Raw genomic sequence first — 56,054 nt, forward strand, 5'->3', positions numbered from 1 at the left:
TGGCTCCGGCGGTAGGGATCGAACCTACGACCAATTGATTAACAGTCAACTGCTCTACCGCTGAGCTACGCCGGAACTGAGGCGCGTATAGCAACCCCGATTCCAGACGTCCAGTGGTTAAGTAAGAGAACGATCAAAAATTTTTGCTGTTTTAGAGAAACCGTCGAAAAACAGATGCAACCGACAGTGGGCCAATGGGCGCCACTTTGGTTTTCCCAGTCAGATCAACGAGATGAGCGAAAACATTTCGCTCGGCCGCTGGCCACAATGCCGCTGGCGTATCCGTATAGATGCGCTCAGCCAGATGCCGAGCTGTCCCGTCTGCATCTTCCAACGCGCTAAGGATCTGGGCCTCGCGGGTCTGGCGATGCGCAATCAGCCAGTCCAAACGTTCGGCAGGGCTGGTGATCGGTGCACCATGGCCCGCGTGGAAAACCGACCAGTCGCGCGCGCGCAGCCGATGGCAGGCAGCCATGAAGTCGGTCAGATCACCATCCGGAGGGGACACCAACGAGCTGGCCCAACCCATGACATGATCCGCTGTGAAACAGATGTTCTGCCAGGCCAAGGCAATGTGATTGCCCAGATGGCCCGGAGTGTGAATGACTTCGAGCTGCCATCCGTCACCATTGATGAACTCACCGTCCGCCACTTCGACATCCGGGCGAAACGTGCTGTCGATGCCTTCGCCGCCGCCAGTCAGCCCCTGCGCGGCAAGATCGGTCATGACGGCGCTGCGTCCTGCCTCGGGCCCACCATAGGAATAAATCTCTGCCCCCGTGCGCGCCGCCAGCGGAGCCGCCAGAGGTGAATGGTCCACATGCGTATGTGTGACAATGATATGGCTGATCCTTTGACCCGGCGCCAAGGAATCCAGAATCGCGCCCAGATGTGCTTCGCTTGCTGGGCCTGGATCGATGACCGCGATGTCGCGATCACCCAGCAGGTATGTGTTGGTGCCACGATAAGTCATCGGAGAGGGATTCGGGGCCAGAATACGCCGCAAACCCGGGTGCAGTTCCTCGGGTTTTCCAACGGGTGGATTGAAATCATCTGGTGATGGCATTCTGTGCTCTTCCTCTTGTCCGGGCAGCCCGCTAGGTTTAGCGCATGTCTTCGCACTGGCTCAAACCTTATATGCCTCGCAGTCTTTACGCCCGGGCGGCGCTGATCCTGGTTTTGCCTGTGATCGTGCTGTTGCTGGTCGTGGGTATCGCTTTCCTTCAAAAGCATCTTGAGGATGTCACCGGCCAGATGACGCGCGCGGCATCCCGTGAGGTGACGTTGATCACGACAATGATCGAGGGCGCGGAAACACAACAACAGGCGCTGGCGTCGATTCGTCCCGATTTGCAGGCCCTTGAGATGAAGGCCAGATTTCTTGGCGTTAACGAAGAGCCTGCGATCGGCGCGCGGCGATGGTATGACTTCATCGCACCACAGGTCGAATCTGAACTACATCTCTGGCTGCCCGATCTCGTCGCCGTCGCTTTGCCCAGCAGCAAGGAGGCTCGGGTTTACCTGGATACGCATCTGGGCCTGCTGCAATTGACATTTGATCGGCGCAGATTGTCGCCTGCGGCTCCGCATCAATTGATTGTCACCATGGTGTTCTTTGCGGTCATCATGACGACGATCTCGTTTCTTTACATGCGAAACCAATTGCGTCCCATTACGCGCCTCGCCGATGCGGCGCAGGCATTCGGGCGGGGGCGAATCGTTCCGTATTCACCCGGCGGAGCAATCGAGGTACGCGCGGCGGGTAACGCGTTTCTGGATATGCGATCCCGGATCGAACGCCAGATGGAGCAGCGGACGTTGATGCTGTCTGGTGTCAGTCACGATCTGCGTACTCCGTTGACTCGTCTGAAGCTTGGACTGTCGATGTTGCCCGAAGATGAGGCCGCACCATTGCAAAAGGATGTGACTGAAATGCAGTCCTTGCTGGATGCGTTTCTGGAATTTTCGCGTGGGGCCGCCGAAGGATCGACGGAAGAGGTCCGACCGGATGAATTTCTCCGCCAGATCGTGGGTGACGCGAAACGGACTGGTCATCAGGCAGACCTGATTGCGGTCGAAGGGCAGGGTACAGTCATGCTGCGCCCCATGGCTGTGCGCCGGGCGGTCGAAAACCTGATAGGAAACGCCGTTCGCTATGGCAGCCGGGCCGAGGTCAGCCTGTTTCTGAACGCGAAATCGATGCGAATCCGCGTTGAGGATGACGGCCCCGGTATACCGGCGGACCAGCGTACTGAAGCGGTCAAGCCATTCACGCGTCTCGACCCGGCACGCAATCAGAATCAGGGCAGTGGCGTTGGCCTGGGTCTTGCGATTGTGGCCGATGTCGCACGCGCGCACGGCGGTACTTTGCGTCTGGGCAAAAGCGAACGTCTGGGCGGGCTGTGCGCGGATGTAATCATAGGCCGATAAATCCCATTATGTCTGTGTATTGAATTCAATTTTGCTAATTTGTCTGTCCATGGCATCCTGTTCCCATATTTTTTTCATTTTTGGGGGACGCATGAGATGGTTATCGCAGGATTCGTAAAACTGGCCGAAAAGGGGTTCGTTGGTTGCGCAACAATTGCGGCCTTGCTGCCACTTTGGCAGTGGTATGAAGAAACCGATGAAAGACGGGTCGAACGTCTGATCGGCTTTATCGGTTCAGGCGATACCTGTCTGAAATGGTTGCGGTCCGACCTTGTTGAGTCGCTGGCGTCCGAGTTGTGGTACGCGTCGCAGCAGGAAGTAGTTGATGGCGACGAGGATCTTGCGCCGCTGCCGGTTCAGGTGCGTGCCAATATGGCGATTTTTTGTGCTGAAATGCTGGACTATTTGCAGAATGATTTTGGCAAGTTCGATGAACCTGTTGCCTTCGACTATTACATGATGATCATGGATGCTTCGTTCTGGGTCGATCCTGCGGATTTTGAAACGTATTTGGCTGCGGTGCATCAAGATCCGGACCTGTCCGGCAGTCACGAGAATTACAGCTTTGGTGGGCGCGACGGCAATTCCTTTGAGTGGCAAGTGACACAAGAAAAGTTCGACGCGTATTTCGGAATCGAAGAGTCGAGTGAATGAGGCAACGCATTCGCGTGCAGGCGATAAAAGCTGATCCCGATGTTTCGGCGAAATGGTAGGCCCGGAGGGACTCGAACCCCCAACCAAAGCGTTATGAGCGCTCTGCTCTAACCAATTGAGCTACAGGCCCGCCTAGGCGCCTTGGGTATCACGGTGAACAGCCGCGTCAAGCCTGACCGTTGCAACAAACGCCACAATCGAATAACCCGCCCGCAAAGCTTTCTTGAGGGACCGAACATGACAGCGGGTAAAAACGGAATCACCTATGCCGATGCAGGTGTGGATATCGACGCGGGGAATGCCCTGGTCGATCGGATCAAGCCCGCCGCCAAGCGGACCAAACGACCCGGTGTGATGAGCGGCCTGGGCGGATTTGGCGCACTGTTCGATCTGAGGGCTGCCGGATACCAAGACCCTATCCTGGTAGGTGCGACGGATGGTGTGGGCACCAAGTTGCGGATCGCGATCGATACTGGTGTCGTGGACGGAGTCGGGGTCGATCTGGTGGCCATGTGCGTCAATGACCTGATCTGCCAGGGGGCCGAGCCGCTGTTCTTCCTCGACTATTTCGCAACCGGTAAGCTGGATACCGATACGGCGGCACGGATCATCGAAGGGATTGCCGACGGATGCGCGCAGTCCGGCTGTGCCTTGATCGGTGGTGAAACCGCGGAGATGCCGGGCATGTATCCAGATGGAGATTTTGATCTGGCCGGTTTTGCGGTTGGTGCGATGGAACGCGGCGCAGATCTGCCTGCGGGCGTTCAATCCGGGGACGTGTTGTTGGGTCTGGCCTCGAACGGGGTGCATTCCAACGGCTATTCGCTTGTGCGTAAGCTGGTCGAGCTGTCCGGTCTGGGCTGGGATTCGCCGTCGCCCTTTGGTGAGGGGATCCTGGGTGAGGCACTTCTGACGCCCACACGCCTTTACGTAAAACCGGCTTTGGCTGCGGTTCGTGCGGGTGATGTACACGCGCTGGCGCATATCACCGGCGGTGGATTGACCGAAAATCTTCCGCGTGTGCTGCCCGAAGGGTTAGGGGCCGAGATCGATCTGGACAGCTGGCGGTTGCCGCCCGTCTTTAACTGGATGGCAGAGACCGGTGGCATCGTAGAGGCGGAAATGCTCAAGACCTTCAATTGCGGCATCGGCCTGATTGTCGTGTGCGCTGCGGACAAGGCTGATGACCTGTCGTCCCTGTTGACGGAAGCTGGTGAAACCGTCGCTCGGATCGGTACCGTCACCGAAGCGCCCGGTGTTGCCTATTCAGGCAAACTGCTGTGAGTCACAAGCGCGTCGCGATCCTGATTTCCGGGGGCGGGTCGAACATGTTGTCGCTGGTCGACAGCATGACCGGAGATCATCCGGCGCGGCCTTGTTTGGTGCTCTCCAACGATGCGCAGGCTGGCGGGCTGAAAAAAGCTGCGGACCGTGGCATTCCGACCGCAGTGGTTGATCATTGCCCGTTCAGGGGGGATCGCACCGCGTTTGAATCCGAGCTTCTGAAGCCCCTGCAAGAGGCGCAGCCTGACATTGTCTGTCTGGCTGGCTTCATGCGGGTTTTGACAGCAGATTTCGTGTCCCGATTTCAAGGCCGGATGCTGAATATTCACCCTTCATTATTGCCCAAATACAAAGGGTTACACACTCATGCGCGCGCGATTGAGGCCGGGGATTCAGAGCACGGCTGCTCGGTGCATGAGGTGACGGCGGCGCTGGATGACGGTCCGATTCTGGGCCAGGCGCGGGTTCCAATTGAAACGAAAGATACACCAGAGTCGCTGGCTGCGCGGGTGTTGGTGTGGGAGCATAAACTGTACCCCGAAGTGTTGCGGCGCTTTGCAGAAGGCAACAGGTCGCCAGTCCTGTTGCCCTGAACACGTTCTGGGTGATTTACACCCGTATAAAAATCGGCCTATGGTCGTCGACAACGCTCGGGACGACGACAATAACGGGCAGTCACAAAAACAAGAGCGATACTAGTACGGCGCATGAAAACCCTGACGACGACGCAAGAGCTGGCCGATTTCTGCAAGGCCGCTGCAGACAATCCCTATATCACAGTTGATACCGAATTCCTGCGCGAGCGGACCTATTACTCCAAATTGTGCCTGGTGCAATTGGCGGTCCCGTCCGAGGATGAAGACAGCGCGGTTCTGGTTGATCCGCTTGCCGATGGCCTGTCGCTTGAACCGCTTTATGACCTGTTCCGGAACGAAGACGTGGTTAAGGTGTTCCATGCTGCCCGTCAGGATCTTGAGATATTCTGGGTCGAAGCCGGCGTCTTTCCCAAGCCGCTGTTTGACACACAGGTCGCAGCGATGGTGTGTGGCTTTGGCGAACAGGTTGGCTATGAAACTCTGGTCCGGAAAATCTGCAAGCAGGGCGTTGATAAGACTTCTCGGTTCACCGACTGGTCCCGTCGTCCTCTGACTGATGCTCAAAAAAACTATGCTCTGGCAGACGTGACGCATTTGCGCGGGATCTATGAATACCTGGCCGCAGAACTTGAAAAGACAGAGCGCAGCCATTGGGTTGCCGAAGAACTGCGGACGCTGACACAGCCCGCCACATATGACATCCGTCCCGAAGAGGCCTGGAAACGGGTAAAGACGCGTACGAACTCGGCCAAGTTTCTGGCTATCGTGCGCGAACTGGCGCAGTTTCGCGAAGCCTACGCACAGGAAAACAACGTGCCCCGGAACCGTGTGTTCAAGGACGATGCGTTGGTTGAGTTGGCTTCGACCAAACCCAAAACGCATTCGGATTTGGGCGGATCCCGCCTTTTGCTGCGCGAAGCCCGCAAAGGAGCGATTGCCGAAGGTATTCTGGCCGCAGTCCAGCGTGGTGTGAATTGCCCGGCCGACAAATTACCGAAGGTCGACAATTCGCGCGACAAGCTCAAGGTCAACCCGGCACTGTCAGACCTGTTGCGGGTTCTTCTTAAATCCAAAACCGAAAGCTCTGGTGTGGCGGCGAAATTGATCGCCACAAGCTCGGAACTGGATCAGATCGCGGCCGGTGAGCGCGATCTTCCGGCGATGTCCGGTTGGCGGTTCGAGGTCTTCGGCGAGGACGCGCTCAAGCTGTGTGAAGGAAAAATTGCCTTGGCGGCCAAAGGGCAGTCGGTCAAGGTGGTTACGCTTTAACGGCGCTTACCGGCGCCGTGATTCGAGGGCGTTCTGTTGCCCGACCACACGGACCAGACGAATACCTTCCAGTTCCTGTTTCGAGACATTGATGGCGTCTGATACCATCCGTGTACGCTCTGACCCTTGCGGTGTCTCATAGCTGGGGTAGGTCACGCGGAATACGAACTCCAGTGTTCCTTTTTTCTGGTTTTCGTCCGATTCAACAGGAACCAGACGCGCATCGTACGCCCCCTGTCGGACAGCCGTGCCGGACGCATATATGATCGCGCCGGTGGGTGTTGGGTCGATGCGCAACTCGTCAATCTGACCAATTGGAATGCTGGTGTCTTCGGCATCGGGGCGTGAAAACAGACCGGTACCTTCGCTTTGCTGAGGAACGAGTGCGTCGGCGGCATTCGGATCGCGTGGGGTATCGGCATCGACAGATCTGCTGGATCCAAACCAGTTCGACGGGTTTACCCGAGAATCACGCCAGCTGCTGCAGGCAGTCAGGGTCAGCGTGGCGATGATGAGAACGGACAGAGATTTTTGCATGGACCCACAGACTTTCACACGAGTTCAGGCAATGGGTTAGCGCAATTTCTTCGCGTTGAAAAGCCACCGCGGGGGCTGGACAGTAGCTGGTCGTCGGCTTACGTCACAATTATGAATGTAACCGAAGGACCACCGCATCATGGCCACGCCCGCCTTTGAAGAGATTGTCGAGGATTTCGAATTTCTCGAGGATTGGGAAGACCGGTATCGCCATGTCATCGAGCAGGGCAAGGCGATGGAGCCTCTGGACGACGCGTTCAAGGTTCCGGCGACAAAGGTGCATGGATGTGCCAGTCAGGTCTGGCTGCATCCGATGATTGAGTCCGGTGTCTTCAAGTTTGATGGCGACAGCGATGCACTGATCGTGCGCGGGCTGATCGCTGTTCTTCGGTCTTTGTACAACGGGTTGCCGGTAGCCGAAGTTCCCAAAGTCGATGCAGGGGCTGAACTGGCACGCCTTGGGCTGAACGACCACCTGTCCGCTCAGCGCTCAAACGGTCTGCGGTCGATGATCGAACGCATCCGACAGGTCGCACAGGAAAATGCCTGATTCATCTTGGGCGGTTTGCCCAGTCTGATAACGTGTTTTCCAGATCGCCGTAACCGGTGAACCGGCGTTCGAACTCCAGTCCCATTCGGTCTGCACATTCGCGGGCGCGTTGCGTCAGGTCCGGGCTGTCGATCTGGGCCTGATAGATCAGTTTGGTGTAATTCCCGAAATACATGTCACGCAGTTCCGGGTGGCGATCCAATCCAAGGGGCTTCCAGACAAAAGCGTCGAATTGCCGGGCCAGAAAATCTGTAAGATAGAAGGCCGTTGTTTCGTCTTCTCCACGGTCCTGAAAGGCCTGATTCCCTTCGAAGAAGGAATAGCAATGCGGTCCCTTCACCATTTCGACCCCCAGTTTCTCGCAGGCCGTTTGCAACAGACCTCCGGTCCCGCAATCGGCGTACACGACGTAGATTTTGTCAAAATTGCCCTGATGCTTGGCCACTGCGTCTTCCACGGCCTGCGTGATCCGTTCCGGGTGAACGTGCAGGATCGCCGGCAGGCAGGTCAGAGCCATGTGATCCCAGCCATTTCGCGTTTTGATGTCCAGTATTTCCCGCGCAAGAGCGCCGCAAGCGATCAATAGGATGCTGCCCTTGCCCACATCGTCATAGCCCTTTGTGGTCAGGCTTGCATCATCTGGCAGAGATTCGTTTGACATCAGTTGGCATCCTTCGGGGCTGTTTCCATAGGAGGATGATTGCGGCCATTGGGCAAGCCCCGATCCGACATCTCATGTCAGGCCGCCGACGCATGCGCCTCGAACGCCGCCAACAGGGGCCGGGCCAGCGGTCCGTACGCAGCAATGCCATTCAGCGACAGGTCCGGAAACAGCGACTGGATTTCTTGCCGTGCGGCAATGTCGAGACTGTTCCAGATTTGCGCGCCGGGGTGAAAGCTCTCGCTCAGGCACCCTTGTGCCCAGAGTAGCTCATGCTGGTCGAACAGCAAATGGATGTAAGTCACCATCCTTCCGGGTCGCAGAACGATGTCAGACCCATTCACGAGATGTTTGGCAGGTGCCAGTGCTTCGCAATGACCGGTATGTAGCTCAAGACGCCAATCCCTGATCAGCATGCGGTGCTGCTGCGACACCAGAAGATCGCGCGTGTTTCCAAAAGCACCAGCTTTGAAAAGAACAGGCGCATGCGGACCCGTTGCCTTGACGGATCGCCGTCCCATCCAGCGCAGGGTTTGCAGCCCATGATCATGGGTTTCGATCCTGTTGCCAAGGGACAGGGTTTCAATCGGCCGCTCGCCCAGATCAGTGCGGATCAGCGTACCGGGTGTAAAGCAGGGAACCAGGTCCCAATCCTCGCGACGGGCTGTCAGGCCTGAATACCGGTTTCCGGCAAGACTGTTGAATGTGATCGAGCGGACAGGGCCAGCCTCCAAAGCTGATTGGTCTAAATTGTCCGAGAATTCCGGCATCAGATAGGTGTTGCCATCCACATCCTGCGCCACGACTGCGGTAATCTTGGTTGTTGATCCATCAAAATAGGTGATCGTGGCGTTGTAAATCGAAGTGCCATCGAATGGCTGCGGCGGCCCGCCATCGATCGAAAACCGATCATTGGCTGACATGTTGTTCATGTTGTAGATCGAACCCGGATTGCCGACCGCGCTCCAGGTGGCGCTGTCGTGAGCCAGCGGTTCGTCCGATCCGCCAAAGGTTCGCCCCACGAGCGCCGAGGCGTTCTCGGCTATGGTGTTGCCTTCGGAACTGTCGGTATCGGCAAGATTGCCGAGCGAAATGACTGTGAACGTAGTTGGCACGAGACCCCCTTGGATTAGGATGCCTCGTTTTTTTGGACCCGATTTCGTTTAAAATCGGATTATCCTCATCGTCTGATGAAGAAACGCCCCTGAATCGAAAAGGCCGCCCTGGATCGGGCGGCCTTTCAATCAGGATCTTACGGGTCTTACCCAGCCAGTTGATTGTGCTTGCGGCCAACAAATTCCTTGGCGGTTTCCACTGCAACAGCAGCGTCGCGGCAATAGGCGTCTGCGCCGATGGCCTTGCCGAACTCTTCATTCAGCGGTGCGCCGCCGACCAAAACGATATAGTCGTCGCGAACGCCTTGCTCGACCAACGTGTCGATGACCACTTTCATGTAGGGCATGGTGGTGGTCAGCAGGGCGGACATACCCAGGATATCGGGTTGTTCATTTTCCAGCGCTTCCAGATAGTTTTCGACCGGGTTGTTGATTCCCAGATCGACAACTTCGAAGCCTGCGCCTTCCATCATCATCGACACAAGGTTTTTGCCGATGTCGTGGATGTCGCCCTTTACGGTGCCGATGACCATCTTGCCGACGCGCGGTGCGCCGGTTTCTGCCAACAACGGCTTGAGGATGAACATGCCGCCTTTCATGGCGTTCGCAGCCAGCAGAACCTCGGGCACGAACAGGATGCCGTCGCGGAAGTCATGGCCCACGATGGTCATGCCACCGACCAGAGCCTTGGTCAGAATGTCATAAGGCGTCCATCCCCGTTCCAGCAGGATATTGGTGGCTTCTTCGATCTCTTCCTTCAGGCCGTCATAGAGATCGTCGAACATCTGCTCGACCAGTTCGTCGTCATTCAGTTCGGACAGGACGATGTCTTCTTCGTCGGACATGGGGTATTCCCTGTGCTGGGCGGGCTATCGGCCCGTGGTGGCATTTTTTCCGTTTTGGCCAAAACGTCGCATCCTGACTGTGACGATTGCGACGTCGGTCGTTTCGGGACCGACCTATAAGACAAAAAATGGGGTGGCTCGATAGAAAAGTCTGCAAGATTATCCTGTATTCCCTTCATCTCGTTCTCTTTGGCTGGAGATTTGGGATTGCTTGCGCAAACCCTTTAGTGTGCCTATGTTCGAGATGAGAACAAATAGCGAACAAGTGAATGTTATGAGTGCAACGCAACCAATCAAGGCAAGAGGCGCAGCGTCGAACGAATCTGGTCGGTTCGAACGCTTCGCCACCGAGGCAATTGATGACGGATGGGATAACGCCGAGGCACTGCCATTTCTTCGAACCGAGACGCGTGAAGAGTTTGCTTGCAGCGCTATTACCTACAACAAATCCCCCGATTTGCCCTTCGATCGTTCGATCAACCCGTATCGAGGGTGTGAACATGGCTGCGTTTACTGCTTTGCGCGGCCAAGCCACGCCTATCTGGGCCTGTCTGCCGGTTTGGATTTTGAAACTCGTCTGATCGCGCGGCCCAACATGAGCAGTGTTCTGCGCAAGGAATTGTCCGCCAAGTCTTACAAAGTGGCACCGCTTGCAATTGGTACAAATACAGACCCGTATCAGCCGATTGAGAAAAAGCATATGATTACAAAAGCATGTCTTGAGGTGCTGCGTGAATTTAACCATCCGGTTGCAATCGTCACCAAGGGAGCTCTGATTGAGCGCGATCTTGAGTTGCTTGCCGACATGGCCGGTCGGGGGCTGGTGCGCGTTGGTATTTCACTGACCACTCTGGACGCTGACCTTTCCCGCCGCATGGAGCCTCGGGCGCCGTCACCGCCTCGTCGTTTGCGTGTGATCAGGGCACTGACCGAAGCCGGTGTTCCGGTGCGTGTGATGACATCACCCATTGTGCCTGGACTGACGGATCATGAACTGGAAAACCTGTTGGAAGCCGGAAAAGAAGCCGGTGCAGATGCCGCCAGCTGGATCATGTTGCGCTTGCCGCGTGAGGTTTCGCAGCTTTGGCAGGACTGGCTTGCCGGCCATGAGCCCTCAAGAGCGGAAAAGATCATGTCCAAACTGCGGGAAATGCATGGTGGGCGGGATTACGATCCGCGTTGGGGTCACAGAATGCGGGGCGAGGGTGAGTACGCGGGAATCATCGCTCAAAGGTTTTCGAAGTCCTGCAAGCGTCTGGGGTTGTCCGTAAAGTCGGCCCCGTTGCGCTGCGACCTGTTTGCGGTGCCACCGCAGCCCGGAGATCAGATGAGCCTGTTCTGAGGTCATGCGCCCCAATTTATTGTGCTGCCTTACGATTGAATACCGTTTTTCGAACTTCCATTGCTCTAACCCAAAAAAAAGGCCCCGGTTGTACCGGGGCCTTTGGAATAGATTGCTTACATGCGCCAATCAGCGATTTTCGATATCGACGTAATCGCGCAGTGTTTCGCCTAGATACAGTTGGCGCGGACGCCCGATCTTGTTCTGAGGATCTGCGATCATCTCTTTCCACTGGCTGACCCACCCAACGGTGCGCGACAGGGCAAAGATCGGCGTGAACATCGAAGTCGGGAAACCCATCGCTTCGAGGATGATGCCCGAGTAGAAATCGACATTCGGGAACAGCTTTTTCTCGGCGAAATACGGATCTTCCAGTGCTTCCTTCTCCAGCTCCTTGGCGACCTGAAGTTTCGGGTTGTTCTCAATGCCGAGAAGATCCAGAACCTCGTCTGCCGACTGCTTCATGACCTTGGCGCGTGGATCGAAGTTCTTGTAGACACGGTGGCCAAAGCCCATCAGGCGGAACGGATCATCTTTGTCCTTGGCCCGTGCGATATATTCGGGAATGCGATCAACAGTGCCGATCTCTTCCAGCATTTCCAGGCACGCTTGGTTGGCGCCACCGTGGGCAGGACCCCAAAGGCAGGCAACACCAGCGGCGATACAGGCAAACGGGTTCGCGCCCGACGACGAGGCCAGACGTACTGTAGATGTCGAAGCATTCTGCTCATGATCCGCGTGCAGGGTCAAAATCCGGTCCATGGCGCGGCTGAGGATCGGGTTGACCTCATATTCCTCGGCAGGGACGCTGAAGCACATGCGCAGAAAGTTAGACGCATAGTCCAGATCATTGCGCGGATATACGAAGGGCTGACCTGTATGGTACTTATATGCCCACGCAGCAATTGTCGGCATCTTGGCGATCAGACGATGCGATGCAATTTCACGCTGCCGCGGGTCGGCGACATCAGTTGAATCATGATAAAAGGCCGACATCGCGCCGACTACACCAACCATGATGGCCATCGGATGTGCGTCACGACGGAAACCACGATAGAAATACTGCATCTGTTCGTGCAGCATGGTGTGTCGGGTGATCGTGGTTTCGAACTTCTCCAGATCCCTCGCCGCCGGCAGCTCTCCGTACAACAGAAGATAGCAGACCTCGAGGAAGTGCGATTTCTCGGCCAGTTGGTCGATCGGATAACCGCGGTGCAGCAGCTCGCCTTTTTCGCCGTCGATATAGGTGATGGTGCTGTCGCAGCTTGCGGTCGAAGTGAAGCCGGGGTCGTAGGTAAAAACGCCAGCCTGGCTATATAGTTTTCGAATATCAATGACATCCGGACCAGCGGTCGGAGAATGAATAGGCAACTCATACTCTTTGCCGTGAACGGTCAGAGTGGCTGTTTTGTTGCTTTCAGTCATGGTTGTCCCTTCTTCATTCATGCGTACGCCAGAGAAACCTCCGGTGATACGGGCAACGACTGCGCGTGGACGCGCAGTCCGGGTGTTAGCGGAGCAGCGTTACCCGTTTATAAAACTTGGGTTATTTCGCTGCTTCAGAAAGCCGCGCCAGGGTTTCTTCCCGTCCCAGCACAAGCATCATGTCAAAAACCGAAGGCGTAACGGCACGACCCGCCAGAGCGGCCCTCAGCGGACCGGCCAGCTTGCCGAACTTGAGCTCCTTTGACTCGGCAAAGGAATTCAGGGCCTCCTCCAGTTCGTTCCGCGACCAGCTAGCATTTTGCAGCTGCGGCGTCAATTCCGTCAGTATACCATCGGATACAGATGCCAGTGCCTTTGCTGCCTTTTCATCCGGAACGATTGGTCGACTTGTCAATACAAAATGAGCCTTTTCAATCAGTTCTGGGAAGGTTTTGGCCCGATCCTTGAGGCAATACATCGCACGTTCCAGATCACTGGATTGTGTTTCCGTAAGGGGCTTCAGATCTGCTGCGGTCAGATAAGCTTCGATCTCCTGCCGCAGCGCAGCATCATCCGAGATTGCGATGTGCTGTCCACACAGGTTTTCAAGCTTTTTCAGATCGAACCGCGCGGGGCTCTTGCCGATCCCATCCAGATCGAACCATTCCTTTGCCTGTTCATCTGTGAAAAACTCGTCGTCACCATGGCTCCAGCCCAGCCGGGCCAGATAATTTCGCATTCCGGCGGCGGGATAACCCATGGCCTGATATTCCTGCGCCCCAAGTGCACCGTGGCGTTTGGACAGTTTCTTGCCATCAGGCCCGTGAATCAGCGGGATATGTGCCCAGACCGGAACGTCCCAGCCCATTGCTTCGTATATCATCATCTGCCGCGCGGCATTGTTGAGGTGATCGTCACCGCGGATCACGTGGGTAACACCCATATCGTGATCGTCCACAACCACTGCCAGCATGTAGACGGGTGTTCCGTCCGACCGCAGAAGGATCATGTCATCCAACTGATCATTGTGGATGCTCACGTCGCCCTGAACCTGGTCGCGGATCACGGTCGACCCGTCCTGAGGCGCCTTGATGCGAATAGCAAAAGGCGCGTCCGGATGTGTCGAAGGATCGGCGTCTCGCCACGGGCTGCGGAACAGGGTTGATTTCCCTTCAGCCCGTGCTTGTTCACGGAATGCAGCGATTTCATCCTGTGTCGAGAAACATTTGTATGCTTTGCCCTCGGCCAGCAACTGATGCGCGATTTCGGCGTGACGGGCAGCCCCTTCGAATTGGCTGATGACATCGCCATCGTGGTCCAGTCCAAGCCATTCCATGCCCTGAAGGATCGCGGCGGTCGCTTCAGGCGTTGAGCGTTCGCGGTCCGTGTCCTCGATCCGAAGCAGGAACTTGCCGCCACGCCCGCGCGCATAAAGCCAATTGAACAACGCGGTCCGCGCGCCGCCGATATGCAGGAAACCGGTGGGCGAGGGGGCAAAACGAGTGACGACCTGGTCGGACATGGTGGGGATTAACCTTTTGGTAACCGTATCTGGCATAGTTTGACGCCTGTCTAACGAGCCCGAAGGACGGGGGCAACCATGCGTGTTCTTGCACGGGTCGAGGCCGCGCTGCTGCACCAGACAGGGTACCTGTTCCCCTGGACGCCGGTTTTGCTGGCAACGGGGATTGGTCTGTATTTCGGCGTCCGCGTCGAGCCGGATTGGTCAGTTTATTCTGGCCTTGCCTGTCTTGGAATCGCTCTTGTCGCCTTGTGCCGCCGGCTGCCACCGGGGGTGGGAACGTTGGCAATCGGGGGGGCGCTGATCACTGCAGGTTTCATTCTTGCAGGCGTTCGCGCCCATATGGTGGCAGAGCCGGTTCTGTCGTGGCGATATTATGGCCCTTTCGAGGGGAGGGTCGTCGCCATGGATCGGTCTGCCTCGGATGCGTTGCGGTTGACGCTTGAACAGGTACGTATAGGGGATGTACCTCAGGAGCGCAGGCCGCAGCGCATCCGTCTTTCCGTTCATGGTCCGGCGGGCACTATCGCTCCGGGGCAGCGTATTATGACCACGGGTCATCTTTCGCCACCGCAAGGCCCGGTAGAGCCCGGAGGGTTCGACTTTCGCCGCCATGCCTGGTTTCAACGATTGGGCGCGGTCGGCTATACCCGCGTCCCGGTCATGACCATCGCACCAGCGACAGAGGGGATCGACGGCATTCGGGTCACTGCGATCCGCATGGCCATTTCGCAGCGGGTAAGGCAGATCCTGCCCAGAGAAATCGGTGGATTTGCCGCGGCCGTCACAACCGGAGATCGCAGTGGGATGGGGCAGGAGACGTTATCATCCTTGCGGGCTTCAAATCTGGCGCATCTGCTGGCCATTTCCGGGCTTCATATGGGGCTTTTGACCGGTTTCGTGTTCGTGGCTTGCCGATTGGGTCTGTCGCTGTGTCCTCCTGTGGCGTTGAGACTTCCAGTTCGGAAAGTGGCCGCTGTGCTCGCGCTTTGTGCCGCAACCCTTTATCTGTTGTTGTCCGGGGGCAACGTTGCGACCGAACGCGCCTTTGTCATGGTCAGTGTGATGCTGGGTGCCGTGTTGATCGACAGACGTGCGATTTCGCTGCGTGCGGTTGCTGTTGCCGCAGTAATCGTGCTGGTTCTTCGACCCGAGTCGCTGCTGAGCCCCGGATTTCAAATGTCGTTCGCCGCAACCACAGCGTTGGTTGCAGTCTTCGGAGCGTTGCGAGAGGCAGGCCCGTTGCCCGGCCCAAACTGGTTGAAACCAGTCGTTGGCGTGGTGATGTCATCTGCAATTGCTGGTCTTGCGACAGCCCCCATTGGTGCGGCGCATTTCAATACGATGTCCCATTACGGTCTGCTGGCAAACCTGCTTTCCGTACCTGTCATGGGCCTTTTTGTCGTGCCCTCTGCCGTCATTGCCGCGCTTCTGGCCCCGTTTGGACTGGAGGCAATTGCCCTGACTGTCATGGGGTGGGCGTTGCATTGGATCATTACGGTTTCCGGCTGGGTGTCGCACCTGGAGGGCGCGCAGAGTTTTGTTGTCAGCCCGCCTTGGTACATCCTGCCCCTGGTCGCATTTGGCGCCTTATGGATGGCCTTATGGCAGGGAAAAGCGCGATGGGCCGGAGCAATGCCCGTTGTCTTGGCATTTCTGCTTTGGAACTCGGGGCACAGACCGGATGTCCTGATTGCGGAACACGGCGGATTGGTGGGCGTGATGACCGAAAAGGGCAGGGCTCTCAGCAAAAGCAAAGGAAGCGGGTTTGTCGCCGGTGTCTGGCTTGAAAATGACGGAGACGGCGTTGATCAGATCGAGGCGGCGCTCAGATGGCCGGACAGCAGCATCGTTCAACGATACCCGCTGAAGGACTATGAGATCATCCATATCACCGGAAAAAGGGCGGCGCAGGCGTTTGATGAATGTCGGGATAACCAGATCATCATCTCGGCTGTTGCGCTTAACCTGCAAGGTTCGTGCGGGGTATTTGATCCGGAACGGTTGTACAAAACCGGCAGCCTGTCGGTTTCGAACGGAAAGCTGACCTCAAGCGCAGACATGACCGGCCATCGGCTTTGGTCCCCGAAACCTGCCGGGGACCGTCATTCCAAGCAGGCTCAATAGGTGCGGATCAGTCCGACCAACCGGCCTTGAACCTTGACCTTCTCGTCGGGCAGGACGCGCGTTTCATAGGCCGGGTTTGCAGCCTCCAGCGCGATTGCATTGCCGCGGCGGAAGTACCGCTTGAGGGTCGCTTCCTGATCTTCGACCAAGGCAACGACGATGTCACCGTTATCCGCGGTCGAGGTTTCCCGAATAACGACCACATCACCGTCATTGATGCCAGCGTCGATCATCGAGTCGCCGCGAACTTCCAATGCATAGTGCTGACCCTGTCCCGAAACCATGGGGCCAGGGACGGCCACGTGATGCGAAACATGGCTGATCGCTTCGATGGGAACACCGGCTGCGATCCGGCCCATGACTGGCAACTCCAGCGCGTCCACCGATACAGGTTCTACATTCGCAGGGCGAGGGCCCTTGGGCCTGTCGCCTTCGATAACGCGGGGCGTGAAGCCGGCCGTCGGCTCGCCGCCAAGGCTTTCGGGCAATTTCACAATCTCAATAGCGCGAGCGCGATGGGCAAGGCGGCGGATAAACCCGCGTTCCTCCAATGCAGTAATCAACCTGTGAATGCCGGATTTCGACCGCAGGTCGAGAGCAGCCTTCATTTCATCAAAACTGGGCGGAACACCGTCCGCCTGCACGCGTTTGTGGATGAATTCCAGCAAATCCAATTGCTTCTTGGTCAGCATCGCTCACACCTCGTCGTTCATGCGTTTTCTTTTGTTCTACGCATGTTCACGTTTTGTGTCAACAAATTTGAGAACATCCTAGATCGGCAGGTATTCAACCATTTCCCCGATGTCGCGCGCCGGATCGTGTGGGGCACGGACCAACAGCGCGTTGGACTGGGCCAGTACACTGAGAAGGGAACTGTCCTGATCTGCGCAAGCTTCGATTCCGGCATCAGTGACCACGGCGCGCATATAGTGTTCGCGCGGCCCGTTCTCCGGCAGCGGACCACTCAGCCGTGCTGTGCGGAAGGGGGGCAGCACCTGTTCAAGTCCCAGCATCCGGCGCACCATCGGAGCCAGAAACAGATAGCCGCAGACCATGGCGCTGACCGGATTACCCGGTAATCCGACCATGGCCGCTTCGCCGATACGACCGGCCATCAGGGGTTTTCCGGGGCGCATTCGGATCTTGTAGAAAGATTGCTCCATCCCCAACCCCTGCGCGACGTCCGACACGAGGTCATAATCGCCAACCGACGCCCCGCCGATCGTCACGACAAGGTCTGCACCCAGCGCAAGTTCGAAGGCGGTTTCAAGCGATGATACTGTGTCGCGTGCAATTGGAAGCACGCGAACCAGAGCGCCCAATCCTTCGAGCAATGCCTGCAGGCCGAATGTGTTCGAGGCAATGATCTGATCCGGGCCGGGTTCTTCCCCGGGCATGACCAACTCGTCACCGGTCGAGATGAGGGCGATCACGGGCCTGCGTGAGACCGGGGCTCGATGGATATTCATCGCGGCTATCAAGGCAACATCTTCAGCGCGGATCAAACGCGGTGCGGATATGGATGTGCCAGCCTTGAAATCCACGCCAGCGGGTCGGATGTTCGTTTTGGTGCCGGGTTTTTTCGTGATTGTCAGAAGATCACCGCGGCGGTCTGTATCCTCTTGAATCACAACGAAATCCGCGCCATCGGGCACGGGGGCACCAGTATAGATGCGAACTGCCTGTCCGGGGCCTACAGTGCCCTCAAAACGACGTCCGGCTGCTGACTCGCCCACAACTTTGAACATGGCGTGCGGTTCGACCTCGTCAGATTTGACTGCATAGCCATCCATCGAAGACGCGGCAAAAGGCGGTTGGTCCCGCGTGGCCGTGACGTCCCGCGACAAAACACGCCCTGCGGACTGGGCCAGTGGAACCTCTTCTGCCGGCAATGGTCCCACAAGATCGAACAGCAGGGCGCGCGCCTCTTCGACAGTAATCATTTTGCCTCGTAACGCCCTGACTTACCGCCATCTTTAAGCAGAACGCGAATGCCGCCTATTTCCATCGTCTTATCGACGGCCTTGGTCATGTCGTATACCGTCAAGGCGGCTGTCGATACGGCGGTCAGCGCTTCCATCTCAACCCCGGTCTGGCCCGAGGTCTTGACGGTGGCCTCGATCTGAACACCCGGCAGATCCGGGTCAAGTGTCAGCTCGACCGCCACTTTGGTCACCGGCAGAGGGTGACACAACGGAATAAGGTCCGGCGTTTTCTTGGCGCCCATAATGCCGGCCAAACGGGCAATGCCCAGAACATCGCCTTTCTTGGCGCGGCCTTCCGAAATGAGTTCAAAGGTTTCTGACGCCATCTTGATGTGACCTGCGGCGACGGCGACACGATCTGTCACGTCCTTGTCCGAGACATCGACCATATGCGCCTGACCTTGGGCATCGAAATGGGTCAGCGGCATCACATTACTCCGGGGATCAGCGGTTTAGACAGGATGTGACGCGTTGCCGCTTCGACATCGTCCTGGCGCATCAGACTTTCACCGATCAAAAAGCAGCGGGCCCCATACCGCGCTATGTCCCTCAGATCGTCTGGCGTGCTCAGTCCGCTTTCGCAAACGATGGTGCGATCGGCGGGCACCAGCTTGGACAGGCGACGCGTCGTGTCTAGCGTTGTCTCGAATGTCTTCAGATTGCGGTTGTTGATACCGATCAGAGGGCTTTTCAGTTGTGCCGCGCGTTCAAGCTCTGCTTCGTCGTGGACTTCGATCAGAACGTCCATCTCCCAATCGAATGCAGTGTTTTCCAGTTCAGCCGCCTGATCATCACTGACCGAGGCCATGATGATCAGAATACAGTCCGCACCCAGGGCGCGTGCTTCGACCACCTGATACGGGTCGTACATGAAATCCTTACGCAAAGCGGGCAGAGATGTCGCCTCGCGTGCTTGCGTCAGGTACTCTTTCCTGCCCTGAAAACTGGGGGTGTCAGTCAGGACGGACAAACACGCCGCGCCACCATCTTCATAAGCCTTTGCAAGAGCGGGTGGATCAAAGTCAGGTCTGATCAGACCCTTGGACGGGCTGGCTTTCTTGATCTCTGCGATCAGGCCATAGCCTTGGCGAGATGCGGATTGCAGAGCCTTCGCAAATCCACGTGTTTCCGAGGCGGCCCGTGCCTCATCTTCCAGTGTTTCCAAAGATTTCTGGGCTTTGTCCGCCCCGACTTCTTCCAGTTTGTAGGTTTTGATTCTGTCCAGAACGGTTTCGGTCATGCGGCTTCCTGTGTCTTGGCGGCCAAGGCCGTGATTTTGTTTTTGGCATTGCCACTGTCGATACTGTCAGCAGCCATGGCCACGCCTTCGCGCAGATCGTTTGCGGCCTCTGCGACGACCAGAGCAGCGGCCGAATTCAGCAGCACGGCGTCACGATACGCTGACGGGGCACCGTCCAGCAAAGCCCGGAACGCAACGGCGTTTTCCTCGGGTGTGCCACCGATGATTTCTTCGAAAGGATGCACGGGAAGACCTGCGTCTTCTGGGTGCAGTTCGACCTCTTTCACGATCCCGTCTTCCAGGGCGGCGACCCAGCTGATGCCGGTGATCGTAAGCTCGTCCGTCCCGTCCGAGCCATGCACCAGCCAGGCCCGGTCCGACCCCAGCAGGCCAAGCGTTTCGGCCATCGGGCGGATCAGATCGCGGCTGAAGGCGCCGGTCAATTGTCGTTTGACGCCAGCAGGGTTGGTCAGGGGGCCAAGAATATTGAAAATCGTGCGCGTTCCCAGTTCCTGCCGGGTCGGCATTACGTGGGCGATGGCAGGGTGGTGCATTGGCGCCATCATGAAGCCAATTCCGACGTCTTTCAGCGCGTTCTCAACGACTTGTGGGCCAACCATGACATTGATGCCCATCTGGCCTAATGCGTCCGCCGCGCCGGATTTAGAACTCAGGTTGCGATTGCCGTGTTTCGCGACCGTTACTCCAGCACCGGCCACGACAAAGGCTGTCGCGGTCGAGATATTCAGGGTGCCTTTGCCATCGCCACCGGTGCCTACGATATCCATCGCTCCCTCAGGTGCGTTCACGGCATTGCATTTCGCGCGCATCACGGCCGCGGCCGCAGCATATTCATCGACCGTCTCACCGCGCGTCCGCATGGCCATGAGCAAACCGCCGATCTGGCTGGGCGTGGCTTCGCCATCGAACAATATGGCAAAGGCCTTTTCGGCCTCATCACGAGTCAAAGGGCGATCGGCAGCGGCTCCGATCAGCGGTTTAAGCGCGTCGCTCATGCCGGGACTTTCAGTTCTTGCAGGAAGTTCTTGAGAAGGGCGTGGCCGTGCTCGGATGCGATGGATTCCGGATGGAACTGCACACCGTGGATCGGCAATTCCTTGTGTTGCAGTCCCATGATGGTGCCGTCTTCCAGCTCGGCCGTAATCTCCAGGCAATCGGGCAGGGTCTCGCGCTCGACCACCAGCGAATGATACCGGGTTGCTTCAAAGGGTGAGGGCAGTCCGGCAAACAGGCCTTTGCCGGTGTGCTTCACCGTGCCCATCTTGCCATGAACGATCTCGTGACATCGAACCACCTTGCCGCCAAACACCTGACCTATGGTCTGATGGCCCAGGCAAACCCCCAATAGCGGTGTTTTGGTTTCGGCAGCAGCTTGTGTCAGTGCAAGACAAATCCCCGCCTGATCCGGGTCGCAGGGACCGGGGCTCAGCAGGATGCCGGCAGGGTTCATGGCCATCGCTTCCTGCACATCCAGCGCATCATTGCGACGAATGACCATTTCGGCACCGAGTTCGCCTAAATAATGTACCAAATTGTAGGTAAACGAGTCGTAGTTGTCGATCAGCAGCAGCATATGGGCACTTATCTTCGCTTGGGCATTTCGGGCTGGCGATCCAGCCCCGGGCCACGGTATAATGTCCGCACATACATGCTCAGGCTTGAGCGGCAGCGTCAAGAGGACATACCGTTTCTGACGCGTTCAATTGGCCGAGCGCCACACAAGATGGCGCAGAGCTGGACGAGGCAGATGAAAGAGGCGAAAGGCAGGAAAATGGGCGGATTTTTCGGAGGAATGGTCGCTGGGGCGGTCGTTGTTTTGATCTTGGGTGCGGTCGTGTCTCTCAAGACGCCGATGGTGAATACCCCGGTTGTCGCAACCAAAGCACCGGCGCCGACGATTTCTGAAACACCCGAGGCTCCGGCTGAAGTGGCTGAGGCTGGTTCCGATGCTGACCTCGTGGAACTGGCTCCGCGTGCGCCAGAAGCCGCCGATGACGCCGGCGAGGATCTGGCCGATCTGTCGGGTCTGGAAACATCAGTCGATTCTCAGCCAGTTGTTGGCGCGGCAACGGACGCGCTGAACCAACCGGAAGCAGCAGGTGCAAATGAAGTGTCTTTTGTGACCGAAGCACCTGCCGCCCTGCCAGAGCCAAGTCAGGTTCCGGCGATTCAGCCAGACGATGCGCTGCCTGCCGTAAGTGATGAAACACCGGCCCCGCCAGCAGAGCCCGAGAACACCGAGGTGGCCGTTCTTGCGCCCGAACCAGACCCTCTGCCACAGGCCGTGCCAGAACCGGAGCCAGAGACGACAGAGGCCGAAGAACAGAACCCCTTTGAAAACAGCCCGATTGCTGTGGAAGGGGATGAAGACACCCTGCCACGCGAACTGCCGCGTATTGCTGCGCTGCCCCAGATCGGGGGTGAGCAGGAAGCAAGTGCCAGTTCATTTATCGGAAAACGTGTCGCACCGTTGACGGAACGCGATGATGAGCCCGTCGTGGAACAGGCCTCGGTTGAACAGCCGAAATTGGCCAAACCGATCGAGCGTTTTGCGGCAAAGTTCGAAAACCCCGAAGCCAAGCCGTTGATGTCGATCATTCTGATTGATGACGAGGGCGCTTTCGGGTCCGAGGCGTTGCAGGACTTTCCGTATCCGATCAGCTTCGCCGTGAATCCATCGGATCCTGACGCGGCAGAAAAGATGGCACGTCACCGCGAGGCCGGGTTCGAGGTGCTGGCCCTGGCGGATCTGCCCGAGGCGGCAAGCGCACAGGATGCCGAAGTGTCGCTGTCGGTGTGGCTGGATACCCTGCCGGAAACAGTAGGTATTCTGGAAGGCGTGAACAGCGGGATTCAGGGCAATCGCAAACTGGCTGATCAGGTCGCTGCGATTGCTGCGGGAACCGGCCGGGGGCTGATTACGCAGGACAATGGGCTCAACACTGTGCAGAAGCTGGCAGCCCGAAACGGAATTCCGTCCAGTGTCGTTTTCCGTGATATAGACGGCGCACGGCAGGACCCCAAAATCATGCGCAGGTTCCTGGATCAGGCCGCTTTCCGTGCCGGTCAGGAAGGGACAGTGGTCATGCTGGGGCGCGTGCGTCCCGAGACGATTTCAGCCCTGTTGCTGTGGGGGCTGGAAGATCGGGGCAACCGTGTGGCAATGGCTCCGATCTCGGCTGTCATGATGAAACAGGTGCAGTGAACCGCGCAGAAAGCAACGATAAGGGGCGGTGATCATCTGATCGGCCGCCCTTGTTTTTTTAGCCGTTTCCGTTCCCGGTGAACCGGGCGGCATCTGCCGCGGCGCGCCGTATGGCGTTGGATTTATGAACGGTTTCCATGAACTCGGCTTCGGGATCGCTGTCATAAACGACGCCACCGCCGGCTTGGATATAGAGTTTCTGGTCTTTCACGATGGCCGTGCGCAGGGCGATACACATGTCCATGTCGCCGCCCGCGCTGAAATAGCCGACGCCGCCGCCATAGACGCCGCGCTTTTCAGGCTCCAGCTCGTCGATGATCTCCATCGCGCGAACTTTGGGCGCGCCCGAGACCGTGCCTGCCGGCATCCCGGCAAAGAAAGCGTCCAGCGCGTCTTTGTCTTCGGCCAGTTCGCCCTCCACGTTCGACACAATGTGCATCACGTGGCTGTAGCGTTCGATAATGAACTCTTCGGTCGGACGCACGGTTCCGATCTTTGAAACGCGACCGGTATCGTTACGACCCAGATCCAGCAGCATCAGATGCTCGGCCAGTTCTTTCTTGTCGGCCAGCAGATCAAGCTCGTTCGCCTTGTCTTCTTCTGGCGTCGCGCCACGGGGGCGGGTGCCAGCGATGGGGCGAATGGTCACTTCATTGCCAAACACACGTACCAGAATCTCGGGGCTTGCGCCCACGACCTGAAAACCGCCGAAGTTGAAATAGAACATGAATGGCGACGGATTCGTGCGCCGCAAGGAACGGTAGAGTGCGAAGGGCGGCAGCGGAAAATCCTGCGTCCAACGTTGAGCCGGAACAACCTGGAAAATGTCACCCGCGCGGATGTATTCCTTGGCCTTTTCAACCGCCTCCATATAGCCGGACTTGGTAAAGTTCGACACCGGTGCGGCGACTTCGCGCGCGTCACCCAGATCGCGGGTTTCTGCGGGCATCGCGCGTTCCAGATCCCGGACCGCATCCATTACACGCTCAGCCGCCTGCGCATACGCAGCTTTGGCGGATTGACCGTCACTGGCCCAGGCGGGTGAAACCACTGTTACCTCACCCTTGACCCCATCCAGCACCGCGATGACAGACGGGCGCAGCATGATCGCATCGGGCAGACCCAGGGGATCGGGGTTCACATCCGGAAGGTATTCCACCAGCCGAACCATGTCATATCCCAGATACCCGAACAGCCCGGCAGCGGCCTGGGGTAAGTCATCGGGCAATTCCATTCGGCTTTCGGCCAGAAGCGCCCGCAGGTTGTCCATCGGGTTGCCATCTTGAGGCGAGAACGCGTCGGAATCGAAACGGGCCGAACGGTTCAGCTCAGATGTTTCGCCGCGACAGCGCCAGACCAGATCAGGTTTCATACCAATGATCGAATAGCGGCCACGCACCTCACCGCCCGTCACCGATTCCAGCATGAACGCGTCTTTCTGCGCGCCCGTCAGCTTGAGCATCAGTGACACAGGTGTGTCCAGATCGGCGGCCAGACGTGTGTAAACCACCTGGTTTTCGCCCGCTTCATGGGCGCGCGCGAAGGTGTCGAATTCGGGTGTCAGGGCCATATCGGTCTCGTTTAAAAGCTCGCCTGCACGGCGTTCAGAGCCTGCTGATCCACGACGGGGCGCGCCCGGGTCTGGGCATCACGCACGTAGGCGTTGAAAATATTCTGTGCCAGAGCCTGGTCCATCTGTGTACTCAAGGCATCACGCAACTGGCGCAGTTCATCCGTATCTTCCGGAGGCAGGATTTCATCCAGACGTACAATCCAGGCCGCTCCGTTGCCGCCAATAACGCGCAACTCGCCCGGTTCCATGGCGAATACTTCGTTCATGAAATCGGCAGGAACGTCATCCAGAAACGCGGTACGGGTCAGGGCGTTTTCGACGCGGAAGGGCAGACCGGTCGTGGCAAAATCACCGTCAGTGGCCAGTTGGTTCAGAATGGCATCCGCCTTTTCCCGCAGGGCTTTGTTGGCCTCGGTCTGTTGCCAGGCCGCAGTGACACGGTCGCGTGCGCTCTCCAGTGGTTCTGGGCGGCGCGGCAGAACCTCCTCCAGGCGCAGGGCAAAAACTGACCCGTCTTCGAGGAATGCGATTTCTGGGAAATCCCCTTCCTGCACAGCTTCCGCGGCCGCTCGGAACCCGTCATATGCCGCAACGCCTTCAGCGCTGTCGCGGGTCCAGTCGATCTGACCCAGTTCCATTTCGGTTTCTTCAGCCAGTTCTTCCAGAGTGGCACCGCCGGCCAGCATGTCGTTGATATCTTCGGATTGCGCCTCGATCAGACGGCGGGCGCGTTCCGTCGCCAACTCTTCCCGAAGTGCCGGCTCGGCCTCTTCAAATGGAACATTGTTCGCGGCCAGTGATCCGTTAACACGGAACAGGGCCGGACCAAACACCGAAGGCAACGGGCCTACGACTGTGTCAAGCTCGGCCGCAAATACGGCGTCCGCAGCATCGCCCAGATCCTCACGTGTCACGTCGCCCAGATCGATGTCGTTGAGTTCAAGATCGCGATCCCGGACCAACTGTTCAAAGGTCGTGCCACCAACTTCAAGCTGCGCCAAAGCGTCATTGGCGGCCTGTTCGTTCGAGAAGTTCAGGCGTTCAACCAGGCGGCGTTCGGGCTGGTTGTATTCGTCGGACCGTTCTTCATAAAGCTTCCGCAGCGCGTCTTCGTCGATTTCCACCGTGTCAACCAACATTGCAGGCGACAGAATCGTATATGTCAGTTTCTTGGTGCGGGGCAGGGTAAACTGGTCACCGTTGTCATCATAGAATGTCTGGATCTGCGCATCCGTTGGGTCGGTCACGGGTGTATCCAGCGCTTCGGTTCCAACGGTTGCGACCGTAAAGCTGCGCCGCGCACCGATGTAGTCGACCATCGTGTCCGTCAGCGTTGCCGGCATTTTCACGCCGCCCATGATTGCGCCCTGTACGATCGTTCGGGCGGATTCCTTGCGCAGATCGGATTCGAATTCGGAATCGGTCATGCCGACCTGCTCCAGCTGAAAGCGATAGGACTCACGGTCAAAAGTTCCGTTGACACCCTGAAACGCCGGAATCGAGATGATCTCTTGCTGAAGGTTCTCATCGCCGATGGAAATCCCAAGCTGACCGACCTCGTTATCCAGCGCTGCCAAAGCGGTCAGGCGGGCAAGGGCGTTTCGGTCCAGACCCAGCTCGCGCGCTTGCGACATCTGCAAAGGTTGCCCGGATTGTGCTTCGACCGCTCGGATCTCGCGCTGCAATTCGCGCACATAATCTTCTACCGAGATGCTTTCGTCGCCGACTTGCGCAACTGTGCGGATCGTCCCGCTGAGGTTGACTGCGCCGAATCCCGCAAGGCCCAGCATCAGCAGGCCCATCAGAATCCAGACAAAGGTTTTCGAAAGACTTTTAGCGCCTGCGGCCATGATGCCCTCTTGTTTTTTCGGCAGAGTTCTGCCCTGTCGGTTGCGGCCCTGAATACGACGCACACCGCCGAGGGGCAAGCTTAGAAGGACAGGTCCTGCAACCGGTCGAACAATTGACCCAGCCCGGCCCGATCCAGATTGGCAAAAGCAATGCGAACCTGTCGTTTTCCGGCCGGGTCATGATCCGGCATGAACATGGTGCCGGGTAACAGCAGCACACCTGCTTCGCTGACCAGACGACGGGCAAACTCATCCGACGGCATGTCAAACGGATGTTCGAGATAGGCGAAATAGGCTCCAAGTCCCAAAAGTCGCCACCCCCGGACTTCAAGCGCCGGAATCCCTTCTGCAATGGCTGCGCGGCGGTCCAGAATTTCATCGCGCTCGCCGGCCAGCCATTGCGACAGGTTTTGCATCCCCCATAACGCTGCGAACTGGCCGATCTGGCCCGGGCAAATGGCGACCGTGTCCAGAAATTTTTCCACCTCGGCCAACAGCGCCGGGCTTGTCGCGATGGCGCCAACCCTGTGGCCCGTCAGACGATAAGCCTTGGAAAAAGAGTATAGGTGGACAAGGGTTTCGTCCCAGTCTGGTTGCTGAAACAGATCATGAGGGGGGCCACTGCGACTGTCAAAATCGCGATAGGTTTCATCGACGATCAGGCGAATCCCGGTTTCACGGGCCAGGTTATAGAAGGCCCTGACAAGTTCGGCAGGGTATTCGACACCGCCCGGATTGTTGGGCGTGACCAGTGCAATGGCGCGGGTCTTGTCCGTAATCAAACCGCGCGCACGCTCTGGATCGGGTAGAAGGTCATCGCCGGTCGGCAGGTCCACGGCCTGTACGCCGGCCATGTCCAACCACATTTTATGGTTGAAATACCATGGGGTTGGCAGAATGACCTCATCCGCTTCGCCGGTGATCGCCGATATCACGGCCGAAAACGCCTGATTGCAGCCTGAAGTGATGGCGATCCGAGGTGCATCTACCTGTGCTGCATAGTGAGAACTGATCTGCGCCGCCAGTTCAGCGCGCAGATCGTCATTGCCCAAAACCGGGCCATAAAGATGTGCGCTGTCTTCGCGAACGGCAAACTCGGCCATGGCCTGCCGCAAGGCCAGCGGCGGCGGATCGACCGGGGCCGCCTGGCTTACGTTGATCAACGGGCGGTCGGATGAGAACGCAACTCCCTCGACCCATCGGCGTGCCTCCATCACCGGAGGTGCGAATGTTGCGGCGGTACGGCTGAGCGTCATGTGCGGTCTACTGTTCTGGAATCAATCGGTGCCGCGATACGGCTCGACATATTGAAGGGCCATATCCCATGGGAAAAAGATCCATGTGTCCTGGCTGACCTCGGTGATGAAGGTATCCACCATCGGGCGGCCCTTGGGTTTGGCGTAAACCGTTGCGAAATGTGCCTTCGGATACATATCCCGCACCAGTTCCAGCGTCTTTCCACTGTCTACAAGGTCGTCGATGATCAGAATACCGGTCCCGTCGCGCATCAGATCGACGTCCGGAGCTTTCAACACCTCTGCCTCACCCTGTTCCTGATGGTGGTATGAACGTACGCTGATCGTATCGACTGTGCGGATGTCCAGTTCGCGGCTGACGATCATTGCAGGCGCCATGCCCCCGCGCGTGATCGCGACAACACCCCGCCAGTTGCCATCATCGGGCCCTTGCCCGTCAAGACGCCAAGCCAGTGCTCGCGAATCGCGATGAATTTGGTCCCAGCTGATGTGAAAGCCTTTTTCGTGGGGCAGGCGGTCTTTGGCGCTCATGTTCTTAACCTTTTTCAACGTCCGGTGCGTCAACGGCCTTCATGCCGACAATATGATACCCGGAATCCACGTGCAGGTTTTCACCGGTTACGCCGCTGGACAGATCCGACAACAGATACAGGGCCGAGTTTCCGACATCGTCAATGGTCACGTTCCGACGTAGGGGAGAGTTATATTCATTCCACTTCATGATATAGCGGAAGTCACCGATACCACTGGCGGCCAGGGTTTTGATCGGGCCGGCTGAAATAGAGTTCACCCGGATGCCATCCTTGCCCAGATCTTCAGCCAGGTATTTGACCGACGCCTCAAGCGCGGCCTTGGCAACCCCCATCACATTGTAATGCGGCATGACCTGTTCGGCCCCGTAGTACGTAAGCGTCAAGGCACTACCGCCTTCGGACATCATCTTTTCTGCGCGCTGCATCACTGCTGTGAAAGAATAGACCGACACATCCATCGTCAGTTTGAAATTGGCGCGGCTGGTGTCGACATACCGGCCGCGCAGTTCGTTCTTGTCAGAAAAGCCGATGGCGTGAACGACGAAGTCCAGTTTTCCCCATTTCTCTTCCAGTGCCGTAAAAAGCGCATCGATAGATGCCTCGTCACTGACGTCGCAGGGCAGAACGATTTCGCTCGCCAATTGCGCCGCCAGTGGGTCGACGCGTTTTTTCAAAGCGTCGCCTTGATAGGAAAAGGCCAGCTCGGCCCCGGCATTCGACAAGGCGCGGGCGATTCCCCATGCTATTGATTTGTCATTGGCCAGTCCCATGATGAGGCCGCGCTTGCCGGCCATCAACTGATTTGACATGTTCGGTTCTCCGCCTGTCTTCGCGTTATGTTGAGTTGGTTTATGCCATTGGTTGCGTTGCATCAAGGCCGTGCGCTCTTGCCCGCAGCGGGTTCTCGCCTTAGGTTCGTCGTTAATACTTTCCAGGGGATGGAAATGACCGAGCGTGATGGCATCTTTGCTGGCTCCGATCCGTTTGAAATAGCGGCCCGGTGGTTGGCTGAGGCTGAAGAAACCGAACTGAACGATCCGAATGCGATTGCGCTTGCAACCGTTGACCCGGATGGCTTGCCCAATGCACGCATGGTGTTGTTGAAGGAAATCGAAGCGGATTCGTTTGTTTTCTTTACCAACTACGAAAGTGCCAAAGCCAGAGAACTGGACACCGCCGGAAAAGCTGCGTTTGTGATGCATTGGAAATCTTTGCGGCGTCAACTTCGTGTTCGTGGTACAATAAGTCGTGAAAACGGGCCCCAGGCAGATGAGTATTATGCATCAAGGTCATTGAAAAGCCGGCTGGGCGCGTGGGCTTCAAAGCAGTCGCAACCGCTTTCGAGCCGGACAGCTTTGATGGCAGAGGTCGCAAAAGTGACCGCGAAACTTGGGCCGAATCCACCGCGTCCGCCATTTTGGGGCGGGTACAGATTGACGCCTACAGAGATTGAGTTCTGGGCCGATGGAGCATTCCGCTTGCATGATCGGTTCAGATGGCAACGAATTGAGCCGGGATCGGCGTGGCATGTTGAAAGGTTGAATCCATGACGTTCACGTGTCGTGAAATGCAACAAGCAGAAAATAAAGGATTTTTTCAGCTTGAATTTGCCTGCCATTCCCATAAACAACAAACCCTTAACGAACTGTTGATATTCGCGATGGGAAAACCGTGCCAGAAGACCTGAACAACATGTACCGCGTCCGTGGACACGTAAAATGGTTCGACCCTGCCAAGGGGTATGGCTTTGTTGTGTCCGAAGAGGGCGGCCCTGATATCCTGTTGCACGTGAATGTTCTGCGCAATTTCGGCCAGAGCTCGGTTGCGGACGGTGCCAGCATTGAAATCATGACTCACCGCACGGACCGGGGGGTTCAGGCGGTAGAGGTTGTCGCCATTGATCCGCCGGCGCGGACCGACTCGATGATGCTTGCCGACTTCGCCGAGCTGGATCCGGAGGTTATTGCAGAAGCGCCCCTGGAAGCCGCGCGGGTAAAGTGGTTCGACAAAGGCAAAGGTTTCGGATTTGCGAATGTCTTTGGGCGTAACGAAGACGTATTCCTTCACATTGAGGTGTTGCGCCGCTCGGGGCTCGCTGATCTTCAGCCCGGCGAAGCGCTGGCCATGAGAGTGATCGACGGCAAGCGTGGCCGGATGGCCGCGCAGGTTCTGGCCTGGGAAGCAGCATTGGATAGCTGAACCGCATGAAACGGATTCTGGCAGTCTTGACCATATTCTTAACGTTGTGGGCAGGAAGTGCTGTTGCTGCATGCAGGTCGGACCGGGTGACGCTCAGAAATGACAGTGCGACGGTGCAGTTTAACGTCGAAGTCGCTGTCACGCCGCAGGAGAGAGCCCGCGGATTGATGTTTCGCGAATCGTTGCCGACTCGATCCGGCATGTTGTTCGTGTTTGATCCGCCGCAGCCTGTTGCCTTCTGGATGAAGAACACCCTGATCCCGCTTGATATGATTTTTGTGGATCGCACCGGTTTGGTGACGCGTGTGCATGAAGGGGCGATTCCGGGTGATCTTACGCCGATTGAAGGGGGCGATTCCGTTTTTGCGGTGTTGGAAATTAATGGCGGATTGTCTGCGCGCTACTCCATCGCGCCCGGGACAGAGATGAAGCACGAAATTTTTTCGCAAGGACCCGCAATTTGGCCCTGTTAGGGCTTTTCAAATCAGATCGGCATCGTTAGGAAGGCGCACGGTCCGGGGCGTGGCGCAGTCTGGTAGCGCACCTGTTTTGGGTACAGGGGGTCGTAGGTTCGAATCCTGCCGCCCCGACCATTTCCATCAAGCTAATTCGGCGAGCCTCCCATTGACTGGTAGAGCTCGCTGATGGCCTGGTCCAAAACCTTGCTTTCAACTGGAACTTCAACTGCGGTGCCGGATTTTTGCGGCACGTGGAAGAAAACGCGTGCGTCTACGCGATATCCGGCGTTTGTTTTCGTTGATGTAAGGCGCATGACACTTTGAGGAAGATCCTGCGGATGGCCGTCATAGTTCAGAATCAGATAAGCCGTCGCCTTGGGAGGCAGGAATTCACTGCATTCAAAAACTTGATTCCTGATTTTCTTGAAAGACTCGCCGGGGCCCGAACAACTGGTTTCAAACGTGTCGAACAGGCGCTGAGGGAAGGTGTCAAACTGTGCGCTGCGTGACGCGATGGGCACATCTTGTGGTGCGCACGCCACGATGCAGGCTACCGCCGGGATAGACTGAAACAACTTCATTCGTTTGAGTCTCCTCCCTCTTGGGGGCACCGTTTTGTGCAGGGCGCGGGTCCGTCTGCCCGAACGGTGTTGATTCTCGTTCAGCGTAACCAGCATGCCATTAGTTGATCAAATGCTGATAACTATGCTGGTAAAAACGGGAATTCGTTGTGAGCCTTCCAGGCGTCGGCGGAAATTTGCCGTGGATGAAGCTGTGGAGGAATCGCCGCCCGCTCGCAGACGGGCTTACACAACGGTCAGGTCAATATAAAAGATTTCAAAAATGACCGAAAAAGGGCGTTGACCTACTATGGGAATATACGTCAAATTGTATGAGCCAACGAGAGTGCCACAATATCTGGTGTTTAAACCGGAAAAGGCAGCGGGCGAGGGTCGGATAAGCACAAGCGATTTACGTGCGGTCGCACTAGCGGCTTTACGCTGTCTCAGGCAGCGAACAGTACCTTTTTGCACGCTTCTCAGGGCGTTGTGGGCGACACCCTGCAACACAAGATTTGGTGTCGGGAATCGGAAATTGAGCTGTATTAACCAGGGCTGCGGACATGAAGATTGAAAGAAAATTCACCAAATCGGATCAGGACGCCTATGCGGAACTGAATTTTGTGTCCGCAACGTCTGAAATCCGAAATCCGGACGGTACAATTGTTTTTCGGCTGGATGACGTCGAAGTCCCTTCCAGCTGGTCGCAGGTCGCAAGCGATGTAATTGCGCAGAAATACTTCCGCAAGGCGGGGGTGCCCACCAAGCTCAAGAAAGTGAAAGAAAAAGATGTTCCCGAATTTCTGTGGCGCTCGGTTCCGGCTGAGGGCGCAGAGTTCGAAGGAGAAACATCGTCGAAGCAAGTGTTCGATCGTCTGGCCGGTGCCTGGGCCTATTGGGGCTGGAAGGGCGGCTATTTCTCGACCGAGGAAGACGCGCGTGCCTATTTTGACGAGATGCGCTATATGCTGGCGTCCCAGCGCGCGGCACCGAACTCTCCGCAATGGTTCAACACTGGCCTGCACTGGGCCTATGGCATCGACGGACCGGCGCAGGGGCACCACTATGTCGACTACAAGACCGGCAAGCTGACCAAGTCGAAATCGGCCTATGAACATCCGCAGCCGCATGCCTGCTTCATCCAGTCGGTTGATGACGACCTGGTGAACGAAGGCGGCATCATGGATCTGTGGGTGCGCGAGGCGCGCCTGTTCAAATACGGCTCGGGCACCGGGACCAACTTCAGCCATCTGCGTGCAGAAGGCGAGGCGCTGTCGGGTGGCGGTAAGTCTTCGGGGTTGATGGGCTTTCTCAAGATCGGCGACCGCGCCGCTGGCGCGATCAAATCAGGCGGGACAACCCGTCGGGCAGCAAAGATGGTGATCGTTGATGCAGATCACCCTGACATCGAGAAATTCATCGAATGGAAGGTGATTGAAGAGCAGAAGGTGGCCTCGATCGTTGCCGGATCGAAGATGCACGAGAAGATGCTGAACGGCCTTTTCGAGGCTATCCGCACGTGGGACGGCGCGCAGGAAGATGCCTACGATCCGAAAAAGAACGACGCGTTGAAAACGGCCGTTCGAGAGGCAAAAAAGGTCGCGATCCCGGAAACTTATATCAAACGCGTTCTGGATTACGCCAAGCAGGGCCACGACAGCATCGAGTTCCCGACTTATGATACAGACTGGGATTCGGACGCTTACAGCTCGGTCTCGGGCCAGAACTCGAACAACTCGATCCGCGTGACCAACGCGTTCCTGACTGCTGTCGAGAAAGACGCGGACTGGCAGCTGATCAACCGCACCGATGGCAAAGTCGCAAAGACCGTCAAGGCGCGCGATCTTTGGGAAAAGGTTGGTCACGCCGCATGGGCTTGTGCTGATCCGGGCATCCAGTTCCACGACACGGTCAACGAATGGCACACATGCCCCGAAGATGGTGAGATCCGCGGCTCGAACCCGTGCTCGGAATACATGTTCCTTGACGACACGGCCTGTAATCTGGCGTCGATGAACCTGCTGACCTTCCTCAAGGATGGAGAGTTCCAAGCAGCGGATTATATGCATGCCTCACGCCTGTGGACCCTGACGCTGGAAATCTCGGTGACGATGGCGCAGTTCCCGTCGAAAGAAATTGCGCAACTGTCCTATGACTTCCGCACCTTGGGTCTGGGCTATGCCAATATCGGCGGATTGCTGATGAACATGGGCTACAGCTACGACTCGGACGAGGGTCGGGCGATCTGTGGCGCGCTGACTGCGATCATGACCGGCGTGGCCTATGCGACCTCGGCCGAGATTGCCGGTGAGCTTGGCCCGTTCACAGGCTATGAGCGCAACGCGGACCACATGCTGCGCGTCATCCGCAACCATCGCCGTGCGGCGCAAGGCGTGACAGACGGATACGAGAAACTGGCGGTCAAGCCAGTGCCGCTGGATCATGGCAACTGCCCCGACAAACGTTTGGTCGATTTGGCCATGTCAGCCTGGGATGAGGCGCTGAGCCTTGGTGAGAAGAACGGCTATCGCAACGCGCAGGCCACCGTGATTGCTCCAACCGGCACCATTGGTCTGGTGATGGATTGCGACACCACCGGGATTGAGCCTGACTTTGCACTGGTGAAGTTCAAGAAGCTGGCCGGTGGCGGCTACTTCAAGATCATCAACCGCTCGGTGCCTTCGGCGCTGGAAAAGCTGGGCTATTCCTCGTCGCAGATCGAAGAGATCGTATCCTATGCCGTAGGTCACGGCACCATCGGCAACGCGCCGGGGATCAACCATACCTCGCTGACCGGTCACGGCTTTGGCCCGAATGAACTGGCAAAGGTGGACGCCGCGCTGGAAAGCGCCTTCGACATCCGTTTCGTCTTCAACCAATGGACACTGGGTGAAGATTTCTGCACGGGCGTTCTTGGCATCCCGGCGACTAAACTGAACGATCCGACCTTCGATCTGCTGCGGCATCTGGGCTTTACCCGTGCGGATATCGAGGCAGCCAATGACCACGTTTGCGGAACCATGACACTGGAAGGTGCGCCGCATCTGAAGGAAGATCACTACTCGATCTTCGATTGCGCCAATCCGTGTGGCAAGAAAGGCAAGCGTTTCCTTGGAGTTGACAGTCATATCACCATGATGGCGGCGGCACAGAGCTTCATCTCGGGTGCGATCTCGAAAACGATCAACATGCCGAATGACGCGACCATCGAAGACTGCCAGAAAGCCTATGAACTCAGCTGGTCGTTGGGTGTGAAGGCCAACGCGCTTTATCGTGACGGCTCGAAACTGTCGCAGCCACTGGCGGCTGCACTGGTCGAGGATGACGACGAGGCGGCAGAAGTGCTGGAAAGCGGTTCGATGCAGGAAAAGGCCGTCGTCCTGGCAGAAAAGGTGATCGAGAAGGTTGTGGTCAAAGAGATCATCCGCAGCCATCGCGAGAAACTGCCGCATCGCCGCAAGGGCTATACCCAGAAGGCAATCGTCGGTGGCCACAAGGTGTACCTGCGCACAGGTGAGTTCGAAGACGGTCAGTTGGGCGAGATTTTCATCGACATGCACAAGGAAGGCGCTGGCTTCCGGGCGATGATGAACAACTTCGCCATCGCCGTGTCGGTTGGCCTGCAATATGGCGTGCCGCTGGAAGAGTTCGTGGATGCGTTCACATTCACCAAGTTCGAACCGGCGGGGATGGTGCAGGGTAACGATTCGATCAAGAATGCGACGTCGATCCTGGATTACATCTTCCGCGAACTGGCCGTGTCCTACCTGGATCGCACCGATCTGGCCCATGTGAAACCCGAGGGCGCTACCTTTGACGATCTGGGTCGCGGTGAAGACGAGGGTGTCTCGAACGTCTCTGAAATCAGCGAAAGTGCCGCGTCCAAGTCTTTGGAAGTGTTGAAACAAATCAGCTCGACTGGGTATCTGCGTAAGCGCTTGCCACAGGATCTGGCTGTGTTCAATGCTGGCCAGGCTGAATTGAATGGCATGGCCGAACCCGCAGCTGCTTTCGAAGAACCGCCAGCCGAAACGGCGGTGGCCACCAGCATGGACGCCCGCACAAAGGCCAAGATGCAGGGTTATGAAGGTGACCCTTGTGGTGAATGCGGAAACTACACGCTGGTGCGCAACGGCACCTGCATGAAGTGCAACACCTGCGGCGCGACAAGCGGGTGTAGCTGAGAACAACGCCCCGGCACCCCGGGGCGTAGGGGTCGGACGCTGCCCTAGGTAACCGACCCCGACGAACACGGAGAAAGGACACAAAACTTACCAATTGACCTTTCTCCACTCGGCCGACATGCCCGTGTTGGCCGGGAACAGGGTGGGGCGGAATACTTGCTCCTTCCCACTCTTTCACGGAACGGGTGCGCTCGTTCCATGCGACGTCCAGGCCGCAGGCAAAAAAATACCGGGCGGTCAACGAAATGAGCCTGGATGGCGAAACTGACAGGGGGCTTCGGCCCCCTTTCTTTTTTGCGCCGAGCTGCTCGGATAAGCGCAGTCTTGCCGGATCAGGCAATGCCTTTCGGGCATGTCCCGCCGAAATGGGTCTGGCGGAGTTTTGCCCGGCGGCGCTTCGCGACTCCGACTCGGTCAAACACGCAAGGATTGGCGCGATTTCCTCCCGATCGCGCAAAACGGGTGACGCGCGTGGCTGTTGCGGTGTTTCTGGGGCCTGTCCGGACGAAGACATAATCAACCTATCCAGGAGGCACCAAAATGAAACCGCAGTATTTGATTGGGATTTCCATCGCTGCTCTGACCCTGCCGGGAGTGCTCTCGGCGCAGTCCTCAACCGATGCCAATGGCGATGGCGTTCTGACCATCGAGGAAATCCAGGCCGTGTTGCCCGACGTTGACGCCGACACGTTCTCGGCGATGGACGCAAACGGCGACGGGGCGCTGGACGCTGATGAGGTGGCCGTTGCACAAGAGGCAGGATTGCTTCCGCCCAGCAACGGGTAAACAAGAAAGGGCGGCCCGACACTCATCGGGCCGCTTTTTCAGATGCTATATCGGCAAGTGAATGTTGAACTTTTCCCGAAGCTCCGCGTCAAGCAGCGGGTCGAACCGGGCCGCTGACGGGGTGGACAGTATCTCTTCCTTGCGGGCAGTTGCCTTTTCAACCAGATCCGGCTTACCGAGCTCCACCCACTCCTTGGGGGAAGAGCGGTCGCCAAACGTCGGATAGACATAGTCAGCCTGCATCCGGCTGAGGGTTGCATCTGTTCCCAGATAATGACCAGGTCCCCCCATGCATACGGATGCGATCTGATCCAGTGCCAAGGTTTCATCCGTCACTTCGATCCCGCGCACACAGCGCTGTGCCTGACCGATCAGGTCGTCGCTGAGAATGAGGCTTTCAAAGCAGAAGCCCAGCAGAGAAGCGTGCATACCAGCGGCCTCATAAACCATGTTCAACCCGGACAACCCCGCCATCACGTTCGAGCACATCTGTTCCCATCCGGCTTGCATGTCAGGCAGCTTCGAATCTGATGCACCGGCTGCTGCGCCTCCCGGCAAATCGTAGAAACGGTGCATCTGGGCACAACCTGCCGTCAACAGGGCTTGTTCACCCGAACCGATGGACATTGCGCCAGTTCGCAGATCAAGGCCAAAGGGCCAAGTGCCAAAAATTGCCGGGGCACAGGGGCTTACGGCATTTACATAAACCAGACCAGCAAGGCATTCCGCTGTCGCCTGGGCGATTGCACCGGCGATTGTCGATGGCGCGGTGGCACCAGCCATCCCGGCTGACAGCAACAGCACCGGCATACCGGCCTTGATGCACTCCTCCATCACTTCACAGCTTTCTGTGGCGAATTTCATCGGCGGGACGACGAAGCAGTTCGAGTTCGAGACAAAAGGGCGCTCGCGATATTTGTCTTCGCCGCCCGCGATCATGTAGATCATCTCCATCGCGGGGGCGACGTGGCTTGGTTCTGTGAAGGACGTGCCGATATGTTTGAACGTTCCCGAACAACTTGCGTAGATCGTGTTCAGGTCCATTTCAAGGTTGTCGGCGATATCGCGACAGACCATGGGGCGTTGAACAAAGTGAATATTGTCAAGCTGCTGGCAGATGCGTGCGGCATCATGCAGGTCCTGCACGGTTGAATCGCGATATTCACGACCATGAACGTCGACCATGGAAACGGCGGCGCCAGCCGTGCCGTAATGTACTTTGGTACCTGCCAGTTCCAGATCGGTCTTTCCATCGCGGCTGTACAACGTAACCTTGCGGTTCGCTTTTGCGATCGTGTCTTCGACAAGGGCACGGGGAAAGCGGATGCGGCCATCATCACCCAAAATACAGCCTGCACCGACCAAATAGTCGATTCCGCTTTGCGGAGCGTCGGCAAGACCAATAGTCTCAAGTGCTGTCAGGGCGGCCTCGTGGATACGTTCTATCTGTGCCTGTGTCAGGACATTCAGAACGCCGCCTTCCATACCGGGGCGCACGGGGCGCAGATGATCAGGCAATGCAGTGGCACGGGCCGCGCGACGCGCTGCGCGTCCGCCGCTGCGCGAGGTGTTGCGGGATTGGTCGTTCATTTCTTTTTCCGATCGTTGAGAGATGTTTGGGGACTGGCTAATGGCCGCTTACGGCCGCCCTCTCGCTGCACGCCCCCTGTCCGCACCAATGGTGCGGCTGATCAGGCTGATTTTCCAGTCGTGGTCCGTCATTCCGCCTCTCAACGTTTGGCGCAAGAATTCCAAAACACGGCGACGCATTCTGTTCTGTTTGCGACCTCAACGGAATTTACTTCAGCAAATATCTGCCCAACAAAACTCTGACGGATTTCTGAGACAGATTTTCTCCCGCGATGACTGAAATCTGTTATACTGCATTCACTTACCCTTGAGCTTTACGTGCAGGGAATTGAATTCCGACAAAAGCGATCCCAGTTAATTTTGAACCTAACACATGATCTGAAGCCCGAGCGAAGTTGCGTTGAACCAGACTTTTAAACCTCTTCCTGCCCTGATTGCTGCGGCTCTGATCGTCAGCGCCAGCTCTGGTTTGGCAGAGGATTGGACAGGCGGCTACATAGGGCTCAGCTTTGGATACGCGGATGCGGATGGACCGGGGGGATCAAGCGGAGATGACACTTCTTTTGGGGCGCATGTAGGCTATGATCAGGACTTCGGGAATTTCGTTCTTGGCGGTGAACTTGAATACAACCGCCTGTCCCTGAACCTAAACCAGTCTCAGGGAAGCCTGGACAGCATGACCCGTTTGAAATTGCGTGGCGGGTACGATTTCGGCAGTGCGCTGGGGTATGTGGTCGTTGGCGCGGCACGGGCCGAAACATCCGTCGATAGCGATACCGCCGCCGTTTACGGAATCGGCATTGCTTATCCGATTGGTGAGAATTTTGTCATCAGCGGTGAAGCGCTGCGGCAAGACTTCGATGATGTTACCCGATCCACCGGTGGCTTGGATTCCAACGTCTTCAATCTGCGTACAACATTCCGTTTCTGACAAACGGTCTATTCTGCTGCGTGCTTCCTCGCAAGTTGTGACGCGAAAGTACAAAGCGTTTTCAGCGCCACTGCAAAGCGTTCATCCTCCACGGTCATGGCAACCCGTATGTGCCCGGTAGCAGCCTTGCCGAAGCTTTCGCCGGGCATGACGGCAATTCTGTGTGCGTTCAGCAGCGCGTTGGCAAACGCGTCCCCCGACAACCCGGTCGCGCGGATATCCAGCATCAGATACATGGCACCCTGCGTAGGTACGAGGCCTACGGTGTTTTGCGAGGCCAGTATATCCATTGCCAGGGCACGTCGACGGCGGAACGGGGCGGCGATCTTTTCTTCCAGTTCAACACCTGCGGTCAGCGCATAACTGGAGGCATCCTGCACGAACCCGGGAACGCCGTAGGTGGTGTGGGTGGCCAGGTTGATCAGATGGCTGATGACCTCCTTGGGGCCGACGACCCATCCACACCGCGACCCGGTCATGGCGTGGGACTTGGACATGGATCCAACCACAAGTGTGCGTTCTGCCATGCCGGGCAGCGTACGCGGAGAAATGTGTTCGCCGTCCCAGACCTGCGTGTCGTAAACCTCATCCGAAATCAGCCAGAGATCGCGCCGCTGGCAGACATCGGCGACCTCCTCCAGCGATTGACGGGAATAGACCACACCGGTCGGATTGTTTGGCGTGTTGATCAACAGCGAAACAGCGCCTTCAGCAGCAGCGTCGATCCACTCGGCTTTGGGCTGGAAAGCGTCTTCAGCGGTGGTTTGAACCGCGCGGGCAACAGCGCCAACGCCCCGAATTGTTCCGGGATAGGTGGCATAGTAAGGGTCGAGGAACAGGCCCACATCACCGGGGTCGCACACGGCCATATGTGACGCGAACAGGGCGGCTTGCCCGCCGGGGGTGATCAGAACGTTCTTCCGCGAGGTAGGAACACCTGTGCGGGTCTGAACCCGTGCGGCAACCGTGTCGCGCAGCAGGTCCGTGCCGGGCACCATCGCGTAACCTGTATGGCCGTTGCGGGCCGAGAGCTCCATCGCCTGAAGAATCGAAGGGTCGGTTCGGGTGTCATGTTCACCGATTGTCAGCTCGGTTACGGCTAGTCCTTCGCTCAGCATCCGGCGGGCGCGGTAAAACACGTCCCAGCCGTCGCTGCCGCCGCCGGTGATCTGCGTGATGCGTTCAGACAATTTCATACCATCGCCCCTGGTTGCCTTGCGCTGAATGGGGCAGAGCAGAAACGGTTTGTCAATCAGCTTCGCGGTGGCAAGGTCGCCTGAAGTTTTTTAGTCAACGACGCGCGAACGAGGTCATATGAAACCGTCAAACGATGGCGCAGCTCGTCTGTTTCGGCATCAAACGGCAGGCGGACCCAGCTACGGTGAAAATAGGGGGCTTTCATTCCGACACCAGCATCGATCACCATCTGCGCCGTTTCAACGTCGGGCGTTTTGACCGACACGCCGTCATTTGCAATTCCGATACAGGCAAACATCTTGCCGCCGATTTTCCAGGCGTCATGCCCGCCGCCCCACGGGTCCGACAGTTCGGCTCCGGGGAGTTCTTTGCAGATGAAATTGACGTAGTTTCGATCCATGACCGGCACTGTGCCGAAGCGTTCGAGTAAACTCAATGCTTGGCTTGAGGGTGACGCCATGATAACCGATGGGATATGAACCCGGTGACCTGCATCATTATCTGCTGCATTACCTGCTGATTTATCAAGCGGGCCGGTTTCTTTCGTTTTCATCCCTGAGACAAGTTGCTAAGCCCGCGCCAACGCGCAAGCATTTGCTGTTTCCTAGGAGCCCGACCGATGACGACGATCAAGCTGCACAACACGCGGACGCGGACGAAAGAAGACTTCGTGCCGATCGATCCTGAAAACGTGCGGATGTATGTCTGTGGTCCGACGGTCTATGACCGCGCGCATCTGGGCAACGCCCGCCCGGTTGTGGTGTTCGACGTTCTTTATCGTCTGTTGCGCCATGTCTACGGCGCAGAACACGTGACCTATGTGCGCAACTTCACAGACGTGGACGATAAGATCAACGCGACCGCCCTCAAGCGCAAGCAGGCCGGGGCCGAAGGAACGCTCGAGCAGTTGGTGCAGGAACGATCTAATGAAACCATCGGCTGGTACCTGCATGATATGGGTGCTTTGGGCACGTTGGAGCCAACCGAGATGCCGCGCGCGACCCAGTACATTGCTCAGATGATCGCAATGATCGAAGATCTGATCGCCAAGGGCCATGCCTATGCCGCCGAAGGCCATGTTCTGTTTGCTGTCGACAGTTGGAAAGAGAGCTACGGAAAACTGTCGGGGCGCTCGGTGGACGACATGATCGCAGGCGCGCGGGTCGAGGTGGCGCCCTACAAGAAGAACCCGATGGATTTCGTTCTGTGGAAACCGTCAACTGATGAACTGCCGGGCTGGGACAGCCCATGGGGGCGGGGACGTCCGGGGTGGCACATCGAATGCTCGGCCATGAGCTATGAGTTGTTGGGCGAGAGTTTTGATATCCACGGTGGCGGCAACGACCTGATGTTCCCGCACCACGAGAACGAGATCGCGCAGAGCAAATGCGCGCACCCGCATGGTGAATTCGCGCGGGTCTGGCTGCACAATGAGATGTTGCAGGTCGAAGGCAGGAAGATGTCCAAATCGCTGGGCAATTTCTTTACCGTGCATGATCTGCTGGAGCAGGGCGTTCCGGGCGAAGTGATCCGGTTCGTTTTCCTGCAGACGCATTATCGCAAGCCGATGGACTGGACCGAGAAGAAGGCCCGTGAGGCAGAGGCGACGCTGCGCAAGTGGCGGGCGCTGACATCGGGCATCGAACCCGCTGCCAGCGCGGCACCTGCTGTTGTCGAGGCTTTAGCTGATGACTTGAACACTGCAGGTGCTATGACAGAACTTTACCGTTTGGAGCGTCAGATAAGCCGTCAAAAAACAGCACTGAATGAACCTATGAATCTAACTTCAGGTTTGCTGCAGAACTTCTTGGCAAGTGCGCAATTGCTGGGTTTGCTGTTACCTGAGGCGGGGGCGTGGGCACAAACATCGCAGATTGGCGAGGAGTTGGATGACTTGATCCAAGAACTCTTGATGGTGAGGTCCCAAGCAAGGACAGAAAAAAATTGGGCGCAGGCTGATATGATCCGAGACGGTTTCAAAGCTGCTGGCGTAAAAATAAAAGACGGAAATAATGTTGCTTCCTGGTCGATTGAAAAAGACGAACTCGATGCATTGCCATATTTTCATCAAGTCAGAGCGGCATTTGCCTCTGGAAACAGTATCGAATTGCAGCATGCGTTGGATGACGCCAAGGAAGCAGGAGTTCACTTTTCTGATGTTTCTCAACTTGATGTTGCTCCCGCTTGGCGTACAAAGCCGAGCTTTGCGTTTGTTCAGTCTCGTCTAAGAGAATTGAAGCGAGAATTGGAGAGAGGCAAATGACCAGAGAACGCCTCTATCTTTATGACACCACCCTGCGTGACGGGCAGCAGACGCAGGGCGTGCAGTTTTCGACCGCTGAAAAAGTACAGATCGCACAGGCGCTGGACGCATTGGGGGTGGATTACATCGAAGGCGGCTGGCCCGGCGCCAACCCCACCGACAGCGCGTTTTTCGAGGCTGCCCCAAAGACCGCGGCCCGGTTGACGGCCTTTGGCATGACCAAACGGGCGGGGCGTTCGGCCGAGAATGACGATGTGCTGGCTGCGGTGATGAATGCGGGTACGCAGGCCGTTTGTCTGGTTGGCAAGTCCCATGACTATCACGTGACCCATGCGCTTGGTATTTCGCTTGAAGAGAACACGGAAAACGTTCGTGCTTCGGTGGCACATATCGTTGCGCAAGGGCGCGAGGCGCTGTTCGATGCGGAACATTTCTTTGACGGGTACAAGGGCAACCCGGAATACGCGACTGAAGTTTGCCGGGCCGCGATGGAGGCGGGTGCGCGTTGGGTTGTGCTGTGCGACACCAACGGTGGCGCGTTGCCGTCCGAGGTCGGGCGGATTGTATCAGAGGTGATCGCAGCAGGCCTGCCGGGCGAACGGTTGGGTATTCACACCCATAACGATACAGAGAATGCAGTAGCCTGTTCACTGGCGGCCGTCGAAGCAGGTGCCCGGCAGATTCAGGGAACGCTGAATGGGCTGGGTGAACGCTGTGGCAACGCGAACCTGACGGCCCTGATTCCGACGTTGCTGTTGAAAGAACCCTATGCGTCGCAGTTTGAAACCGGCGTCAGCCCTGAGGCGCTGGCCGGGCTGACCCGCATCAGCCGCATGTTGGATGACGTCCTGAACCGGGTTCCCAGCAAGCAGGCGGCTTATGTCGGCGCATCGGCTTTTGCGCACAAAGCGGGGTTGCACGCCAGCGCGATTCTCAAGGACCCATCGACTTACGAGCATGTGGACCCGGCGAGCATAGGCAATGAACGCATCATTCCTATGTCGAACCAGGCTGGTCAGTCGAACCTGCGCAAACGCCTGACCGAAGCAGGGTTGAGCGTTGAATCCGGTGATCCCGCATTGAGCCGAATCCTTGAACGGATCAAGGACCGTGAAGCGGATGGGTATTCCTATGACACCGCACAGGCCAGTTTCGAACTGTTGGCACGGGATGAACTGGGGCAACTGCCAGAATTCTTCGAGGTCAAGCGCTACAAGGTCACCGTTGAGCGGCGGAAAAACAAATACAACAAGATGGTCAGCCTGTCCGAGGCTGTCGTTGTGGTGAAAGTGGATGGTGAAAAGAAACTGTCGGTCAGCGAATCCATGGACGAGTCTGGCAACGACAGGGGGCCTGTGAACGCGCTGGCCAAGGCGTTGGCGAAGGATTTGGGTCAATACTCGCAGATTTTGTCGGACATGCGCCTTGTCGATTTCAAGGTCCGTATCACCCAGGGCGGCACCGAGGCGGTGACACGCGTCATTATCGACAGCGAAGATGGTCAGGGGCGACGTTGGTCGACCGTTGGCGTAAGCGCGAACATAGTTGATGCGTCCTTTGAGGCGCTGCTGGATGCGATCCAATGGAAATTGGTCCGTGATTGTGATCCGCAAAAGGCAGCGGCCGAGTGAGCGTGGTCTTTGACGATGATGTCAAAGCCTGCGCCGCGCTGGTGCAGCGGGCTGATCCTGACAGGTTCCGCGCGACGATGGCGGCTCCGGTGTCGGCCCGGTCGGTGTTGTTTCCGGTCTATGCGCTGAATGTTGAAGTCGCCCGTGCGCCTTGGGTGACGCAAGAGTCCATGATCGCCGAGATGCGGTTGCAATGGTGGCGCGACGCGCTGCAGCAAATCGCAGAAGGCACCGCAGTTCGGAGGCATGAGGTGGTGACGCCTCTGTCCCGGGTCCTCTCGCCGCATCTGGCAGGTATTCTGGATGAATATATCGCTGTAAGGCGTTGGGACATATATCGGGATCCGTTTGAAGATCAGGAACATTTTGACGCTTATATCAATCACAGTTCCGGGTCGCTTTTCGTGGCCTCAGCTCAGGCGCTGGGTGCGGCGGAGGAAAGCGTGCTGCGCGATTTCGGGTACGGAGTCGGTGTGGCAAATTGGTTCCGCGCCATTCCCGAACTGGAAAAGCGGGGTCGCGTACCTTTGCTTGATGGTACGACGGGGGGCGTTCAGCAACTGGCACAATCTGCTTTGGACCGATTGCGCAAGGCGCGATCAAACCGGGACGACATAGCGCCTGATGCGCGTCCCGCGCTGTATGCAGGTTGGCTTGCGGAATGGGTTCTGAAGCAGGCCATCGCCCAGCCCGAGCGTGTGGCGGCAGGAACGCTTGAACAAGGCGAAATGCGTCAGCGACTGTCCCTGATGTGGACCGTCGGCAGTGGGCGCTGGTGATCAGACGCTTTCGGGGTCGGCCGGGCGCAGTACCAGCCACAACAATGCACCGCCTGCCAGAGTCAGCAAAGGGATCATGGCGAGGTTAACAGCATTCCACCCCTCGATTGCAGAGCCGCCTGAGCAGTTCATCAACCCGCCCGAGGCCAGCGATGCAAGTGTCACACCACCAAACACCAGCAGGTCATTAAGGCCCTGCATCCGACCACGCTCTTGCGGTTCATGAGATGCGGCCAGCATTGTGGTCGCGCCGATGAAACCAAAGTTCCAACCAATGCCCAAAAGAACAAGGGCGACAAAAAAGTTACCAAGTTCAACGCCTTGCAGTGCAACCACCCCTGATGCGGCAAGTATGGCCAGGCCCAGAGCGACGATCTTTTCAACGCCAAACCGGGCAATCAGGTGCCCTGTGAAGAAGCTGGGGACATACATTGCCAGCACGTGACTTGTCACGATATCCGCCGCGTCATTGGCCGAAAACCCACAACCGACAACTGCAAGCGGTGTCGAGGTCATGACAAGATTCATCAGCGCATAAGACACCATGGCACAGATGATCGCGACGGCAATGCGGGGCGTTTTCAATAGCTCGATCCGTGACCGCCCCTTGGGTTCATCGGCCGCAGGTTTCGCAGGCGTGGGAATGTCGAGAAAAAAGAACAGGGCCGAGCCTAGAACGTTGATCCCGATTACAGCCATATATGTACCCAGAAAAGGGATGACGTAAGCTTCAGACGTAAGCTTCACGATCTGTGGACCGATGATGGCGGCCGCCAATCCGCCCGCCATGACGTATGAAATCGCCTTCGGGCGGTAATCGTCTGACGCGGTATCTGCTGCTGCAAACCGGTAGAACCCGTGCGCACTCATGTAGATACCAGTCAGCAGGCTGCCGACAAGAAAGATGGGGAAGGAACCAAGGAACAGGCCATAGGCTCCGATCAGCCCGCCCAATGCGCCGGCGGTTGCCCCAACAAGAAACCCGACGCGACGGCCCCATTTTTGCATGATGGCCGAGATCGGCGTGGCCGCCAGCATCGATCCCAGAACGATCAGGGATATCGGCAGTGTCGCCAAACAGGGGTTCGAGGCCAGCGACTGACCTGCAAGTCCGCCAACGATGAACATCATGGGCATCTGCGCGCCCAGTATGGCTTGGGCAGCCACCAGCACGGCCACATTGCGTTTGGCCCGTCGGTCGTCCGGAAGGGTTGAAATCATGGTCATGGGCGAATGGTTATCGGCTAAGTGTTTGAGGCACAACCGGGTTGCATCTGCGTCACATGCGCCTAACGTGCCCGAGATAGCAGAGCAGGGAGGCCGCATGTCCGTAGGCCGCATCATCGAAACACCGGACTGTGTTGCGGAAGGGGCCGAATGGCTGGCCCAATCCTGTCCGCGCATGGCCTACGCGATGGATCAGACCGGCCCGTTGCCGCTGCGCCGCCGCCCTGACGGGTTTGCGCAATTGCTGAGTGCAATTGTCAGCCAGCAGGTGAGTGTGGCTTCGGCAAATGCGATCTGGAAACGGCTTCGGGATGCCAAGCTGACCGGCCCGCGCAAGATCATGTGGGCGACGGATGAAGAACTGCGGGCAGTTGGCCTGAGCCGGCAGAAGATCAGATATGCACGGGCTCTGGCCGAAGCACGCATCGACTATAAGGCACTGCGCGATGCAACTGACGCAGATGTCGTCGCTACATTGACGCAAGTTCCGGGTATCGGTGTCTGGACAGCCGAAATCTATGCCATGTTCTCACTGGGTCGTGCGGACGTCATCGCACCCGGTGATCTCGCCCTGCAAGAAGCAGCGCGTATCCTCTATGACCTGCCTGACCGTCCGACAGACAAGAAATTGCGCATAATGGCCGAAGCCTGGTCTCCCTGGCGTTCGGTTGCGGCGCGGGTGCTGTGGGCCTATTACCGGGTTGCAAAACAAAGAGAAGGGATCAGATGACACGGGTTTTGAATGCGCTCCGGAAAGAGCCTGTTTCGGGAGACACGCGCTCGGTCGTGGTGTTCGTGCATGGCTATGGCGCAAACGGTGCCGATCTGCTGGGTTTGGCCGATCCGCTGGGCGAGCATCTGCCTGACACGTTGTTCGTGGCCCCGGACGCGCCCGAGCAGATCCCCGGAATGCCCAATGGGTATCAGTGGTTCCCGATCCCTTGGATCGATGGGTCTTCCGAGGATGAGGCCCGCCGTGGTATGGAAATGGCTGTCGAGGACTTCAACGCCTTTCTGGACGCGCTGATGGTGGACGAAGATGTGCTGCCCGAACAGGTTGTTCTGTTTGGTTTCAGCCAGGGCACGATGATGAGCCTGCATGTCGCACCACGCCGGGAAGATCCCGTGGCCGGGGTTGTAGCCTTTTCAGGCCGTTTGCTGGAGCCCGATATGCTGCCGGATGAAACCGTCAGCCAGATGCCTGTCTTGCTGGTGCATGGCGACGCTGATGACGTTGTCCCGCCTCAATCATTGCCGGAAGCGGCCGAAGCCTTGCAAGCTGCTGGTTTCAAAGAGGTCTATGCCCATGTCATGAAAGGCACGGGGCACGGTATCGCGCCGGATGGGCTCAGCGTGGCGCTGGCCTTCATGCGCGACAAACTGAGCTTGTAAAAGTGATCGTCGTGCGACCAATGATGCGGGAGGATGTGGCCGAAGCGTGCCGCATCCTCAATCAGGTCATCGAGATTGGAGGCACAACCGCGTTCGAGGTTCCGTTTTCCGAGCCTTTGTTCGCGCAAAGCTATCTGGAAGGCTTGGACAAGATATGCTGCCACGTTGGCTTGGATGAAAAGGGTGATGTGGTTGGCTTTCAGTGGTTGGGTACGCATGACACGTTGCCTGAGGATTGCGCGGACATCGCCACATTCACACGTCGCAGACCCGCACTTCGTGGTGCTGGACGTGCCCTGTTTCGGGAAACGATCATAACGGCCGCCGCATTGGGGTTTCGTGCAATCAATGCGACAATCCGGGCCGATAACGTTTCGGGTCTAAGTTATTATGAAAAAATGGGTTTCCGGGATTACTCGATCGCTTATGGAGTGCCGTTGCGTGATGGCACGCCGGTAAACAGAATCTCGAAACGGTTTGAACAGGTTCAGTCCCACAAGTGACCTTCGGCGAACTCTACCGAGTTTCCGGCCGGATCGCGCACATACAAAGACCGTGCGCCTCCGGGCCAGTCAAACTCGGCGTCTACCGGAATATTCCAGTCCAGAAGGTGTTTGCGCATCGCCGCGATGTCCTCACGCGACAGCACAAGACACACATGTCCGGGGCCGCGCGCACCATGAGGCGGAACGGGAGTGTCGGGGCTGACGGGCGGTTGTTCGGTCTTGTCGGGATTAAAAATCAGCAGCACCGATCCGCCGATGCGATAGAAAACATGGCGATCAGCAACACGTTGAATACGCTCCAGCCCAAGAACTTCACCGTAAAACTGCTCTGCCGCGTCCAGATCGTCGACGTAGAGCGCCGCTTCCAGAATGGCCGACGGGGCCGGGATGTTAGGCGTTATCTTCATGACCCCAGTTTAGCAGATCAGGGCAGGGTCTGTCACCGGCGCGGGCGACGGTCGCGCTTGCGTTGCGGGGCCGCGTTCAGCGTCGGCAGTGGCAGACTGTCCCAGCGCCCGGGTTCAAGATCATCCAGGGTCCAGTCTCCGATGCGGTACCGGATCAGGCGCAGGGTCGGCAGGCCCACGGCAGCGGTCATCCGGCGCACCTGTCGGTTCTTACCCTCGCGGATGGTCAGTTCAAGCCAGCTGTCCGGCACGGTTTTGCGGTCGCGGATTGGCGGGGTGCGTGGCCAAAGCGTCTTGGGTTCTTCGATCTGCCGTGCCTTGGCAGGGCGGGTCAGGCCGTCTTTCAATTCGACTCCATTGCGAAGCGTATTCAGGGCAGCCTCGTCGGGGATGCCTTCGACCTGAACCCAGTAGGTCTTGGGCATCTTGTGCTTTGGGTCCGAAATCTGTGATTGCAGCCGTCCATGATCCGTTAGCAGCATCAAACCTTCACTGTCACGGTCCAACCTTCCCGCCGGATAGACACCGGGCAGATCGATGAAATCGGACAGCGTGCTGCGCGGGCTATCCGCATTGGCGCGGTCCGTGAACTGCGGCAGCACGTCATATGGTTTGTTGAAGCGAATGAACCAGGACATGACCCGCGCATAGCCCGAAGGGCGCCCCCGGCGCAAGCTGTGGATAACTGTCATGTGCCTGTTACGGATTCGCTTTACCCAGTCTGCGACATATTGTGGAAACTCAGGGCTTGTCAGAGCTTTAACACGATATATAGTTATTAAAAGACCGGGGCGGGTGCTCCCCGCTCTGGTGTCACAAACGGGCAGCTGAGAGCGAGGAGCGATTCTGTGATGGACGGAGACTTCAGAACCGAATTTGTAAGGGAGCCGGGTACGCTCAAACAACACCCGGCCCTGGTTTTGAACGCCGATTATCGCCCCTTGTCCTATTACCCGCTGTCACTGTGGCCCTGGCAAGAAGCGATCAAGGCCGCCTGGTTGGACAGGGTGGATATCGTGGCTGAATATGACGAAGTCGTTCGCAGTCCGAGCACCGAAATCCGAATACCTTCGGTCGTTGTTTTGAAAGACTATGTAAAACCCAGAAAGCGCGTGGCCTTCACGCGCTTTAATTTATTTTTGCGGGATGAATTCCGCTGCCAGTACTGCGGCAGCCGGGACAACCTGACCTTCGATCATGTGGTGCCGCGGGCCGCCGGTGGTGTGACCAGTTGGCAGAACGTGGTGGCGGCGTGCAGCCCGTGCAACCTGCGCAAAGGATCAAAATCGCTGCGCCAGGCCCGGATGACCTTACGCAAGCCGCCGCGCCAACCTGATGCCGAAGCGCTGCGCAATATCGGACGGAAATTCCCACCGAACCACCTGCATGAAAGTTGGATCGATTTTCTTTACTGGGATGCAGAGTTGGATCAGTTCTAAACCGCCCGGGATTTCCACGCGGCCAGCCAGATCAGCACCAGTATGGCAGAAGCAACGGCGTTCCAACCTGCCATCGAGATGCCGAACATCTCCCAAGGGATGTCATCGCAACGCACCAAAGGCGCGGACATGATTTGATCGAACAGATCGTCAGTAGACAGGCCGCTGATGCTACCCGATGTGCAGCTGCTTGGACCTTCCCACCAGCCTTGCTCGACTCCGGCGTGAAATGCACCCACAGCCGAAGTCGCCGCCGCAGCTGCCGCGCCCAGCAACGGCAAGAAGCGCAGCCTGGGCAACACCAGCGCCACTGCGCCAATCGCGATGGCCACCGCATGAGGATAGCGCTGCCAGATGCACATTTTACATGGTGCAAGCCCGCCCAGATGCTGAAAGCCAAAAGCGGCCAGAAGAAGGGCCAATGATCCAAGACTTGCCAGTGCGACAAGTTGCGAACGTCTTGTCATAAGTATTTCACCACCAAAAATCCGCCAAACAGGAGGATGATGAACAGAGTGAACATTAGCCCCAGGCGCTTTTCGATGAAATCGCGTATCGGCTCACCGAATCTCCAGAGCAGGCCTGCGACAAGGAAGAACCTCAAGGCGCGGGCCAGAATCGAGGTCGCTATGAAGGTTCCAATCGGCATGCCGGTCCAACCCGACATAATGGTGATGACCTTGTAGGGGAAGGGGGTCACACCAGCGGCCAGAACGGCCCAGAATCCGAAGTCGTTGAAACGGGTATTGAATTCTTCCATGGCATGGGCTTTCCCCATGGATTCCAGAATGGGCTGCCCGATGCTTTCATAGAAAAACGCACCAATCGCATAACCCAGCATGCCACCCAGAACCGAAGCCACCAGCGCCACGGTTGCGATCAACCATGCCCGGGACGGGCGGGCCAGAATCATCGGAATCATCAACACATCCGGAGGGATCGGAAAAAACGAACTTTCGATGAAAGCCACGATGGCCAGCGCCCACAGCGCGTGAGGGTGTTCGGCCAGACGAATGGTCCAGTCATAAAGCAATCGTAACATAAAGCACTCAAATCCCGTTCTCGGTCTGGAGCTAAGCCAAACCATGCGTCTGACGGACCGTCAACAGCCGAGGTTGAAACAAATGGATTATTGGATGGTTTTTGCCTCTGGACCTTCGCTTGGATGAGCGCTAATTCAGTGTCCGTGGCCCAAGTGGCGGAATGGTAGACGCAGGGGATTCAAAATCCCCCGGTAGTGATACCGTGCCGGTTCGAGTCCGGCCTTGGGTACCAAAGTAAAAACAGAGGGTTAGGGAAACTTACCCTCTGTTTTTTCTTTTCGGGGTTTTGGCTTGCTCACACTTTCGACTTGAACTTTCACGTTCTGACCCCGTTCTGTTCCGGCAGCAAAAAGTGATTGCTCAATCGTGAGTCGTTGATCTCAAGTACGATTATGCGTGGCATGTCCTGCGAATTTGAAGCGAAGTGAAGACAGGCTGGTCATCCAGCTAACCTTGGCTGCAGGTGCTAAGTCAACTTCTTGAGCTCAAGCCGTCAGTGAAATCCGAGACCGCTGAGCTTTTTCAGCGAGCCCAGGTGCGGACATTCAGAAACGCCAAAGGCACCCGATTGTGACCTACGGTTTTAATGGAGAACAAAGGTTTCGTGGTGTTCTTGTCCAAACCTAATCACTCTCGTAATCAAGAAGATCTTCATAAGAATAGACTGAGGAGATTTCGCCCTCGAGACCCGAAACAAAATTGGGGTCTTTCGGCAAGCATCCGATATCGCAGATTTGTCGTACTTCCATTCGCTCCGTATCAACGTACCACAAGCGTCCGCCTGGCGTTGCTACAAAGCCGTCTATACCTTCATCTTCGTCTGCCTCAATGTCGGCAACGCTCGGAACTTCAGCACTGTATTCTGGGTCAAATCCCCCGTGCGTGTGGTAAGACAAGACAAGTGCCATGCCATCTTCATCTTGATCCCAAACGCAACTTTCATTGTCACCTGGCTGAGCTGCGGTGGCAACGAGTTTTCCGGCTGCATCATATGCAAGGTAGCCACAATATTCTGTGTCATTTTTGAACGAAATGCCCTGCAGGCTGGACAATGTCGCTTTCGCCAAGCTGATTTCTTCCTGTGATTGGGCCATGACGGCCACGGGCGACCAGAGTGTCAAAACCGCAATTACCGTACGAAAACAACACGTGGCATCACGCATACTGTTGGCAAGACCAAAATGATAAGCCGCGAACGGAATGCAAAGAACCAACAAAACAGTAAAAGTAATCTCAATCATATTTCCCCCCTATTTTCAAAACCCTACAATCCGCGCGGTTTGGAACTGCGAAGGCAACCAGCAGGCGTTCCACCTGTACCTGCGTAGGCCGTCAGTTTACATGTTCGATAACCCCACGCCGTCAAGCTTCTGTGGTCACTCGAAGTGTCTCTCTTCCATCGGAAAGCCTTACCCTTACAGGCCCCGTTCTTCGAGCTATGACAAAAAACAATATCGCAATGCAAAAAGTTCCGACCAGTATTGCCGCGATCAGTCAGGCGTCAATCCTGCTTTCCGACAATGTGATCGTCTTCAGGACGCTGCCCCTTATTTGTAGGCATCATTAAACAAAGTTGATAGAGTTTTGATCCCCCGCCTTCACGGGCGTGAGAGTTCGAGTCTCTCCTTGGTACCACACCCAACATATCAACCGCGAAGGCGTCAGCAAACAGCCCAGAAGCCTTGATCACACTGCTGACCCCGCCTTTGATCTTCATGTCGTATTTGAGGTGTTCTGTAATCTGCTACGAAAGCCACAACTTTCTCGTCCTGCATCAGCAGAAAGGTCATCTCATCTTCGACAGAATAGAACGCGGCTTCGACCTCGATCAAGCCGGTCCCGATGCACTACTTGTCAGATCCGCCAGAACGTTCAAGCGTGACATGCCCTCCGACCACATCCGAGACGCGGTTCGCGCTGTCTCGAGGTGAATTGCGCCGGAGAGAAGGTCAAGTGTTGGATTTGGAGCGTTCGGAGGGACCCACACTGTACCCGATGAAGTGATGGGGAAAGTTAAGGATTTAACCTCAAATATGCGAATTGACGCAGGTCAGGCAAGTGCTGGCCTTGACATTGAGGGTATCTGAATGAAACCTCACAAGGGTTGGGAGAAATTGGAAAATTCAAAGAGTTGTAGCCGTTGCGATGCGGGCCGGTTTGTATTATCGGCACGCTTCTCTGAGCAAGGCGATCAATCTGATTTCCAACTGCCAGACAAAAAAGTGGGAGTTAACAAATGAAAAACAGCAGCAAATTGAGCGTCGGCGCCTTCGTCACGGCAGCCCTTTTGGCTCCGGCGGCATATGCCGAAGAGTTCATTACAATCGGTACCGGCGGTGTAACCGGCGTTTACTATCCGACCGGCGGCGCGATCTGTCGTCTGGTCAACAAGGGCCGGAAAGAGCACGGCGTGCGCTGCTCGGTCGAATCGACCGGTGGTTCAGTTTACAACATCAACACCATTCGCGAAGGCGAGCTGGAGTTTGGTGTGGCCCAGTCTGACTGGCAGTACCACGCCTACAACGGCACCTCGAAATTCGAAGAAGCTGGTCCGTTCGAAGGCCTGCGCGCCGTGTTTTCGGTCCACCCCGAGCCCTTCACCGTCGTGGCCCGTGCCGATTCCGGCATCACCAACTTCGAAGACCTGAAGGGTAAGCGCGTCAACATCGGCAATCCGGGTTCCGGTCAGCGCGGCACCATGGAAGTCCTGTTGGGCGAAATGGGCTGGACCACCGACGATTTCGAACTGGCGACCGAGCTGAAAGCGGCTGAACAGTCGGCAGCCTTGTGCGACAACCAGATCGACGCGATGGTTTACACCGTTGGTCACCCCTCGGGTTCGATCCAGGAAGCCACCACAGCCTGTGACTCGGTTCTGGTGAACGTCAGCGGTGAGGCCGTGGACAAGCTGGTCGGCGACAACTCGTTCTACCGTACCGCAACCATTCCCGGTGGTATGTACCGTGGTTCGGACGGTGACACCGCGACCTTCGGTGTCGGTGCAACTTTCGTGACCTCGGCAGATGTATCGGATGATGCTGTCTATGCGGTCGTCAGCTCGGTCTTCGAAAACTTCGATGATTTCAAAAAGCTGCACCCGGCATTTGCGAACCTGAAGCCCGAAGAGATGATTGCGGACGGCCTGTCGGCTCCGCTGCATCCGGGTGCCGAGAAGTACTACAAAGAAAAAGGCTGGATTCAGTAAACCAGACCTGACGCAGGGCGCCCAAGGGCGCCCTGCACAAAACCCGTAAGAAACGGGGTTTAGATGGTCGAAAAATGGCCGCGACGGGGAGACATTTGATGAATTCCGACACTCAATCCAATCGTCCGCTTTCCGAAGAAGAGCTTCAGGATCTGGTTGCATCTTCTGACGCAGGAGGGCGCAATCCGGTCGGGAACGTGGGCGTTTTCCTGGCGATCGTGGCCGCGATCTGGTCAATATTTCAAGTTGTTCTGGCTTCGCCACTGGCGAACTATGTCTTGCCCGGAAGCGTCGTGAACAATGCACGGCAATTCCACCTGGCTTTTGCCCTATTTCTGGCTTTTGCGGCCTATCCGGCGCTCAAATCCAGCCCCCGGAACTATATCCCGATTCAGGATTGGATCATGGGATTGGTAGGTGCGTTCGTCGCGCTGTACGGCTACTTCTTCTACGACAAGATCGTCAATGCGGGCGGTTTGGCTGACGACACCGACAAATGGGTTGCGTTGCTTGGCTTGATCCTGCTGTTCGAGGCTGCGCGCCGTGCGCTTGGCCCGGCCATGGCAATCATTGCAACGGTATTTTTGGCTTATGTCTTTTTCGGTGCCTCAGAATGGGTGCCTGAAGTTATCCGCTGGAAGGGCGCGAGCCTGAAAAAGGCGATGAGCCACATGTGGATCACGTCAGAGGGCGTGTTTGGTATCGCACTGGGTGTTTCCACGAAATTCGTCTTCCTGTTCGTGCTGTTTGGCGCATTGCTGGATAAAGCGGGGGCAGGGAACTACTTTATCAAGATGGCCTTTGGGGCCCTGGGCCACCTGCGTGGTGGTCCGGCCAAGGCGGCGGTTGTGGGTTCGGCTGCGACCGGCCTGATCTCGGGTTCGTCGATTGCCAATGTTGTCACCACCGGCACATTCACCATCCCGTTGATGAAACGTGTCGGGTTCAGCAGTGAACAAGCGGGCTCGGTCGAGGTTGCCAGCTCGGTCAACGGGCAGATCATGCCGCCGGTGATGGGGGCCGCTGCGTTCCTGATGGTGGAATATGTGGGCATTTCTTACGTCGAGGTGATCACCCACGCCTTCCTGCCAGCCGCGATTTCCTACATCGCGCTGGTCTATATCGTGCACCTTGAGGCGGTGAAGCGGAACATGCCCACACTGGGCGACCGCGATGTGCATCTGGCGCGGACCGTGGTGGGGATGCTTGGGTTCTTCCTGGTTTTTGCAGGTCTTTGCTATGGGTCACAATTCCCGGTGGATGCCGTGACAAGCTTGGTGCCGTCGGCGGCCGGTCTGGTGCTGAGCCTGATTATCTGCGCGGTATATGTCGCCCTGCTGTATCTGGCTGCCCAGGTGCCTGACTTGGAACCGGACGACCCGAACGCAAAAGAGGTTACGCTGCCGGTTATCGCCGATATCTACAAGGCAGGTCTGCATTACCTGCTGCCGATCATCGTTCTGGTTTATTTCCTTATGATCGAACAGAAGTCACCGGGCCTGTCTGCCTTCTGGGCCACATCGCTGCTGTTTGTCATCCTGCTGACGCAGAAGCCGCTGAAAGCGATGTTCCGAGGGCAGAGCAACCTCTACAACAGCTTTATCGATGGTGTTGCTGACCTGTGGCAAGGACTGATCGACGGGGCACGCAACATGATCGGCATCGCGCTTGCCACGGCAACCGCAGGCGTGATCGTGGGAACCGTCACGTTGACGGGTGTTGGTCAGGTGATGGCCGATCTGGTCGAGTTCCTGTCGGGCGGCAATCTGATAATGATGCTGGTCATGGTCGGGCTGCTCAGCCTGATCCTGGGCATGGGTTTGCCGACAACGGCGAACTATATCGTTGTCAGCTCGCTGATGGCTGGGGTGGTTGTTGAACTGGGTGCGCAAAGCGGGCTGATCGTTCCCCTGATCGCCGTCCATCTGTTCGTTTTCTACTTCGGGATCATGGCCGACGTGACACCTCCGGTCGGACTGGCCAGCTTTGCCGCTGCGGCTGTGTCGGGCGGCGATGCAATCAAAACCGGTTTCACGGCGTTCTTCTACAGCCTGCGTACCGTGGCGCTGCCCTTTGTCTTCATCTTCAACACAGATCTCCTGCTGATCGATGTAACGTGGGTTGAGGGGATTCTAGTCGCCATTTTCGCGACCATAGCGATCCTGGTGTTTACGGCTGGAACGATGGGGTATTTCCTGACCCGCAGCCGGATCTATGAAAGCATCGCCCTGATTTTC

The 56,054-nt window shown here is 57.2% G+C and carries 52 protein-coding genes and 4 tRNA genes (1 of these 56 running past the window's edge); 26 read left to right on the top strand and 30 right to left on the bottom strand.

Going from position 1 to position 56,054, the window contains the following annotated elements; all coding sequences use genetic code 11:
• Both AC2FEB_RS18095 and AC2FEB_RS18100 read right to left on the bottom strand, forming a co-directional pair.
• Window positions 1-75, bottom strand: a tRNA-Asn gene (locus AC2FEB_RS18095).
• A 76-nt stretch (window positions 76-151) separates the two neighbouring features.
• Window positions 152-1,066, bottom strand: a complete 915-nt coding sequence (locus AC2FEB_RS18100) for an MBL fold metallo-hydrolase (RefSeq protein ID WP_496676422.1) — start codon at window positions 1,064-1,066, stop codon at window positions 152-154.
• Between the two features lie 44 nt (window positions 1,067-1,110).
• On the opposite strand from AC2FEB_RS18100, the gene AC2FEB_RS18105 reads away from it, so the two are divergent.
• Window positions 1,111-2,430: an ATP-binding protein gene (locus AC2FEB_RS18105; RefSeq protein WP_496676420.1), complete on the top strand. Its 1,320-nt coding sequence runs from the start codon at window positions 1,111-1,113 to the stop codon at window positions 2,428-2,430.
• 96 nt (window positions 2,431-2,526) lie between these two features.
• Window positions 2,527-3,084 carry a hypothetical protein gene (locus tag AC2FEB_RS18110; protein WP_496676418.1) on the top strand — a complete coding sequence of 186 codons (558 nt, stop codon included), beginning with the start codon at window positions 2,527-2,529 and terminating at the stop codon, window positions 3,082-3,084.
• 53 nt (window positions 3,085-3,137) lie between these two features.
• Here AC2FEB_RS18110 and AC2FEB_RS18115 read toward each other — a convergent pair.
• Window positions 3,138-3,214: transfer RNA gene (locus AC2FEB_RS18115), tRNA-Ile, on the bottom strand.
• A gap of 107 nt (window positions 3,215-3,321) precedes the next feature.
• Here AC2FEB_RS18115 and purM point away from each other — a divergent pair.
• The 3 genes from purM to rnd all read left to right on the top strand — a co-directional run bounded on the left by purM (window position 3,322) and on the right by rnd (window position 6,233).
• Window positions 3,322-4,368: a phosphoribosylformylglycinamidine cyclo-ligase gene (gene purM, locus AC2FEB_RS18120; protein ID WP_496676416.1), complete on the top strand. Its 1,047-nt coding sequence runs from the start codon at window positions 3,322-3,324 to the stop codon at window positions 4,366-4,368.
• A complete protein-coding gene (purN, locus tag AC2FEB_RS18125) occupies window positions 4,365-4,961 on the top strand; it encodes a phosphoribosylglycinamide formyltransferase (protein ID WP_496676414.1) in 597 nt (198 codons plus the stop codon). Before purM ends, purN begins: the two co-directional genes overlap by 4 nt.
• Before the next feature lie 114 nt (window positions 4,962-5,075).
• Window positions 5,076-6,233: a ribonuclease D gene (gene rnd, locus AC2FEB_RS18130; RefSeq protein WP_117868836.1), complete on the top strand. Its 1,158-nt coding sequence runs from the start codon at window positions 5,076-5,078 to the stop codon at window positions 6,231-6,233.
• Between the two features lie 6 nt (window positions 6,234-6,239).
• On the opposite strand, the gene AC2FEB_RS18135 is transcribed toward rnd, so the two are convergent.
• Window positions 6,240-6,770: a hypothetical protein gene (locus AC2FEB_RS18135; RefSeq protein ID WP_117868837.1), complete on the bottom strand. Its 531-nt coding sequence runs from the start codon at window positions 6,768-6,770 to the stop codon at window positions 6,240-6,242.
• 139 nt (window positions 6,771-6,909) lie between these two features.
• Between AC2FEB_RS18135 and AC2FEB_RS18140 the strand changes: the two genes are divergently transcribed.
• The gene (locus tag AC2FEB_RS18140) at window positions 6,910-7,320 is read left to right on the top strand and encodes a SufE family protein (protein WP_117868838.1); all 411 of its coding nucleotides are present in this window, start codon (window positions 6,910-6,912) and stop codon (window positions 7,318-7,320) included.
• Between the two features lies 1 nt (window position 7,321).
• Here AC2FEB_RS18140 and AC2FEB_RS18145 read toward each other — a convergent pair whose 3' ends face one another.
• From AC2FEB_RS18145 to AC2FEB_RS18155, 3 genes are all read right to left on the bottom strand, one after another.
• Complete coding sequence (locus tag AC2FEB_RS18145) at window positions 7,322-7,981, bottom strand: DUF1638 domain-containing protein (RefSeq protein WP_299893660.1); 660 nt, start codon at window positions 7,979-7,981, stop codon at window positions 7,322-7,324.
• Window positions 7,982-8,058: 77 nt separating this feature from the next.
• Window positions 8,059-9,096 (bottom strand): Hint domain-containing protein, encoded by a 1,038-nt coding sequence (locus AC2FEB_RS18150; protein WP_496676408.1) that lies wholly within the window; start codon window positions 9,094-9,096, stop codon window positions 8,059-8,061.
• A gap of 146 nt (window positions 9,097-9,242) precedes the next feature.
• A complete protein-coding gene (locus AC2FEB_RS18155) occupies window positions 9,243-9,941 on the bottom strand; it encodes a corrinoid protein (protein ID WP_117868841.1) in 699 nt (232 codons plus the stop codon).
• 274 nt (window positions 9,942-10,215) lie between these two features.
• On the opposite strand from AC2FEB_RS18155, the gene AC2FEB_RS18160 reads away from it, so the two are divergent.
• Window positions 10,216-11,283, top strand: coding sequence for a PA0069 family radical SAM protein (locus AC2FEB_RS18160; protein ID WP_496676405.1), 1,068 nt, complete (start codon window positions 10,216-10,218; stop codon window positions 11,281-11,283).
• 129 nt (window positions 11,284-11,412) lie between these two features.
• Here AC2FEB_RS18160 and gltA read toward each other — a convergent pair whose 3' ends face one another.
• Both gltA and gltX read right to left on the bottom strand, forming a co-directional pair.
• On the bottom strand, window positions 11,413-12,708 hold the full coding sequence (gene gltA, locus AC2FEB_RS18165; protein ID WP_496676403.1) for a citrate synthase: 1,296 nt from the start codon (window positions 12,706-12,708) through the stop codon (window positions 11,413-11,415).
• A gap of 121 nt (window positions 12,709-12,829) precedes the next feature.
• Window positions 12,830-14,230, bottom strand: coding sequence for a glutamate--tRNA ligase (gene gltX / locus AC2FEB_RS18170; RefSeq protein WP_496884248.1), 1,401 nt, complete (start codon window positions 14,228-14,230; stop codon window positions 12,830-12,832).
• A 78-nt stretch (window positions 14,231-14,308) separates the two neighbouring features.
• On the opposite strand from gltX, the gene AC2FEB_RS18175 reads away from it, so the two are divergent.
• Window positions 14,309-16,357: a ComEC/Rec2 family competence protein gene (locus AC2FEB_RS18175; protein ID WP_496676399.1), complete on the top strand. Its 2,049-nt coding sequence runs from the start codon at window positions 14,309-14,311 to the stop codon at window positions 16,355-16,357.
• Here AC2FEB_RS18175 and lexA read toward each other — a convergent pair.
• From lexA to AC2FEB_RS18205, 6 genes are all read right to left on the bottom strand, one after another.
• Window positions 16,351-17,049 carry a transcriptional repressor LexA gene (lexA, locus tag AC2FEB_RS18180; protein ID WP_299893653.1) on the bottom strand — a complete coding sequence of 233 codons (699 nt, stop codon included), beginning with the start codon at window positions 17,047-17,049 and terminating at the stop codon, window positions 16,351-16,353. The genes AC2FEB_RS18175 and lexA overlap by 7 nt on opposite strands.
• A 78-nt stretch (window positions 17,050-17,127) precedes the next feature.
• Window positions 17,128-18,300, bottom strand: coding sequence for a molybdopterin molybdotransferase MoeA (locus AC2FEB_RS18185; protein ID WP_496676397.1), 1,173 nt, complete (start codon window positions 18,298-18,300; stop codon window positions 17,128-17,130).
• Window positions 18,297-18,770, bottom strand: coding sequence for a cyclic pyranopterin monophosphate synthase MoaC (gene moaC, locus AC2FEB_RS18190; protein WP_496676395.1), 474 nt, complete (start codon window positions 18,768-18,770; stop codon window positions 18,297-18,299). Before moaC ends, AC2FEB_RS18185 begins: the two co-directional genes overlap by 4 nt.
• Window positions 18,770-19,582 (bottom strand): indole-3-glycerol phosphate synthase TrpC, encoded by an 813-nt coding sequence (gene trpC, locus AC2FEB_RS18195; RefSeq protein WP_117868847.1) that lies wholly within the window; start codon window positions 19,580-19,582, stop codon window positions 18,770-18,772. Before trpC ends, moaC begins: the two co-directional genes overlap by 1 nt.
• Window positions 19,579-20,598, bottom strand: coding sequence for an anthranilate phosphoribosyltransferase (trpD, locus tag AC2FEB_RS18200; protein ID WP_299893645.1), 1,020 nt, complete (start codon window positions 20,596-20,598; stop codon window positions 19,579-19,581). Before trpD ends, trpC begins: the two co-directional genes overlap by 4 nt.
• Complete coding sequence (locus AC2FEB_RS18205) at window positions 20,595-21,176, bottom strand: anthranilate synthase component II (RefSeq protein WP_117868849.1); 582 nt, start codon at window positions 21,174-21,176, stop codon at window positions 20,595-20,597. The genes trpD and AC2FEB_RS18205 overlap by 4 nt, the downstream gene beginning before the upstream one ends.
• Between AC2FEB_RS18205 and AC2FEB_RS18210 the strand changes: the two genes are divergently transcribed.
• Complete coding sequence (locus AC2FEB_RS18210) at window positions 21,177-22,808, top strand: divergent polysaccharide deacetylase family protein (RefSeq protein ID WP_496884249.1); 1,632 nt, start codon at window positions 21,177-21,179, stop codon at window positions 22,806-22,808.
• Window positions 22,809-22,866: 58 nt separating this feature from the next.
• Here the strand turns inward: AC2FEB_RS18210 and trpE are convergent, their stop codons facing one another.
• The 5 genes from trpE to fabI form a co-directional block, all read right to left on the bottom strand.
• Window positions 22,867-24,378 (bottom strand): anthranilate synthase component I, encoded by a 1,512-nt coding sequence (gene trpE / locus AC2FEB_RS18215; protein ID WP_496676104.1) that lies wholly within the window; start codon window positions 24,376-24,378, stop codon window positions 22,867-22,869.
• An 11-nt stretch (window positions 24,379-24,389) separates the two neighbouring features.
• Complete coding sequence (locus AC2FEB_RS18220) at window positions 24,390-26,231, bottom strand: peptidylprolyl isomerase (RefSeq protein WP_496676102.1); 1,842 nt, start codon at window positions 26,229-26,231, stop codon at window positions 24,390-24,392.
• Window positions 26,232-26,311: 80 nt separating this feature from the next.
• Complete coding sequence (locus tag AC2FEB_RS18225; protein WP_496676100.1) at window positions 26,312-27,487, bottom strand: aminotransferase; 1,176 nt, start codon at window positions 27,485-27,487, stop codon at window positions 26,312-26,314.
• A 21-nt stretch (window positions 27,488-27,508) separates the two neighbouring features.
• A complete protein-coding gene (gpt, locus tag AC2FEB_RS18230) occupies window positions 27,509-28,018 on the bottom strand; it encodes a xanthine phosphoribosyltransferase (RefSeq protein WP_496676098.1) in 510 nt (169 codons plus the stop codon).
• A 4-nt stretch (window positions 28,019-28,022) separates the two neighbouring features.
• Complete coding sequence (gene fabI / locus AC2FEB_RS18235) at window positions 28,023-28,829, bottom strand: enoyl-ACP reductase FabI (protein ID WP_299893634.1); 807 nt, start codon at window positions 28,827-28,829, stop codon at window positions 28,023-28,025.
• Window positions 28,830-28,964: 135 nt separating this feature from the next.
• Between fabI and pdxH the strand changes: the two genes are divergently transcribed.
• The 4 genes from pdxH (at window position 28,965) to AC2FEB_RS18255 (ending at window position 30,812) form a co-directional block, all read left to right on the top strand.
• Window positions 28,965-29,570: a pyridoxamine 5'-phosphate oxidase gene (gene pdxH / locus AC2FEB_RS18240; protein WP_117872743.1), complete on the top strand. Its 606-nt coding sequence runs from the start codon at window positions 28,965-28,967 to the stop codon at window positions 29,568-29,570.
• A gap of 142 nt (window positions 29,571-29,712) precedes the next feature.
• The gene (locus tag AC2FEB_RS18245) at window positions 29,713-30,219 is read left to right on the top strand and encodes a cold-shock protein (protein WP_371415306.1); all 507 of its coding nucleotides are present in this window, start codon (window positions 29,713-29,715) and stop codon (window positions 30,217-30,219) included.
• 5 nt (window positions 30,220-30,224) lie between these two features.
• Window positions 30,225-30,692: a DUF192 domain-containing protein gene (locus tag AC2FEB_RS18250; RefSeq protein ID WP_496676095.1), complete on the top strand. Its 468-nt coding sequence runs from the start codon at window positions 30,225-30,227 to the stop codon at window positions 30,690-30,692.
• Between the two features lie 43 nt (window positions 30,693-30,735).
• Window positions 30,736-30,812: transfer RNA gene (locus AC2FEB_RS18255), tRNA-Pro, on the top strand.
• A gap of 11 nt (window positions 30,813-30,823) precedes the next feature.
• Here the strand turns inward: AC2FEB_RS18255 and AC2FEB_RS18260 are convergent.
• A complete protein-coding gene (locus AC2FEB_RS18260; RefSeq protein WP_496676093.1) occupies window positions 30,824-31,258 on the bottom strand; it encodes a hypothetical protein in 435 nt (144 codons plus the stop codon).
• A 542-nt stretch (window positions 31,259-31,800) separates the two neighbouring features.
• Here AC2FEB_RS18260 and AC2FEB_RS18265 point away from each other — a divergent pair.
• Together AC2FEB_RS18265 and AC2FEB_RS18270 are read left to right on the top strand one after the other, a co-directional pair.
• Window positions 31,801-35,421, top strand: coding sequence for a vitamin B12-dependent ribonucleotide reductase (locus AC2FEB_RS18265; protein WP_496884250.1), 3,621 nt, complete (start codon window positions 31,801-31,803; stop codon window positions 35,419-35,421).
• Between the two features lie 540 nt (window positions 35,422-35,961).
• Window positions 35,962-36,207 (top strand): EF-hand domain-containing protein, encoded by a 246-nt coding sequence (locus tag AC2FEB_RS18270; protein ID WP_117868858.1) that lies wholly within the window; start codon window positions 35,962-35,964, stop codon window positions 36,205-36,207.
• 45 nt (window positions 36,208-36,252) lie between these two features.
• Here the strand turns inward: AC2FEB_RS18270 and AC2FEB_RS18275 are convergent, their stop codons facing one another.
• A complete protein-coding gene (locus AC2FEB_RS18275) occupies window positions 36,253-37,797 on the bottom strand; it encodes a trimethylamine methyltransferase family protein (RefSeq protein WP_496676086.1) in 1,545 nt (514 codons plus the stop codon).
• A 400-nt stretch (window positions 37,798-38,197) separates the two neighbouring features.
• Here AC2FEB_RS18275 and AC2FEB_RS18280 point away from each other — a divergent pair, with 400 nt between their 5' ends.
• A complete protein-coding gene (locus AC2FEB_RS18280; protein ID WP_496676083.1) occupies window positions 38,198-38,728 on the top strand; it encodes an outer membrane protein in 531 nt (176 codons plus the stop codon).
• An 8-nt stretch (window positions 38,729-38,736) separates the two neighbouring features.
• Here AC2FEB_RS18280 and AC2FEB_RS18285 read toward each other — a convergent pair whose 3' ends face one another.
• Together AC2FEB_RS18285 and AC2FEB_RS18290 are read right to left on the bottom strand one after the other, a co-directional pair.
• A complete protein-coding gene (locus AC2FEB_RS18285; protein WP_117868860.1) occupies window positions 38,737-39,924 on the bottom strand; it encodes a pyridoxal phosphate-dependent aminotransferase in 1,188 nt (395 codons plus the stop codon).
• Between the two features lie 56 nt (window positions 39,925-39,980).
• A complete protein-coding gene (locus AC2FEB_RS18290; RefSeq protein WP_496676081.1) occupies window positions 39,981-40,478 on the bottom strand; it encodes an MmcQ/YjbR family DNA-binding protein in 498 nt (165 codons plus the stop codon).
• A 66-nt stretch (window positions 40,479-40,544) separates the two neighbouring features.
• On the opposite strand from AC2FEB_RS18290, the gene cysS reads away from it, so the two are divergent.
• The 3 genes from cysS to AC2FEB_RS18305 are packed head-to-tail and all read left to right on the top strand — an operon-like array spanning window position 40,545 to window position 44,598.
• Complete coding sequence (gene cysS / locus AC2FEB_RS18295; protein ID WP_496676078.1) at window positions 40,545-42,188, top strand: cysteine--tRNA ligase; 1,644 nt, start codon at window positions 40,545-40,547, stop codon at window positions 42,186-42,188.
• Window positions 42,185-43,819 carry a citramalate synthase gene (cimA, locus tag AC2FEB_RS18300; RefSeq protein WP_496676076.1) on the top strand — a complete coding sequence of 545 codons (1,635 nt, stop codon included), beginning with the start codon at window positions 42,185-42,187 and terminating at the stop codon, window positions 43,817-43,819. The genes cysS and cimA overlap by 4 nt, the downstream gene beginning before the upstream one ends.
• 2 nt (window positions 43,820-43,821) lie before the next feature.
• Window positions 43,822-44,598: a squalene/phytoene synthase family protein gene (locus tag AC2FEB_RS18305; protein WP_117868862.1), complete on the top strand. Its 777-nt coding sequence runs from the start codon at window positions 43,822-43,824 to the stop codon at window positions 44,596-44,598.
• Here the strand turns inward: AC2FEB_RS18305 and AC2FEB_RS18310 are convergent, their stop codons facing one another.
• Window positions 44,599-45,825, bottom strand: a complete 1,227-nt coding sequence (locus AC2FEB_RS18310) for an MFS transporter (RefSeq protein ID WP_496676074.1) — start codon at window positions 45,823-45,825, stop codon at window positions 44,599-44,601.
• Window positions 45,826-45,922: 97 nt separating this feature from the next.
• Here AC2FEB_RS18310 and AC2FEB_RS18315 point away from each other — a divergent pair, with 97 nt between their 5' ends.
• From AC2FEB_RS18315 to AC2FEB_RS18325, 3 genes are read left to right on the top strand one after another with little or no spacing between them, the layout of a single operon-like run.
• Window positions 45,923-46,555, top strand: a complete 633-nt coding sequence (locus AC2FEB_RS18315; protein ID WP_299893608.1) for a DNA-3-methyladenine glycosylase family protein — start codon at window positions 45,923-45,925, stop codon at window positions 46,553-46,555.
• Window positions 46,552-47,217 carry an alpha/beta hydrolase gene (locus tag AC2FEB_RS18320; protein WP_299893606.1) on the top strand — a complete coding sequence of 222 codons (666 nt, stop codon included), beginning with the start codon at window positions 46,552-46,554 and terminating at the stop codon, window positions 47,215-47,217. Before AC2FEB_RS18315 ends, AC2FEB_RS18320 begins: the two co-directional genes overlap by 4 nt.
• A gap of 20 nt (window positions 47,218-47,237) precedes the next feature.
• On the top strand, window positions 47,238-47,720 hold the full coding sequence (locus AC2FEB_RS18325; protein WP_496884255.1) for a GNAT family N-acetyltransferase: 483 nt from the start codon (window positions 47,238-47,240) through the stop codon (window positions 47,718-47,720).
• Here AC2FEB_RS18325 and AC2FEB_RS18330 read toward each other — a convergent pair.
• Both AC2FEB_RS18330 and AC2FEB_RS18335 read right to left on the bottom strand, forming a co-directional pair.
• On the bottom strand, window positions 47,705-48,130 hold the full coding sequence (locus tag AC2FEB_RS18330; RefSeq protein ID WP_496676071.1) for a VOC family protein: 426 nt from the start codon (window positions 48,128-48,130) through the stop codon (window positions 47,705-47,707). The two genes, AC2FEB_RS18325 and AC2FEB_RS18330, sit on opposite strands and share 16 nt — an antisense overlap.
• Window positions 48,131-48,162: 32 nt before the next feature.
• On the bottom strand, window positions 48,163-48,768 hold the full coding sequence (locus AC2FEB_RS18335; RefSeq protein ID WP_496676111.1) for an rRNA large subunit pseudouridine synthase E: 606 nt from the start codon (window positions 48,766-48,768) through the stop codon (window positions 48,163-48,165).
• A gap of 213 nt (window positions 48,769-48,981) precedes the next feature.
• Here AC2FEB_RS18335 and AC2FEB_RS18340 point away from each other — a divergent pair, with 213 nt between their 5' ends.
• A complete protein-coding gene (locus AC2FEB_RS18340; RefSeq protein WP_117868868.1) occupies window positions 48,982-49,569 on the top strand; it encodes an HNH endonuclease in 588 nt (195 codons plus the stop codon).
• Here AC2FEB_RS18340 and AC2FEB_RS18345 read toward each other — a convergent pair.
• A complete protein-coding gene (locus AC2FEB_RS18345) occupies window positions 49,566-50,036 on the bottom strand; it encodes a disulfide bond formation protein B (RefSeq protein WP_117868869.1) in 471 nt (156 codons plus the stop codon). The two genes, AC2FEB_RS18340 and AC2FEB_RS18345, sit on opposite strands and share 4 nt — an antisense overlap.
• Window positions 50,033-50,611: a YqaA family protein gene (locus AC2FEB_RS18350; protein WP_496884251.1), complete on the bottom strand. Its 579-nt coding sequence runs from the start codon at window positions 50,609-50,611 to the stop codon at window positions 50,033-50,035. The genes AC2FEB_RS18345 and AC2FEB_RS18350 overlap by 4 nt, the downstream gene beginning before the upstream one ends.
• 147 nt (window positions 50,612-50,758) lie before the next feature.
• Here AC2FEB_RS18350 and AC2FEB_RS18355 point away from each other — a divergent pair.
• Window positions 50,759-50,844: transfer RNA gene (locus AC2FEB_RS18355), tRNA-Leu, on the top strand.
• Between the two features lie 391 nt (window positions 50,845-51,235).
• On the opposite strand, the gene AC2FEB_RS18360 is transcribed toward AC2FEB_RS18355, so the two are convergent.
• Window positions 51,236-51,853, bottom strand: coding sequence for a DUF4329 domain-containing protein (locus tag AC2FEB_RS18360; RefSeq protein ID WP_496676068.1), 618 nt, complete (start codon window positions 51,851-51,853; stop codon window positions 51,236-51,238).
• Window positions 51,854-52,848: 995 nt separating this feature from the next.
• On the opposite strand from AC2FEB_RS18360, the gene AC2FEB_RS18365 reads away from it, so the two are divergent.
• Both AC2FEB_RS18365 and AC2FEB_RS18370 read left to right on the top strand, forming a co-directional pair.
• Window positions 52,849-53,817 carry a TAXI family TRAP transporter solute-binding subunit gene (locus AC2FEB_RS18365; protein WP_117868872.1) on the top strand — a complete coding sequence of 323 codons (969 nt, stop codon included), beginning with the start codon at window positions 52,849-52,851 and terminating at the stop codon, window positions 53,815-53,817.
• Window positions 53,818-53,915: 98 nt separating this feature from the next.
• A protein-coding gene (locus tag AC2FEB_RS18370) for a TRAP transporter permease (protein ID WP_496676066.1) crosses the window boundary here: on the top strand, window positions 53,916-56,054 show its 5' portion. It continues 471 nt past the right edge of the window; 2,139 of the gene's 2,610 nt are visible here — the first part of the coding sequence; its start codon is at window positions 53,916-53,918; its stop codon lies off the right edge, out of view.

The sequence above is a fragment of the Ruegeria sp. YTSC106 genome, assembly GCF_059609765.1.

Excerpts from the sequence above, each read along its gene's own strand:
- AC2FEB_RS18100 (WP_496676422.1), bottom strand. The coding sequence starts at position 1,066 with ATGCCATCACCAGATGATTTCAATCCACCCGTTGGAAAACCCGAGGAA.
- AC2FEB_RS18105 (WP_496676420.1), top strand. The coding sequence starts at position 1,111 with ATGTCTTCGCACTGGCTCAAACCTTATATGCCTCGCAGTCTTTACGCC.
- AC2FEB_RS18110 (WP_496676418.1), top strand. The coding sequence starts at position 2,527 with ATGGTTATCGCAGGATTCGTAAAACTGGCCGAAAAGGGGTTCGTTGGT.
- purM (WP_496676416.1), top strand. The coding sequence starts at position 3,322 with ATGACAGCGGGTAAAAACGGAATCACCTATGCCGATGCAGGTGTGGAT.
- rnd (WP_117868836.1), top strand. The coding sequence starts at position 5,076 with ATGAAAACCCTGACGACGACGCAAGAGCTGGCCGATTTCTGCAAGGCC.
- AC2FEB_RS18135 (WP_117868837.1), bottom strand. The coding sequence starts at position 6,770 with ATGCAAAAATCTCTGTCCGTTCTCATCATCGCCACGCTGACCCTGACT.
- AC2FEB_RS18140 (WP_117868838.1), top strand. The coding sequence starts at position 6,910 with ATGGCCACGCCCGCCTTTGAAGAGATTGTCGAGGATTTCGAATTTCTC.
- AC2FEB_RS18145 (WP_299893660.1), bottom strand. The coding sequence starts at position 7,981 with ATGTCAAACGAATCTCTGCCAGATGATGCAAGCCTGACCACAAAGGGC.
- AC2FEB_RS18155 (WP_117868841.1), bottom strand. The coding sequence starts at position 9,941 with ATGTCCGACGAAGAAGACATCGTCCTGTCCGAACTGAATGACGACGAA.
- AC2FEB_RS18160 (WP_496676405.1), top strand. The coding sequence starts at position 10,216 with ATGAGTGCAACGCAACCAATCAAGGCAAGAGGCGCAGCGTCGAACGAA.
- gltA (WP_496676403.1), bottom strand. The coding sequence starts at position 12,708 with ATGACTGAAAGCAACAAAACAGCCACTCTGACCGTTCACGGCAAAGAG.
- gltX (WP_496884248.1), bottom strand. The coding sequence starts at position 14,230 with ATGTCCGACCAGGTCGTCACTCGTTTTGCCCCCTCGCCCACCGGTTTC.
- AC2FEB_RS18175 (WP_496676399.1), top strand. The coding sequence starts at position 14,309 with ATGCGTGTTCTTGCACGGGTCGAGGCCGCGCTGCTGCACCAGACAGGG.
- lexA (WP_299893653.1), bottom strand. The coding sequence starts at position 17,049 with ATGCTGACCAAGAAGCAATTGGATTTGCTGGAATTCATCCACAAACGC.
- AC2FEB_RS18185 (WP_496676397.1), bottom strand. The coding sequence starts at position 18,300 with ATGATTACTGTCGAAGAGGCGCGCGCCCTGCTGTTCGATCTTGTGGGA.
- moaC (WP_496676395.1), bottom strand. The coding sequence starts at position 18,770 with ATGCCGCTGACCCATTTCGATGCCCAAGGTCAGGCGCATATGGTCGAT.
- trpC (WP_117868847.1), bottom strand. The coding sequence starts at position 19,582 with ATGACCGAAACCGTTCTGGACAGAATCAAAACCTACAAACTGGAAGAA.
- trpD (WP_299893645.1), bottom strand. The coding sequence starts at position 20,598 with ATGAGCGACGCGCTTAAACCGCTGATCGGAGCCGCTGCCGATCGCCCT.
- AC2FEB_RS18205 (WP_117868849.1), bottom strand. The coding sequence starts at position 21,176 with ATGCTGCTGCTGATCGACAACTACGACTCGTTTACCTACAATTTGGTA.
- AC2FEB_RS18210 (WP_496884249.1), top strand. The coding sequence starts at position 21,177 with ATGGGCACTTATCTTCGCTTGGGCATTTCGGGCTGGCGATCCAGCCCC.
- trpE (WP_496676104.1), bottom strand. The coding sequence starts at position 24,378 with ATGGCCCTGACACCCGAATTCGACACCTTCGCGCGCGCCCATGAAGCG.
- AC2FEB_RS18220 (WP_496676102.1), bottom strand. The coding sequence starts at position 26,231 with ATGGCCGCAGGCGCTAAAAGTCTTTCGAAAACCTTTGTCTGGATTCTG.
- AC2FEB_RS18225 (WP_496676100.1), bottom strand. The coding sequence starts at position 27,487 with ATGACGCTCAGCCGTACCGCCGCAACATTCGCACCTCCGGTGATGGAG.
- gpt (WP_496676098.1), bottom strand. The coding sequence starts at position 28,018 with ATGAGCGCCAAAGACCGCCTGCCCCACGAAAAAGGCTTTCACATCAGC.
- fabI (WP_299893634.1), bottom strand. The coding sequence starts at position 28,829 with ATGTCAAATCAGTTGATGGCCGGCAAGCGCGGCCTCATCATGGGACTG.
- pdxH (WP_117872743.1), top strand. The coding sequence starts at position 28,965 with ATGACCGAGCGTGATGGCATCTTTGCTGGCTCCGATCCGTTTGAAATA.
- AC2FEB_RS18245 (WP_371415306.1), top strand. The coding sequence starts at position 29,713 with ATGTACCGCGTCCGTGGACACGTAAAATGGTTCGACCCTGCCAAGGGG.
- AC2FEB_RS18250 (WP_496676095.1), top strand. The coding sequence starts at position 30,225 with ATGAAACGGATTCTGGCAGTCTTGACCATATTCTTAACGTTGTGGGCA.
- AC2FEB_RS18260 (WP_496676093.1), bottom strand. The coding sequence starts at position 31,258 with ATGAAGTTGTTTCAGTCTATCCCGGCGGTAGCCTGCATCGTGGCGTGC.
- AC2FEB_RS18265 (WP_496884250.1), top strand. The coding sequence starts at position 31,801 with ATGAAGATTGAAAGAAAATTCACCAAATCGGATCAGGACGCCTATGCG.
- AC2FEB_RS18270 (WP_117868858.1), top strand. The coding sequence starts at position 35,962 with ATGAAACCGCAGTATTTGATTGGGATTTCCATCGCTGCTCTGACCCTG.
- AC2FEB_RS18275 (WP_496676086.1), bottom strand. The coding sequence starts at position 37,797 with ATGAACGACCAATCCCGCAACACCTCGCGCAGCGGCGGACGCGCAGCG.
- AC2FEB_RS18285 (WP_117868860.1), bottom strand. The coding sequence starts at position 39,924 with ATGAAATTGTCTGAACGCATCACGCAGATCACCGGCGGCGGCAGCGAC.
- AC2FEB_RS18290 (WP_496676081.1), bottom strand. The coding sequence starts at position 40,478 with ATGAAAACGAAAGAAACCGGCCCGCTTGATAAATCAGCAGGTAATGCA.
- cysS (WP_496676078.1), top strand. The coding sequence starts at position 40,545 with ATGACGACGATCAAGCTGCACAACACGCGGACGCGGACGAAAGAAGAC.
- cimA (WP_496676076.1), top strand. The coding sequence starts at position 42,185 with ATGACCAGAGAACGCCTCTATCTTTATGACACCACCCTGCGTGACGGG.
- AC2FEB_RS18310 (WP_496676074.1), bottom strand. The coding sequence starts at position 45,825 with ATGACCATGATTTCAACCCTTCCGGACGACCGACGGGCCAAACGCAAT.
- AC2FEB_RS18315 (WP_299893608.1), top strand. The coding sequence starts at position 45,923 with ATGTCCGTAGGCCGCATCATCGAAACACCGGACTGTGTTGCGGAAGGG.
- AC2FEB_RS18320 (WP_299893606.1), top strand. The coding sequence starts at position 46,552 with ATGACACGGGTTTTGAATGCGCTCCGGAAAGAGCCTGTTTCGGGAGAC.
- AC2FEB_RS18325 (WP_496884255.1), top strand. The coding sequence starts at position 47,238 with ATGATGCGGGAGGATGTGGCCGAAGCGTGCCGCATCCTCAATCAGGTC.
- AC2FEB_RS18330 (WP_496676071.1), bottom strand. The coding sequence starts at position 48,130 with ATGAAGATAACGCCTAACATCCCGGCCCCGTCGGCCATTCTGGAAGCG.
- AC2FEB_RS18335 (WP_496676111.1), bottom strand. The coding sequence starts at position 48,768 with ATGTCCTGGTTCATTCGCTTCAACAAACCATATGACGTGCTGCCGCAG.
- AC2FEB_RS18340 (WP_117868868.1), top strand. The coding sequence starts at position 48,982 with ATGGACGGAGACTTCAGAACCGAATTTGTAAGGGAGCCGGGTACGCTC.
- AC2FEB_RS18345 (WP_117868869.1), bottom strand. The coding sequence starts at position 50,036 with ATGACAAGACGTTCGCAACTTGTCGCACTGGCAAGTCTTGGATCATTG.
- AC2FEB_RS18350 (WP_496884251.1), bottom strand. The coding sequence starts at position 50,611 with ATGTTACGATTGCTTTATGACTGGACCATTCGTCTGGCCGAACACCCT.
- AC2FEB_RS18360 (WP_496676068.1), bottom strand. The coding sequence starts at position 51,853 with ATGATTGAGATTACTTTTACTGTTTTGTTGGTTCTTTGCATTCCGTTC.
- AC2FEB_RS18365 (WP_117868872.1), top strand. The coding sequence starts at position 52,849 with ATGAAAAACAGCAGCAAATTGAGCGTCGGCGCCTTCGTCACGGCAGCC.